General features: G+C 68.8%; 30 protein-coding genes. 12 read left to right on the top strand and 18 right to left on the bottom strand.

Translation table 11 applies throughout. The features are described 5' to 3' along the window. The first annotated feature begins 348 nt into the window (after nucleotides 1-348). Nucleotides 349-894, top strand: coding sequence for a hypothetical protein (locus D7X74_RS08395; RefSeq protein ID WP_199732651.1), 546 nt, complete (start codon nucleotides 349-351; stop codon nucleotides 892-894). 105 nt (nucleotides 895-999) lie between these two features. Here the strand turns inward: D7X74_RS08395 and D7X74_RS08390 are convergent, their stop codons facing one another. Beyond that, the gene (locus D7X74_RS08390) at nucleotides 1,000-2,445 is read right to left on the bottom strand and encodes a sigma-54 dependent transcriptional regulator (RefSeq protein WP_120532400.1); all 1,446 of its coding nucleotides are present in this window, start codon (nucleotides 2,443-2,445) and stop codon (nucleotides 1,000-1,002) included. After that, nucleotides 2,435-3,931, bottom strand: a complete 1,497-nt coding sequence (locus tag D7X74_RS08385; RefSeq protein WP_120532399.1) for a HAMP domain-containing sensor histidine kinase — start codon at nucleotides 3,929-3,931, stop codon at nucleotides 2,435-2,437. Before D7X74_RS08385 ends, D7X74_RS08390 begins: the two co-directional genes overlap by 11 nt. A gap of 174 nt (nucleotides 3,932-4,105) precedes the next feature. Here D7X74_RS08385 and D7X74_RS08380 point away from each other — a divergent pair, with 174 nt between their 5' ends. Further along, nucleotides 4,106-5,860 (top strand): SulP family inorganic anion transporter, encoded by a 1,755-nt coding sequence (locus D7X74_RS08380; protein ID WP_120532398.1) that lies wholly within the window; start codon nucleotides 4,106-4,108, stop codon nucleotides 5,858-5,860. Between the two features lie 194 nt (nucleotides 5,861-6,054). Here D7X74_RS08380 and D7X74_RS08375 read toward each other — a convergent pair whose 3' ends face one another. From D7X74_RS08375 to D7X74_RS08365, 3 genes are all read right to left on the bottom strand, one after another. After that, nucleotides 6,055-6,828 (bottom strand): hypothetical protein, encoded by a 774-nt coding sequence (locus tag D7X74_RS08375; RefSeq protein ID WP_120532397.1) that lies wholly within the window; start codon nucleotides 6,826-6,828, stop codon nucleotides 6,055-6,057. Between the two features lie 154 nt (nucleotides 6,829-6,982). Continuing rightward, entirely contained in the window at nucleotides 6,983-7,336 is a 354-nt protein-coding gene (locus tag D7X74_RS08370) for a calmodulin (RefSeq protein WP_120532396.1), read from the bottom strand. Between the two features lie 284 nt (nucleotides 7,337-7,620). Next, a complete protein-coding gene (locus D7X74_RS08365) occupies nucleotides 7,621-8,538 on the bottom strand; it encodes a LysR substrate-binding domain-containing protein (protein ID WP_120532395.1) in 918 nt (305 codons plus the stop codon). Between the two features lie 111 nt (nucleotides 8,539-8,649). On the opposite strand from D7X74_RS08365, the gene D7X74_RS08360 reads away from it, so the two are divergent. Continuing rightward, nucleotides 8,650-9,621: an MBL fold metallo-hydrolase gene (locus D7X74_RS08360; RefSeq protein WP_120532394.1), complete on the top strand. Its 972-nt coding sequence runs from the start codon at nucleotides 8,650-8,652 to the stop codon at nucleotides 9,619-9,621. Between the two features lie 74 nt (nucleotides 9,622-9,695). Beyond that, a complete protein-coding gene (locus tag D7X74_RS08355; protein ID WP_120532393.1) occupies nucleotides 9,696-10,178 on the top strand; it encodes a hypothetical protein in 483 nt (160 codons plus the stop codon). A gap of 19 nt (nucleotides 10,179-10,197) precedes the next feature. On the opposite strand, the gene D7X74_RS08350 is transcribed toward D7X74_RS08355, so the two are convergent. From D7X74_RS08350 to D7X74_RS08305, 9 genes are all read right to left on the bottom strand, one after another. After that, entirely contained in the window at nucleotides 10,198-10,524 is a 327-nt protein-coding gene (locus D7X74_RS08350; RefSeq protein ID WP_120532392.1) for a UBP-type zinc finger domain-containing protein, read from the bottom strand. 68 nt (nucleotides 10,525-10,592) lie between these two features. Continuing rightward, the gene (locus tag D7X74_RS44980) at nucleotides 10,593-12,296 is read right to left on the bottom strand and encodes a cyclic nucleotide-binding domain-containing thioredoxin-disulfide reductase (RefSeq protein WP_304984910.1); all 1,704 of its coding nucleotides are present in this window, start codon (nucleotides 12,294-12,296) and stop codon (nucleotides 10,593-10,595) included. A 426-nt stretch (nucleotides 12,297-12,722) separates the two neighbouring features. Continuing rightward, nucleotides 12,723-13,988, bottom strand: a complete 1,266-nt coding sequence (locus tag D7X74_RS08340) for an ETX/MTX2 family pore-forming toxin (RefSeq protein ID WP_120532390.1) — start codon at nucleotides 13,986-13,988, stop codon at nucleotides 12,723-12,725. A gap of 929 nt (nucleotides 13,989-14,917) precedes the next feature. Continuing rightward, nucleotides 14,918-16,624, bottom strand: a complete 1,707-nt coding sequence (locus D7X74_RS08330) for a thiamine pyrophosphate-binding protein (RefSeq protein WP_158622197.1) — start codon at nucleotides 16,622-16,624, stop codon at nucleotides 14,918-14,920. A 25-nt stretch (nucleotides 16,625-16,649) separates the two neighbouring features. After that, nucleotides 16,650-17,672: a hypothetical protein gene (locus D7X74_RS08325; RefSeq protein ID WP_120532387.1), complete on the bottom strand. Its 1,023-nt coding sequence runs from the start codon at nucleotides 17,670-17,672 to the stop codon at nucleotides 16,650-16,652. Between the two features lie 6 nt (nucleotides 17,673-17,678). Then, a complete protein-coding gene (locus tag D7X74_RS08320) occupies nucleotides 17,679-30,674 on the bottom strand; it encodes a non-ribosomal peptide synthase/polyketide synthase (protein ID WP_120532386.1) in 12,996 nt (4,331 codons plus the stop codon). A 227-nt stretch (nucleotides 30,675-30,901) separates the two neighbouring features. Continuing rightward, nucleotides 30,902-31,297, bottom strand: a complete 396-nt coding sequence (locus D7X74_RS08315; protein ID WP_120532402.1) for a type II toxin-antitoxin system PemK/MazF family toxin — start codon at nucleotides 31,295-31,297, stop codon at nucleotides 30,902-30,904. Between the two features lie 90 nt (nucleotides 31,298-31,387). Continuing rightward, nucleotides 31,388-31,930: a DUF2378 family protein gene (locus tag D7X74_RS08310; RefSeq protein WP_120532385.1), complete on the bottom strand. Its 543-nt coding sequence runs from the start codon at nucleotides 31,928-31,930 to the stop codon at nucleotides 31,388-31,390. 149 nt (nucleotides 31,931-32,079) lie between these two features. Continuing rightward, nucleotides 32,080-32,781: a lysoplasmalogenase gene (locus D7X74_RS08305; RefSeq protein WP_120532384.1), complete on the bottom strand. Its 702-nt coding sequence runs from the start codon at nucleotides 32,779-32,781 to the stop codon at nucleotides 32,080-32,082. Between the two features lie 368 nt (nucleotides 32,782-33,149). On the opposite strand from D7X74_RS08305, the gene D7X74_RS08300 reads away from it, so the two are divergent. The 5 genes from D7X74_RS08300 (at nucleotide 33,150) to D7X74_RS08285 (ending at nucleotide 38,380) form a co-directional block, all read left to right on the top strand. After that, nucleotides 33,150-34,640: an HEXXH motif-containing putative peptide modification protein gene (locus D7X74_RS08300; protein ID WP_233602025.1), complete on the top strand. Its 1,491-nt coding sequence runs from the start codon at nucleotides 33,150-33,152 to the stop codon at nucleotides 34,638-34,640. Further along, complete coding sequence (locus tag D7X74_RS08295) at nucleotides 34,640-36,094, top strand: HEXXH motif-containing putative peptide modification protein (protein WP_233602024.1); 1,455 nt, start codon at nucleotides 34,640-34,642, stop codon at nucleotides 36,092-36,094. The genes D7X74_RS08300 and D7X74_RS08295 overlap by 1 nt, the downstream gene beginning before the upstream one ends. Beyond that, nucleotides 36,091-36,243 (top strand): hypothetical protein, encoded by a 153-nt coding sequence (locus D7X74_RS43620; protein WP_167508727.1) that lies wholly within the window; start codon nucleotides 36,091-36,093, stop codon nucleotides 36,241-36,243. Before D7X74_RS08295 ends, D7X74_RS43620 begins: the two co-directional genes overlap by 4 nt. A 127-nt stretch (nucleotides 36,244-36,370) precedes the next feature. Next, the gene (locus D7X74_RS08290) at nucleotides 36,371-37,822 is read left to right on the top strand and encodes an FAD-binding oxidoreductase (protein WP_120532381.1); all 1,452 of its coding nucleotides are present in this window, start codon (nucleotides 36,371-36,373) and stop codon (nucleotides 37,820-37,822) included. A gap of 135 nt (nucleotides 37,823-37,957) precedes the next feature. After that, nucleotides 37,958-38,380, top strand: coding sequence for a hypothetical protein (locus D7X74_RS08285; protein ID WP_199741790.1), 423 nt, complete (start codon nucleotides 37,958-37,960; stop codon nucleotides 38,378-38,380). Nucleotides 38,381-38,412: 32 nt separating this feature from the next. Here the strand turns inward: D7X74_RS08285 and D7X74_RS08280 are convergent, their stop codons facing one another. Both D7X74_RS08280 and D7X74_RS08275 read right to left on the bottom strand, forming a co-directional pair. Continuing rightward, nucleotides 38,413-39,078 carry a LysM domain-containing protein gene (locus tag D7X74_RS08280; protein ID WP_120532380.1) on the bottom strand — a complete coding sequence of 222 codons (666 nt, stop codon included), beginning with the start codon at nucleotides 39,076-39,078 and terminating at the stop codon, nucleotides 38,413-38,415. Nucleotides 39,079-39,202: 124 nt separating this feature from the next. Continuing rightward, nucleotides 39,203-40,039, bottom strand: a complete 837-nt coding sequence (locus tag D7X74_RS08275; protein WP_120532379.1) for an SDR family oxidoreductase — start codon at nucleotides 40,037-40,039, stop codon at nucleotides 39,203-39,205. 74 nt (nucleotides 40,040-40,113) lie between these two features. Between D7X74_RS08275 and D7X74_RS08270 the strand changes: the two genes are divergently transcribed. After that, nucleotides 40,114-41,007: a LysR family transcriptional regulator gene (locus tag D7X74_RS08270; RefSeq protein ID WP_120532378.1), complete on the top strand. Its 894-nt coding sequence runs from the start codon at nucleotides 40,114-40,116 to the stop codon at nucleotides 41,005-41,007. A gap of 30 nt (nucleotides 41,008-41,037) precedes the next feature. Here D7X74_RS08270 and D7X74_RS08265 read toward each other — a convergent pair whose 3' ends face one another. Continuing rightward, nucleotides 41,038-42,132, bottom strand: a complete 1,095-nt coding sequence (locus D7X74_RS08265; RefSeq protein WP_120532377.1) for a hypothetical protein — start codon at nucleotides 42,130-42,132, stop codon at nucleotides 41,038-41,040. A 187-nt stretch (nucleotides 42,133-42,319) separates the two neighbouring features. Between D7X74_RS08265 and D7X74_RS08260 the strand changes: the two genes are divergently transcribed. Beyond that, nucleotides 42,320-43,645, top strand: coding sequence for a hypothetical protein (locus D7X74_RS08260; protein WP_147446505.1), 1,326 nt, complete (start codon nucleotides 42,320-42,322; stop codon nucleotides 43,643-43,645). Nucleotides 43,646-43,829: 184 nt separating this feature from the next. Then, complete coding sequence (locus tag D7X74_RS08255) at nucleotides 43,830-45,806, top strand: hypothetical protein (protein ID WP_233602023.1); 1,977 nt, start codon at nucleotides 43,830-43,832, stop codon at nucleotides 45,804-45,806. 63 nt (nucleotides 45,807-45,869) lie between these two features. Here D7X74_RS08255 and D7X74_RS08250 read toward each other — a convergent pair. Further along, the coding region (locus D7X74_RS08250; protein WP_120532401.1) for an aldehyde dehydrogenase family protein at nucleotides 45,870-46,754 on the bottom strand (885 nt) is incomplete at its 5' end.

Below are 46,754 nucleotides of genomic sequence, written 5' to 3'. Positions count from 1 at the left end.
GCTTCTCCTCCGCCGAGTACCGGCGACGACGCCTGCTCTCCTCGGCTCCCTCTTGGATTTTCTTCTCCATCGTCAGACTCGCTTTCTAGCTGAACGAGCCTGTCCGACTCTTCAGGGGGCTACACCACATCGGCTCCTGGATGACCTTGAGGGGGACGCCCGCCTCGCGAGATGGCTGCCGCAGTGTGGCGCAGGTCGTGCCATGTGATGGCCTCCTGTGCGCGGGTGATGCCCGCCCGCTCCACGGCCCGCGTCAGCCGGTGCTCGGTCGTGCTGGCGGTGAGGGGCTGGCTGCCGGGCCGGCAGCGGAAGCCACAAGAAGGGCCAGGGTAGGCTCCAGCGATGGCCATGCCCCCCGACCAATACGCTCGCGCCGCGGTGGAGGCGGCGCTGCACGTTCAAGTCGAGATTGAGCGCGTTGAGCTGCCGCCTGGCACATCAGGCGAAGCGGTGGTGATGGGACGGGTGGCGCGCGTGTTCCGAGGCCCTCCAGAGCTGCTCTCCTCGCGCATCTCTTTCGAGGTGAGCTGCCTCCGCGAAAACGATGACTCCCCGCCGGGCGGCACGCTCTGGAAACGCGTGGAGGACCTGGAGCAGGCGAAGGTGATTGAGACCTACCTCGACCGGGACGGCCAGGGGGGCTTCCATGTTCCCCGGTGGCAATCCTTCATCATCGACGAGGTGACGGACACGCCGTTGTTCCTCGTCACCGAGGAGGAGGCCCGCAGGCTGGAGGACGCGTTCGGGCCTCCTCGTACGCGAGCGCGCCGTTTCCTCCACGCGATGAACTCAGTCCTGCTTGTCCATGGGCCGGTGTTCCTCCTGGGGGTCGGGGGGCTGGCCGCGATCTGCTACTTCGTCTGGACGCTGGTGGAGTGGCAGCGCGCGCCGTGACCCATGCCGTCGGGGCGCAGCACGAAGGTGGAGGGACCTCTTCTGCCGTGGCCCTCCCGCGACTGTGGCGGTTCGGGGCCTTCCCCGTTCATCCGACGTGCGGGCTCAGCGTGTGGGCCCGTCCTCGGAGGTTCCCTTGAAGTCAGCGGCGGACAGTCCGTGTCGCTTGAGCAGGTCGTAGAAGTCGCTCCGGTTGCGCCCGGCCATCCGAGCCGCGGCACTGACACTGCCGCTGCTGCGGCGCATGGCCTCCGCGAGGTAGGCGCGCTCGAAGGCATCGCGTGCTTCGCGCAGCGAGGGCAAGGCCGCTGTCCCGCCTGGAACGCCTGGCAGCTGCGCGCTCTCGGCTGGGGGCCGCTCCAGCGCCTGGCCAAGGCGAGGCACATGTCGCGGTTGAAGCTCGTCCGCGCCGGCCAGGAGCACCGCGGCCTCCATCTCGTGGATGAGCTCTCGGACGTTGCCAGGCCAGTCATAGCGCTGCATGAGCTCCACCGTCGCAGGCGCAAGGCGCGGCGGACGCAGGCCATAGCGGTTCGCCGTGCGCTCCAGGAAGAGCTGCGCGAGCAAGGGGATGTCCTCGAGCCGCTCGCGCAAGGGTGGCAGCTCGATGGGCACCACGTGCAGCCGGAAGTAGAGGTCCTGACGAAAGCGCTTCGCGGCCACCTCTTCCGCGAGGTCCCGGTTGGTGGCGGCGACCACCCGCACGTCCACGGACTCTTCCACGTCCGCGCCCACGCGCGTGAGCCGCTGCTCCTGCAGCACGCGCAAGAGCTTCACCTGCACGGACGGGGACGCCTCGCCAATCTCATCCAGGAACAGCGTGCCGCCATTGGCCGCGCCAAACAGGCCTTCGCGCTCGCGCACGGCCCCGGAGAACGCGCCCTTCACGTGTCCGAACAGCTCGCTCTCCAGCAGCTCTGGCGGAAGGGCGCCGCAGTTGACGGCGACGAAGCGCTTCGTGTTGCGGCGCGAGAGCACGTGGAGCATCCGCGCCGCGAGCTCCTTGCCGGTGCCACTCTCGCCGGTGAGCAGGACGGTGGCGTCGGTGGGGGCAATGCGGGCAATCACCTCGCGCACGCGCGAAACGGCCTCGCTGATGCCCAGGAGCAAGGGCTCGCCGTCTTCACCCATGCGCCGCCGCAGCTCGGCCACCTCCCCGCGCAGGCGCGAGCGCTCGAGCGCGTGCGTGAGCTTCTGCATGAGCTCGTGGTCGTGAAACGGCTTGGTGAGAAAGCCGTAGGCCCCCTCCTGCATGGCCTGCACCGCGGTTTCGATGGAGCCGTGCGCGGTGAGCATGATGACGGACAGCTCGGGAGCACGCTGTCGCGCGGCCCGGAGCACATCCATGCCATCCATGTCCTCCAGGCGCAGGTCGAGCACCATCGCGTCCACGCGCTCCTGCGCGAGCCTGCGCAGGGCGCCCTTGCCCTCGCTCTCCACTGTCACGTGGTAGCCGCGTGAAGTCATCCGCATGGACATGAGCTCCGCGAGCTGAAGGTCATCGTCCACCAGGAGCACATGGGGCTTCTGGATGGGGGGCTCATGCGTCAAGGCGGCCTCCAGGGGACGCGGGGTCCTCAAGGGGAATCCAGAAGGTGAAGGTGGCTCCAGGCCCGGGCCTGTCCGCGAGCGACAGCTCACCTCCATGCGCGGTGATCATCTCGCGCGCGATGGCAAGGCCCAGCCCCGTGCTGCGGCGCCCACCCACCTCGAGGCTCGCGAAGGACCGGAAGATCCACTCGCGCGCGTGCGCGGGCACGCCGGGGCCCTCGTCCGCGACGGACAGCTGGACCGCGGGCAAGGGGCTGGCGGCGCCAGGGCGCTTGCGGCTCACCAGCTCACAGGTGATGCGCACCGTCTTGCCCGCGCTGGAGACCGCGATGGCGTTGCTCACCAGGTTGGACAGGGCGCGCTCGACAAGGGGGTCATCCATGGGCGCACGCACGGGCTTTGGGGCTGCTTCGTACTCCAGCTGGACCTTGCGCTCATCCGCTTCAAAGGCGAGGTCCTGAAGGACGTTCTGGACAATCTGGTCCACCGAGGCCCCGGCATTGCGCTGCAGCGGCTGGCCGGACTGCACGCGCGACAAATCCAACACGGAGGTCACCATGCGGATCTCACGCTCGCACGCTGCCTGTGCGAGCTTCACCACGCGGGCCTGCTGCTGCGTCAGGGGGCCGATGCTGCCATCGCCCAGGAGCGAGAGGGCCTCGCGCACCCGGGCCAGCGGCGTGCGCAGGTCGTGGGACACCGAGGCCACGAACGCGCTCTTGAGCTGATCCAGCTCCGCCAGGCGCCCACGCATGCGGTCCAGGTCCAGCGAGAGCGCGCGCAGCTCCTCGGGCCCGCGCAATGGGGGCAGGGGGCTGAAGTCACCCTGGCCAATGCGGCGCGCATGCGTGGAGAGCAGCGCCACCGAGTTCGACACCGCGCGCGCCTGCGCGACGGCGAGCGCTCCCGCGGCGAGGATGCCCAGGAGGCCGAAGAGTCCGCCTGAGCGCAGCGCCGCCGAGCCGATGGCACGCGCGTGGTCCTCCTTCGCCTGGATGGCCAGGCGCATGTCCCGCGTGCGCTCGGACCACACCGTGGTGAGGACCTCATCCAGCTGCAGCCGCCGCTCACGCAGGGGAAACGACAGCATCGACTCACAGGTGCCGGCCTGCTCCAATTGCAGGGCGTACTGCACATAGTCCTGGGCGCTCGCGCGGATGCCCGCATCGAGCTGCACCGAGCCGGCGCCGAGCGCGGTCTGGAGCTCCTGGCGTGCGCTGGCGACAGCGCGGTGCACGGTGGGTGCGCTGCTGCCGCGCTGCTCGCAGGCCACCACCCCGCGCCGCACCGCCAGTTCGAGCGCCCAGGCCGCGACGTACACACGCTGCTCTCGCTCGAAGGATGCGAGCTCCTGCTGGCCCACGCTCGCCACCACCTCGTGGGTGCGCATGAGGCCCACGGCCATCTGTGAGAACGCCGCCACCAGCAGCGCGGTGACCACCGCGTAGGACAACAGGAGCCGGGAGCGCAGTCGAAGCACCAACATGGCGCGCAATCTAACGCGCTTCCGTGAGCGCGCCCCGTCACTTCGCACGGCCGTCTGTCGGCCCCGACAGTGTTGGCCTGAGCCGACAGGGGCTCTGCTGGGATGGACCGACAGCGGGGGCACGCTGCACTCGGACAGGGTGGCTGGCACGACATCTGAAAGACGCCGTCGTCCATGCGTTCGACGACCGTTTTCTCCAAGCGACCTTTCTGGACCCAGCGTGCGGGCGAGCTCATCCACGGCTGGCGCGAGATGGTGCACCCAGGCAGCCTGCCCGCCGATGCGGCCGCCGGCTTGAGCGTGGCGTGCGTGGCACTTCCTCTCAATGTCGCGCTCGCGACCGCGGCGGGACTGCCCGCGAGCGTGGGGCTCGTCTCCGGCGTGGTGGCTGGCATCGTGGGCGGGCTGCTCAGTGGCAGCCGCTTCCAGGTCACCGGCCCGGAGGCGGCGCTGCTGCCCCTGGCCGCGGCCATCGTGGCGGCGCATGGCGCCGCGGGCCTCGCCATCGCCACGGTGCTCGCGGGCGCCATGCAGGTGGCGTTGGGGCTCGTGCGCGCCGGGCGGTTCGCGCGGCTCATCCCCCGGCCGGTGGTGATGGGCTTCACGGTGGGCATCGGGCTCTTGCTGCTCAACACGCAGATGCCGCGGCTGTTCGCGGTGGAGGACACGCACCCGGATGCCATGGCGCTCGTGATGCAGCGCACCTGGGGCGGGCACGTGGGCTGGCTTGGCGTTGCCGCCGGAGCCCTCACGGCGCTGGCCATGTTGACCCTGCCCCGGCTGCACAAGCGCATCCCCGCGGTTCTCGTGGGGCTGACGCTTGGCACCGGGCTCATGGTCTGGCTCGGGGCGGGCTACGACGCGGTGGGCGCCTTGCCGCGCTCGCTGCCCATGCCGTCGCTGCCGTCCTTCGAAGGCGTGCACCTGGCGGAACTCCTGCCGGCGGCCTTGGGCCTCGCGCTGCTCGCGTCGCTCGGCTCGCTGCTCGCGACGAGTTCGCTCGATGCGCTCACGGGTGCGCGCACCCACAGTGACCTGGACCAGGACCTGGTCGCGCAGGGGCTGGCCAACATCGCGGCCGGACTCTTCGGCGGCTTTCCGGTGATGGGCGCCATCGTGCGCGCCAGCGCGTCCATTCAAGCCGGCGCGCGCACCCGCGCCGCCTCCGTCATGCATGCACTGTGGCTCTTCGTGGCCATGGCGCTTCTCGCGCCGCTGGTGGCGCGCATCCCCATTGCCGCACTCACCGCGATCCTACTGGTCGTGGGGGTGCGGCTGCTCAACCTGGAGGGCCTTGTTGCCATGTGGAATCAGTCCAAGTCGACGTTGGGCGTGGTGCTCGTCACCGCGCTGGGCATTGCTGTGTTCAATGTGTTTGCCGGCATCGGGGCCGGGCTCGCGCTGGCGACCCTCCTCTACGTGCGGCGCCATGGCGCCCTGCGGCTGGAGGTGCAGCGGGTGACGGATGCGTCGCAGTTGCAGCGCAACCTGCACGTGCAAGCTCCGGAAGTGCCCAATGCCCCCCAGGCGCTGGACCTCCTGGTCGCGCGCGTGGGCGGGCCCATCCTGTTCATCAACCACATCAAGCTCTACGATCTCCTCGACGGCCCACCCTGGGCGAAGCTCGTGGTCATCGACCTGTCGCGGGTGTCGCTCGTGGACGCCGCCGGTGTGGCGACGCTCAAGTACCTGGCGGAGTTCCTCTCCGTGCGCAGCGCGCACCTGGCCCTGGTGAAGGTGCCATCCCAACTGGAGGCCGCGCTCGAGCCGCTCGCGCAGCACCTGCTCGAAGCGCGGATGCACGGCTCGATTGAAGAGGCGCTCGTGGGGGCAGGCCTCGTGCAGCCCTCCGTGCCCGTGGAGCCGGTCGTCCTCCCCGCGCCCCCCGTGCACTCCGCCGCCCCCGCAGCGCACTCCGCGCACCCGTAGAGCGCTGCGCACGGCAGTTGGCTCGCGATTGAGTGCAGAGGCGGGATGACACGCCGGCCCTGGCCACGCTCCCATGGCCAGGGCCAGGCGCACCTGCCGTGGGCAAGCCCCGGTGCTCCTGAATGGCGCACCCCTCCCGGCGGAAAGACTGTTTCCAGGAGAGGAGGAGCCACCCCCATCAGGGCTGCTGGAGGCTACGGGACCGGATAGACGCAGACGGCGAGCGCGCCGCAGCCGAACTCGACCGCGAGCTTGTTGCAGCCCGGCTTGAAGTCCGACCGGTACATGGACTGGGTCTGGGTCCGGCTGTAGGGCCCATTGACGCCCACGCCGCTGTAGCTGATGGACACGGTGAGGTCGCCGTTGCTCCCGGTGCCAGGAGGGATGAGCGTCGTGACGCTGCACGCGGTCTCCGCGCTCGCCTTCACCGGGATTCCCTCACCGCCAATCTTCACGCTGTTGATCTTCATCTCCCCGCTGTTGTCGAAGACCACGTAGGCGGTGGAAGAGTTGTCGATGAGCTCGCCGTCCTTCAGCGTGAAGTCGCAGGCCCCGGGCGTCCAGGTGCCCTGCCGGTACTGGCCCAGGAACGTGTTGGTGCCGTTCTGGGGCTTGAAGCGCATGGTGGTGCCCTCGAACACGACCTCGTAGTCGGGCAGGTTGTGGTTCGCGTCCCAGCGGATCATCCGCGGGCTGATGAGCCGGCCCTTGTAGAGGCCCGCGGAGGGGGAGCCGGGCAGCTCGCACATGTAGACCCGGTCCGACGACTGGCCAGCGATGCCGCCGTACGCGATGTCGGTCTGATAGCCGTACTCGCTGCCGTAGCGGTTCCAGATGCCGGTCACGACCATGTTGTCGCCGCCGGTGTCCGTGTCGTCATCGTCATCGTCGGCGACGCTGGTGTCACAGGCGCTCAGGGAGGTGGACAGGACGCAGCCGAGGAGGAGACGCGCGAAGGAGAGATTCACGGGAGTGCCTTCAGTGGGGTGTGAAGGTTCGCAGCACACCCCATACCGCTCAGGGCGACAAGGTCCTGGCGAACTCCCGCAGGACCTGCGCCAACGCGTCCGGCACCTCCCACGCGGGGAAGAGGCCGCGACATGAAGTCGCGGCGCGCGCCGCCTACCCCTTCAGTTCGCGCGTCAGCTTTGAGTCCCACGGGCACCAGTGGCTGCCAGGGAGGAACGCGCCGCCGGCTTCGTCCAGGTGCTCCTCGACGTACATCATGTTGGCGTCGCACACCTCGATGGCCATCGCGAAGAACCGGATGGTCGAGGGGTCGATGTGGAACGAGAACTTCGGATTGTAGGGAGCGGTCCTCTTGATGATGCGCCCGTGGACATGAACCTCGTTCTTCTCGTCTCCGGAGAGAATGCGGCGCGCATGGGAGATCGTCGACTCGTCCGTCAGCTCGATGACGAATTCGGCCCCAGGCGAGCTGGGCTGGGTGAAGACGAAGCGGGTGGCGGTTGCCATTGTGAGGCTCCTTTTGTGGTGGCCGCCCGGTGTAGATGATTGGGTTTCCTCTGGGAACCGGCTTGGGGATGGATGGGTGTGTTTGGAATGTGCTAGTGCGATGCGCGCACCCCTCCCGCCACCCGGGCTTCGCGTGCAAGCGCTGCTTCTCTTCGCCCTCACGCTCCACCCGCCGGAAGCGCACGAAGGCCTTCATCTTGTGCGCGTTGCTCTCCACTTCCAACAACTTGCGCTCCCCCTGCGTGAGCCGCCACAACACCCGGTAAGGAGACAGGGTTGAGTCGTCACACGATGCCCACCGGCGGCTGGGGAGCCTTTGGTGCGCCCGAGGCGAAGCGCTCGCGCAGGAGCTGGATGAAGCGGGTCAACGACGCGGGGCGCTGGCGGGACGTGCGGGTGACAGCGCTCCAGCGGCGGCGAATCCCGCGGGGCGTGAGCCGGAGGGTGTGCAGTCCACGGCGCCGGGCTGGGAGCATCCATCCGGGCAGCGCCGTCACGCCGACTCCCCCTCGCACCAGCTCGATGAGCGCCTCGGTGAGGGGCACGGGTGAGACCCGCCGAGGCTCGACGTTCGCGGGCCAGAGCACGCGCGTGAAGACATCGAGCTGCTCCCGGGGCGCGGCATAGGTGAGCAGGTGCTCTGACACCAGCTCCTCCGCCGTGACATGGCCGCGCCGCGCCAGCGCGTGGCCCGCGGGCACGACCAGCAGGAGTTCGTCCTCGAAGAGCGGGGTCTGCGCCAGGCGGGCCTGCCGTGGGACGTCCGTGGTCAACGCGAGATCCAGCCCTCCGTTCAGCAGCGCGTCGAGGGGCTGGCGCGTGGCTTCCAGGACGATGCGCAGCTCGGCGCGCGGGTATTCCGCCTGCCACTGCCCCAGGATGGGCGGCAGCCAGCCATACACCGTGTAGCAGCCCGTGCTGAGCCGGAGCAGGTCGTCCTGCGGGTGTGCACGGCAGAGCGCCTCGGCCTGGGCCACCTCACTCAGGACCCGTCGCGCCGAGTCGAGCAGTTTCTCGCCCGCGCCGGTCAGGAGCAGACGTCGCTGGCGGCGCTGGAAGAGCTTCACGCCCAGGCGCTCCTCGGCGTCGCGGAGCTGGTGGCTCAGTGCCGAGGAGGTGAGGTGGAGCTGTCGGCTCGCCGCGGCCAGGCTTCCGGTGTCGGCGACCGCGGCAATCAGCTTGAAGTGACGAAGCTCGAGCATGCCAGGGCAGCTTCACATGAATCGTCTTCATCAACTTCGCGAAATCGTTTCGCTGCACTCAGGTCGTGGACCTCCTTAACGTCGTCGCCCCATTGCCAGGAAGGCGGACGGATGCCCCAGACAGACAGCTCCCCGAGGACGCAGAGCCCTGCCGTACCCCCAGGGAGGTCCGCGCGAATCGACGACATCGAACCGGTCATCCAGGCATCGGCGGAGGCAGCGCGGCCCGGGCGGACCGGCCGCCGGGACTTCCTCCGCGCGGCGGTCTCTCTCGCCGCGGGCGCGGCGCTCCTGCCTCCTGGCACGGGCCATGCGGCGAAGCCTGTCGACAGCGCGGCGCTTCGCGCACAGCGGCTGGCCTGGGCAGGAGTGCGGTTGCAACTGGGGAGGGACACGCTCTTCCTGGACCCATTGCTCGACCCTGCTGTGTGGGGGCCCGCGCTGAAGGACCCGCTCGTCCCCCTGGACGTGGCCGACGGCGGGCGCTTCGTGCTGGTGACCCATCGCCATCCCGACCACTTCGACCGGGTGGCCGTTCGCAAGGTGCTGGGGGACACTGGCACGCTGGTGTGCGCCCCGGACACGGCCGCCGCGGCCGCCGCGGCGGGGTTCCGGGTGCGGTCCGCTCCGCTCTACGAGCCCGTCCTGCTCAATGACTTCACCGCCACCGCCGTTCCCGCGGCGGACGGCTACGGCGATGCCCAGGTGTCCTGGGTTGTCTCCGGAGGAGGCCGTCGCATCATCCACTGCGGCGACACGCTGTGGCATGGGTCCTGGTGGCACATCGGACGTCAGTTCGGCCCCTTCGATGCTGCATTCCTGCCCATCAACGGGGCACGCTTCGGCTGGCGCAAGCCCGTAAGCGACGTCCATGCCGTCCTGACACCCGAGCAGGCGGTCGCCGCGGCCGTGGTGCTGGGGGCCCGACTGCTCGTTCCCATCCACTATGGCGTCGCGGCCTCCGAGGACTACCAGGAGGTCCCGGACGCGGAAGCGCTGCTCCTGGCAGCGGCGCGGAAGCGGAAGGTGAACGTGGAGCTGGCACGCCCGGGGGAGTGGCTGAGCTGGCAGCCCCGGACCTGAGCCTCACATCCTCGAACGCAGGGGGCAGCTACTTCTTCTGGTCAAAGGGCAATCAGGGGTTATGAGGAATGCCCATGAGCAATGAGCGCACGCCTGCCGAGCCCGACGTCATGGAGCCTACGTTCTGGCGGAAGAACGGCTGGTCGGCCAGGGTCATCAAGAACGAGGAGGACGACGGCTGGGCCGTGGAAATCCGCAAGCAGGGGCTCTCCGAGCCCGCCCTCATCAGTCCGTGGGTGATGGGCCGCGACAAGAAGAATCCCAAGCCCTTCGATGCGACGGCATTCGCGACCTTCGTGAAAACGGCCTCGGAGGTCCTGGACCGTTCCGCGCGACAGCGCGACCAGGCCATGACCAAGAAGCTCTCCATCGCCTGGGAGGGCCGCTGGTACGAGGTCCGGCTGGAGCTCGTGGCCGATGAGTATGAGCCCCACGCGCTGCTCTCAGCCATCGACGACGCTGGCGCGACCGTCGCGAAGCATCGCGTGCCGGTGAACTTCAAGTTCACCCGAGACGTCGCCAACGAGTGGGTGCGCGGCGGCTTCCGCGAGCCCTGAGCGGGTTCTCCTCTGGCGCTCAGGGGGCCGAGTAGTGCTCCGACGGCGACTCACCTGGGAAGGTGGGGATCCGCTCGAGGAGCTGCTCGTCCACGAAGCACCAGGCCCAGTCCTCCCCAGGCTCGAAGGATTTGATGACCGGGTGGGCGCTGGCGTGGAAGTGCCGGGTCGCGTGGCGTGACGGCGAGTCGTCGCAGCAGCCCACGTGCCCGCAGGTCAGGCACAGCCGGAGGTGGACCCATTCACCTCCGTCCTTCAGACACTCGACACATCCGTGGCCGCTGGGGTGGCTGGGAGCCGTCCGGTGATGCGCGGTCGCTTCCAGGTGGGAACATGCCTTCTTCATGGCTCGCGCTCCGAGTGGGGGCCGCCGTCCGAGGGCCCCGGGTGTCGAACATGGGGATGTGAGAGGGCCTATCGCAACGCGTCTGGCGGCCCCTGCGTGCTGGCGCGTCGGGATTCGGACGCAGTGGCGGAGGCCAGGCAGGCATGCAGCTGCGACACCACGGCGGAACCCTCGCCGATCGCCGCACCCACCCGCTTGACCGAGTCCGAACGCGCATCGCCGATGGCGAAGACGCCGGGCAGGGTCGTCTCCAACGCGAACGGTGCCCGCTCGGCGGCCGCCCAGGCCTCCGCATGGAGTGGCTGCTCGCCGGGCGCCACGCCCGTGCGCACGAATCCCTTCGCGTCCAGTGCGACACCGCAGCCCGCGAGCCAATCCGTGGCCGGGTCCGCCCCGATGAAGAGGAAGAGATGACGCACTTCGTGCTCCTCCTCCCGCCCGCTGGGCAGGTGCCGCCAGCGCACACTCCGCAGGCCCCGCTCATCCGAGCCCGCCAGCGCCACCACCTCCGTCTCCAGCTGCAACTCGATGCGAGGGGACGCGGTCAGGCGCTCGACGAGGTAGCTGGACATGCTCGCGGCGAGCTCCGGGCCCCGCACGAGCATGCGAACCCGACGCGCGTGGTTCGCGAGGAACACGGCCGCCTGGCCCGCGGAGTTGCCACCGCCGACGAGCACGACCTCCTCGCCGTCGCACATGCGCGCCTCGATGGGGCTGGCCCAGTAGAAGACCCCACGGCCTTCGAACTGGGCGAGGTTCGCGAGCGCGGGGCGGCGGTAGCGTGCGCCGCTGGCCACTACCACGGTCCGCGTGCGCACCTTGCGCCCGTCGGTCAGCTCGAGCGCGAGCGGCGCACCAGGGTCCGCGCAGCGCAGGGTGGCGACCTCCGCCGGAATGGCCATCTCCACGCCGAACTTCTGCGCCTGCACATAGGCGCGCGCGGTGAGCGCCTGACCGGTGATGCCCGTGGGGAACCCCAGATAGTTCTCGATGCGCGAGCTCGCGCCCGCCTGCCCTCCGAAAGCCCGCTGATCCAGGACGAGTACCCGCAGCCCCTCGGAGGCCGCGTACACGGCGGTGGCGAGCCCCGCGGGACCCGCCCCCACCACGGCGACGTCATAGCGCGTCTCGAAGGCACCCTCCGGGAGCAGGCCGAGCGTTCGGGCAAGGGTGCTCTCCGAGGGGTTCTTCAAGACCGAGCCATCGGGGCACACCACGAGCGGGAACTCGTCCACGCGTGGCGCGTAGCGCTCGATCAGCGAGGCCGCCTCGCCCCCCTGCTCCGGGTCCAGCGCGAGGTACGGGTGGCCGTTGCGTGAGAGGAAGCCTTCCAGGCGGACCCTGCCCGCGCTTTCGGGAGGGCCCACCAGGACAGGGCCACCGGCACCGGTCTCGAGAAGGCCCACGCGGCGCAGGATGAGGGCGCGCATGATGCGTTCGCCGAGGTTCGCCTCCGCCACCATCAGCGCGCGCAGCCGGTGCGGGGGGATGACCAGCACCTCCACCTCACCCACCGCGTGAGCGTCGACGAGCGAGGGGCGGCCGGAGAGCTGGGCCACCTCGCCCAGGAACTGTCCCGGGCCCTCCTCCACGATGAGATTCGAGTGCCCCAGGCCATCGCGCCGGGAGATGGCCACGCGGCCCCGGACGAGCACGAACATCCCAGGGCTCGGTTGCCCGGCCGCGACGAGGCACTCCCCATCACGGAAGTGCCGGACCTCACCGAAGCGCAGCATGTGCTCCTGGTCCCGGGCATCCAGGACGGGGAACATCTGGGAGCGGCGCGACTCAAGGTCTGGGGGCAGGGGAGCGGGAATCATGAGCGTGCCCAAAGCATGGGCATGGGACGCACAGGCGACATGAACATGGGCATCGTGCACTTTCGTGCACTGAGCGTCACCCGCTTCCGTGGCCCCCGGATGTGATGGAAGGGCGCTCGCTGTCGGAGGGCAAGAAGCAGCAGAGGCGGCAGCGACGGAGGCAGGCCAAGGCGGACCGGGGACAAGGCAAGCCCCGGTCCGACGACTGGCCAGCGGGCAGGAAGTTGTCCCTGTCCTGGGCCTCCCTCAAGGCCGAGCCCCGCGCCCGTCCAGCCCCTTCGGAACGACCTCCGCCGAAGTAGCGCGACCACGAACCGGAGCCGTTCGCCGGCTTGAGCTACAAGCCGGCGACGGCGAGAGGGGCTGCGACGCCATCGCTCAGCTGCCGGGGAGCGGCGACGTCTCAACGACCAGGTTCGAATTCACAGCCAGGGTTCCGCCCATCTGCAAGGTGATGAATTCCGTCCGCCTCCACCAGCCGTTCGAGGGGTCGTACACACTTCCCTGGAGGGCTACGTCATACCAGCGCTCGGCCGTGGTTCTGTAGGTCGTGTTCGGGGGCAGCTGACCCATCTGCACCGTCAGCGTTGCTTGGAAGCTGCTGTAGGGGGGCACATTGAACACCTGCGAGACCGTGAGCGCCGTGGTTTGCGTCTTGGTCAGGGTCGATGTCTCAGTGCGCGAGTAGGTAAAGCTGGCCTTGAGTGTCCATTCCTGGGTCAGCTCGTTCGAGCCGACACCCACTTTGGCCGAGAGCGAATAGCTCAACTCCATGCCCGCCGTGTACTGATTGGTGACCGTCACCGTTGTTGTCTGTTCGGTCGCGTTGTTGAGCGTGATGGTTTGCGGTTGCACCTCGGGACTGTTGTTCGTCCCAGTCGCTTGGGCGAACAAGCTCTTCCCGCCAGTGTTTGGGACCGTGATGACCACCGGGGCGATGACTTCCTGCTTCGGGATGAGGTTGTTCCAGGAGAAGCTGGAGAGGACGTCGTTGAAGCCCACATCCTTGAAGTTGCTCAACTGCGAGAAGCTGCCCCAAGCCTTGATGTTCTCATAGCTCACCCCCGAGCCGTCGTTGCCGTCGAACAACGAGACCGTCTGTGCGTCATACAGCGAAGGCCAGCGCGCGGAACTCGCGCGATCCTTGATGTACCAGCCATCCAGCGGTTGGAGCTTTGCCGCGTTCCACTCCGAGAGGAACAGCACGGTGCGGTTCCCCTTGAAGTCGGCGGCTTCGTAGAGTTCGACGGCGCCGAGGTTCAGATCGGGCGTGTGCCAGAACCACGCCGAAATGCAGTCGTTCATGTTGCACTGCGTGAGATCCACGGCCTCGGTCCGGCCCGTTCCCACGAGGTCGACCACCCTGCCGCAGTTCTTGAGGTTGAAGACGTTGCCGTCGGCCGGGGCGACAAAGGCGTCCGTCAAGGTCACGACCGTTCCTACCGGAAGATTGAACGCAATCCAGGTCGATTCGTCCTGGATGCTCGTCCCGGAGATGGATTGGCGTTTGTCCTTGGTGTAATCATTGGTGCTGAACGCATAGGACGTACCTCCCCAGCTGGCATCTTTGAAGAGTCTTACGGTGTTGGAGGGCTGAGTGGGAGGCGTGGGCGCCGGAGCGGGAAGCTTCGAAATCGCTGGCATCTGTGCGTTCCTTTGGTGGGCTTGCAGCGGTACAAAAGCTAACGCGCCGGTTATGTCTTGGTCTATTGCCCGACGGTACGGTTGGGTTCAATTGGCACAACCCATAGGCAATGACAAACGTATCGGTGCTGGAAGTTTACACGGAGCCCCGTGCCCCTTGGTGAGGGGCTCTGAATGCCGCCGACTGCCGACGTGGACATTCAAACCACCTACCTGCCACGGCCTGTTCGCACGGCAGGGACAACCAGATCACGAACACGCAGGCCAAGCCTTGGCGACACAGTAGGCCGGCGCCACGGAAAAAAGTGCTGTTGCTCAGGATGACAGGGTTTTGGCGTTCCGCTTCCCAGCGCATCAGCCAGACACACAGCACTTTCAGCGCCGCGCCCTCCGGGCCTTCAGGCGCTGCGAGACGGCCGACTGGGTCATGCGGAGCGACGGCCACGACCTCGCCCGATGCGTGCTTGCCTTCCGCCTGCAACTCGACGTCACGGGTCTCCTACCCCCTGGCGATTCGGTAGGTTTCGCGCAACCTTCGGGCGCCTCCTGGATCAGGTGATCCAGTTTTCCCCACGCCTCTTTCGCGCTCTCCACGAGGACGGAGGAAGACCACCTGCCGTGCCCCGTCCGTGCGGCTCGGTTTCGTGACCATGGGGCGGAAAGGATGGGGAGGGGGACGCGGGCGCGAATCAGCGTATCGGCGGGATGGAAGCCAGGCTGAGGGTAGGGGCTGGAGCGGAGGCGCCGAGGAGGGCCGCAGATATAGGGGCCGCCCGAGCGAGGAAGCGCGCCTGGTACGCCTGCAGTGCGTCCTCAGGCCCCTGCGCGGGCAGGGCTCCACTTTTCTTCAGCAGGCGCAGACCTGGACGCACCGGTGTGTCCGCCGGGGGGAGCGGCTTGGCCCCTGGGCCCCCGGCGGACGCTCCGGCTCAGAGCATGATGTCCTTGAACGCCTTCCCGGGCGGAATCAGCGGGAGGCAGTCCTCGTATGGCGTGACGAGCTCGATGAAGTGCGGTCCCCGGTGGGAGACCGCCCGGTCGAGCACCCGGCGGAGGTCACCGGGCGACTCCACGCGGTCGACATGGGCCTCGGTGAAGCCGTTGCTCCGGGCCAGCGTGGTCCACTGCTTGCCCTGCTTGACGACCCCGGTCTTCCGGCCCTCGTAGAAGTGGTTGTTCCACATCCGCACGATGCCGTACCCGTCGTTGTTGAAGAGCAGCACCTTCACCGGCAGTCCGGACTCCCACGCCGTCTCCAGCTCCGCCTCGGAGAAGCGCAGGCTCCCATCTCCGGCCAGACAGATAACGAGCGCGTCGGGGTCGGCGATCTGCGCCCCGAGCGCCAGCGGGAGCCCGGAGCCCATGCACCCCAGCCCGCTGGACGTGAGGAACTCCGACCCCGGCCGCATCTCCACGTGCTGCGCGGCCCACATCTGATGGCTGCCCACCTCCGTGGTGTAGACCACCCGCTGACCGCTCCGTGCCGTGTGCTCCCGGACCGCCGCGTTGAGCTGCTCCAGCACGAGCTGGCATTGGAGCGCGCCCGGCTGGGCCTTGTAGGTGGACGGGTATTGTTCGCGGACGGCGGCGATCCGCTCATGCCACGCCGCGTAGCCGCGCGGCGCCCCCACGAGCAGGGTGAGCAGCTCGCGCAGGGTGTGCTTGAGGTCCCCCACCACGCCCAGCTTCCGCTCCGGCATCACCTTCTGGACCTGCTCCCGGGCGATGTCGAAATGGATGAGCCGCTTCGCGTGCGGCGCGAAGGTGCCCGTGTTGCTGGTGATGCGGTCGTCGAACCGCGAGCCCAGGGAGATGACCAGGTCCGCGTTGTCGACGATCCAGTTCGGGACGTAGAACCCGTGCATCCCCACCATGCCGTAGCAGTTCGGGTGGGTGCTCGGCAGCGCCGCCTTGCCCGGGAGTGTGTGCACCACGGGGATGGGCGCCAGCTCCAGCAGTTGCAGCAACTCGTTTCGGGCGTCGGCGATCACCACGCCATGGCCGGCGATGATGACCGGCCGCTCGGCCTTGCGCAGGCACGCCATGACCTCTTCCAGCTCCGGCGAAGCGGGCCGCGGCTTCGTCGCGGTGACGGGCGGCGCGTGAGGCGGCGGCGGGGGCTGGCGCTGCTGCTGGAGGTCCCTGGGGAAGTCGATGAGCACCGGGCCAGGACGGCCGTCGAAGGCCACGCGGACCGCGTCGGCCAGCACGTCGGCCGCGTCCTCCAGGCGCTCCAGGTACGCGACCTTCTTCGCCACCGGGGCGGCGACCTCCGTGATGTTGAGCTCCTGGAACGCGTCGGTGTTCCGGGCGGTGCGCGCCACCTGCCCCGTCACCACGAGCAGCGGGATGTTGTCCCGCAGCGCGTCCGACAGGGGGGTGATGAGGTTGGTCGCGCCCGGCCCGGAGGTCGCCGTGACGACGCACAGCTTTCCCGTAAGCTGGGTGTAGCCCATGGCGGCCCAGGCCGCGCCCTGCTCGGTCTGGAAGCACTGGAGCTGGATGCCCGGACTGGCCTCCAGCGCATCGACGAAGTCCATGACCGCGCCGCCGGTGACCGCGAACGCGCGCTCGACTCCCGCGCGCGTGAGGAGCTCCACGAAGGTATCGGAGCCCGTGCTCGATGTGCGTTTCATGGGATGATTGCCTTTCGCGCCGCCGTCAGCCATTCACCACCGCGTAGTGCCCGGGCACGTATTCCTTGTAGTGCTGACGGTGCGGCTCCAGGTCCGCGACGTTGACCGTTTTGATGCTCCAGCGGATCTTGTGCTGGTACGCATCCCGGATCTCCCCCACGTCCTTGCCGTGCAGGCCGGTGTTGTTGGAGCTGCTGACGAAGTCACCCGGCCGCATCAGCACCCGCCCCTTGAGGGCGTGCAGGGCCTCGTTCAGCCTGGTGATGGCCTCCTTGCCCTCGTCCGAGTACGCGATGGTGCGGTTCTCGAAATAGACGAAGTCGACCGCGCCCTGGACGACGGGGTGCATCGCCGCCTGTCCCAGGCGGGAGTCCTTGTCGTTGTACGTGGTGAGGTCGTCGTACGGCGTATAGAAGTTCGGCTCGCGAAGGATGCGCTCGATGTCCGGCCCCAGGTGCTGGAGCAGGTCGCTGTTGCGGACGAAGGTCGTGAAGATCTCGTTCTCCGCGTGGCTGCGCATGCCCAGGATGTTGACGAAGTCCGGCCGGACGAAGTGGTTGGCCAGGTCCTTGTGGAAGCCAATCGGCAGGAGCGTCTTCTGGGACTGGCTCTTGTAGAGGGCCTTCTGCGGGTAGATGTCGTGGACGATGTCGCCCGCGTTCACGTTCGTGTAGCCAATGGACGGCGTGCCCATCAGCTCCGCGTAGGTGATGAGGAAGCCCTCACCGATGAACGTCTTCTTCAGCTCGTACTTGGACTGGACCGGCCGCTCGAAGTCGAAGGGCGGGACGCCCTCGTCGATGGGGCAGTTGGTGAGGAAGTGGAACGGGTGCGCCACCAGGTCCCGTGCCCGGGCCGTGCGGCAGGCGTCGACGAAGCTGTGAGGCACACGCTCCTGCGCGATGAGCTGGCGGACGGCCAGCTGGAACGCGGGAAACGCGGTGTAGGGATTCGCGGTGATGGAGGCGAGGGCCTCGGTGAAACGCTGCTTGTCCTCGGGCGTGAAGTGATAGTCGACAGCGACGGCGGGCTTGAAGGCAGTGGTCATGGCGGTCTACCGGCGTGGGTTTGAGAGGGATTGCGGCGCCAGGGACGCGAGGAGCGCCCGGGGCGTGGGAAGGTGGTGTTCGAGAAGTTCCAGGTAGCGTGCGACCTGCTTCTCCACGACGTCTCGCGGGAAGAGGCTTCCGCAGTAGCGGCAGTCGAGGACCATGCCGTCGCTGTATTCGACCGCGTACCACATGACGTCGAAGCGGACTTCGGTGGGGAGCACCTCGTGCACCGCGCCAGCGGCCCTGAACTCCGGGGCCACCGGCGCCTCGACGTTGAGCGCGCTGAAGAAGGACGTGGTGAGCGCGAAGCTGTCCGCGCCAGGATCGAAGCCGAGATCCGCCAGGATCCTGTCGTTCTGGTAGCTCTGGTGTTGCATCGCGGAAAGGAGCGCGAACTGTACCTTGGCGGCGCAAGAGGCGAAGGTGTCGCCGTCCTCCAGCCGGACGCGAAGCATCACCAGGTTGATGGCCAGACCGATGAGTGATGGGAAGTGATTGGCGTCACGCCCGTTGACCGGCGTGCCAATGATGATGTCGCGGCTGCCCTCCTGGTCGTGGATGAGCGTGAAGAAGCCGGTGAGGAGCAAGACGAAGGGGCTCACGCCGAGCACTCCGGCCGCGTGCTTGACCTGATCCCACAGCGGCCCCGGGAGCAGGACCCGATACGCGGCCCCCGTCCGGTCCGTGCCGGCCTCCGGGTGGACGAAGTCCGCGAACGGGACGGGCGGGAGCGGCGGCGCGAGGTGCTCCAGCCAGTAGCGCCGGTCCGGCTCGAAGGCACCTTGCGCGAGCAGTCGGTTCTGCCACTCGGAGAAGTCCTTGTACTGGAGCTTCAGCGGTTCGAGCGTGCTGGGGCTCCCGGTCAGGCACTCCACATAGAGGGCGGCCAGCTCCTGGCGCATGAGGAACAGCGACCAGCCGTCCACGATGAGGTGGTGGCCCGTCATGAACAGCAGGGACTGCCCTTCGCCAGCTTGGACGAGGTGCGCGCGCAGCAGTGGCGCGGCTTCAAGATTGAACAGGCGGTTCGCCTCTCCTCGGCGGATGTCGGCGAGCGCGCTCGCCCGGTGCTCTGGCGCGAGCCGCGTCAGGTCGGTGACGGTCAGGACGCAGCGCGCTTCACTTGCGACTACCTGCACGCGCTCGCCACCTTCCATCGGGAAGGCGGTGCGGAGGCTTTCGTGGCGCGCGATGAGGAGGTTGATCGCGCGTTCGATGGGCTCCGCCAGGAGCGCTCCGCCGAGCGGGACCGCGGCGGAGATGTTGGACCAGGTCCGCTGCGGGTCGCGGACGTAGTCGCGCCAGTACCTTCGCTGCGAGGGTGAGAGCGGATACGAGGCGCGTGGCGGAACCAGGACCGGCGGCTCCACGACGTCGGCGGCAAGGGGGCCCAGGGTGTCTCCCGCCGGCGTGGACGCGAAGGGCAGGGTGTCGCCCCTCGCGCGCAGGGCGGCTTCAACGTGCTGGGCCAGCGCGGCGGTGGTGGGCCCCTCGAACAACGCTCGCAGTGGCACGTCGATGCCGAAGGCGGTGCGCACCCGGCCGAGCACCTTCATGGCCAGCAGGGAGTGGCCCCCGAGCGCGAAGAAGCTGTCGAAGACGCCCACGCGCGGCACGCTGAGCAGCTCCGCCCAGAGGGCCACGAGCGTCTCTTCCACCGGTGTGCGGGGCCCCACGAAGGCTCGCTCCGGGTCGGCGGAGGCCAGGTCGGGCGGCGGCAGGGCCTTGCGGTCCACCTTGCCGTTGGACGAGAGGGGCAGGGCGGGAAGCTCCACGAACGCCGCTGGCACCATGAACTCCGGCAGCTTGCCTTGCAGGTAGCTCCGCAGCTCACCTGCTCCGGGCAGCGTCCCTTCGTGCGCCACCAGGTAGGCCACCAATCGCTTTTCGCCGGGCACGTCCTCTCGCGCGAGCACCACCACTTCGCGAATCGACGGGTGCCGTCCGAGCTGCTCCTCGATTTCTCCCAGCTCGATGCGGAAGCCGCGGAGCTTCACCTGATGGTCGAGCCGGCCCAGGAACTCCAGGTTGCCGTCGGGCCTGACCCGGACGAGGTCGCCTGTCTTGTAGAGCCTTGCTCGCGGATCCGCCGAGAACGGATGGGGAACGAAGGCGCCCGCTGTGAGCTCCGGCCGGTTCAGGTAGCCGCGCGCCAGACCGTCGCCGCCGAGATACAGCTCCCCCGCGACGCCGACGGGCACGGGGCGCGCATGGCGGTCGAGGACGTATGCCTCTGTATTGGCGATGGGCCTTCCGAGCGGAATGGACGTGACGCCATCCGCTTCGGTGATGGTGTGGCAACAGGCGAACGTCGTGCTCTCCGTGGGGCCATAGCCATTGATGAGCCGTACCCCGGGGAGGACCTCCAGCGCCCGCTTCACGTGGGGCACCGACAGCGCCTCACCGCCCACCAGGAGCTGGCGCAAGGGCCGCAGCACCTCGGGTTGTGCGTCCATCACCGCGTTGAAGAGGCTGGCGGTGAGCCAGAGCGTCGTCACGCCCTCGCGCCGCACGACCTCGCCAATCGTCGCCAACGTCGGTCGCTCGACGGGAAACACGACCAGCCGGCCACCATTCAGCAGCGGCCCCCAGAGTTCGAAGGTCGAGGCGTCGAAGGAGAGTGAGGCCAGGTGGAGGAATGTCTCTGTCTCGGAGAAGTGCGCGTAGCGCGTCTCCTTGACGAGCCGGACAACGCCCCGGTGCACCACGCAGACACCCTTCGGGCGTCCGGTCGAACCGGAGGTGTAGACCACATACGCCAGACTTTCTGGCCCGGCCCCGCTCACCGGCGCGGGGATGCTCTCGCCAGCCATGGAACTCAGGCCCTCGTCCAGGAGGAGCACCTGGGGACGGCGCGCGGGAAGCCGCTCGACGAGATGGCGCTGCGTGAGCAGCAGGGGCGTGCCCGTGTCCTCCAGCATGAAGGCGAGGCGCTCCTCGGGGTAGTTCGGGTCCAGCGGCAGATACGCGCCGCCGGCCTTGAGGATTCCGAGCAGCCCCACCACCAACTCCAGGGAGCGTTCGACGCACAGGCCCACCAACACCTCGGGCCCCACGCCCATGGAGCGCAGGTGGTGCCCAAGCTGGTTGGCCCGCTGATCCAGCTCCCGGTAGGTGAGCCGCTGGTCCTCGAATACCACCGCCACCGCGTCCGGGGTCTTCTTCGCCTGGGCTTCAAACAGCTCGTGGATGCAGTGCTCGCGCGGGAAGTCCGTCCGTGTCTGATTGAAGGTCCGCACCAGTTGGAGGTGCTCTGCCTCTGTCAGCAAAGGCAGCCGCGAGACGGACTGCTCCGGTTCAGCCACAATCCCTTTCAGCAGTGTCTGGTAGTGGCCCGCCAGCCGCTCCACCGTCTCCGCGTCGAAGAGGTCGGTGTTGTATTCCAGCGAGCCCTTCAGCCCGTCCGCCGTCTCTTCCAGGAAGAGCGTCAGCTCGAACTTCGCCACCGTCTGCGCGACGGGCATGGGCGTGAGCTTCGCCTCGCCCAAGGACAGCTCCGGCATGGGTGCGTTCTGGAGGACGAACATCACCTGGAAGAGGGGCGAGCGACTCAGGTCGCGCGCGGGGGCCAGCTCCTCCACCAGCTTCTCGAAGGGGACGTCCTGGTGGACGTAGGCGCCCAGCGTCACCTCGCGCACGCGCTTGAGCAGCTCCCGGAAGCTGGGCTCGCCGCTCAAGTCGGTGCGCAGCACCAGCGTGTTGACGAAGAAGCCGATGAGTCCTTCTGTCTCCGCGCGAGTGCGGCCGGCGATGGGAGAGCCAACGACGATGTCGTCCTGCCCGCTGTGCCGGTGCAGGAGCACCTGGAAGGCCGCGAGCAGCGTCATGAAGAGGGTGCTGCCTTCGCGACGGCTCAGTGCCGCGAGCGCAGAGGACAGCTCACGGGGCAGGGCCACCGGCAGCACGCTTCCTCGGTGCGAGCGCACCGAAGGGCGCGGCCGGTCCGTGGGAAGTTCCAACGCGGGCGGCGCTCCAGCCAGGTGCTGCTTCCACCAGGAGAGTTCCGCCTTCAGCACTTCGCCCGACAGCCACTGCCGCTGCCAGAGGGCATAGTCGGCGTACTGAATGGGCAATGCGGGAAGTGAGGCGGCATGGCCCGCATGGAGTGCGCCGAGTTCCCGGATCAGCACTCCCAGCGACCAACCGTCCGAGACGATGTGATGCAGCGTCAGCAGCAGCACGTGCTCCTGCTCCGAACGCTTGAGCAGCGTGGCCCGGAGCAGTGGCCCGTGGGCGAGGTCGAAGGGCGTCTCCGCCTCCTGCTTCGCCAGCCGTTGCACCTCTGCCTGCCAGGCGGCTTCCTCCGGCGTGTGCAACTCCACGACTTTCAGGCGCAGCGCCAACTCGGAGGCAATGGCCTGATGCGGCTGTCCTTCGATGTTGGGGAAGGTGGTGCGCAGCGCTTCATGGCGTTGCACCAGCGCCTGGAGCGCCTGCTCCAGCGCGCTCGCATTGAGCGGCCCGGACAGGTGCACGGCCGTGGGGACGTTGTAGAGGGGGCTGTCGGGCTCCAGTCGGTCGAGCAGCCACAACCGCTGCTGGGCGAAGGAGAGCGGCAGCAATCCCTCACGAGGCGCGGGGACGAGCGCTGGAGCGGCGGGGGATGCCCCGGCGCGCATGGCGGCTTCGACGAGCGCAGCCACTGCGGCGACGGTGGGCGTTTCGAACAGGGCACGCAGCGGCACATCGACGCCGAAGGCGATGCGCACCCGGCCGAGCACCTGCATCGCCAGCAGCGAGTGGCCTCCGAGGTCGAAGAAGCTGTCGAAGAGGCTCACGCGGGGCACGCGAAGCACCTGCGCCCAGACGGTGGCCAGCACCTCTTCCACCGGCGTGCGGGGGCCCACGAAGTCGCGTGCCAGGTCCGCCGAAGCGAGGTCCGGCGGCGGCAGGGCCTTGCGGTCCACCTTGCCGTTGGGCGTCAGCGGCAGGACTGGAAGCGCCACGAATGCCGTCGGCACCATGTAGTCCGGAAGCCTGCCCTGAAGGTGGCTTCGCAGCTCGCCCAGGCCGGGCAGGGGCGTCTCGTGTCCCACCACGTAGGCCACGAGACGTTTCTCACCCGGCGCATCTTCCCGCGCGATCACCACGGCCTGCCGCACGGAGGGGTGCTGCGACAGGATGGATTCGATTTCCCCCAGCTCGATGCGGAAGCCCCGGAGCTTCACCTGATGGTCGGCGCGGCCCAGGTACTCCAGGTTGCCATCCGGCAGCCAGCGGCAGAGGTCCCCGGTCTTGTACAGGCGTGCGTCCGGCTCATCGCTGAACGGGTCCGGGCGGAATCTCTCCGCGGTCAGCGCGGGACGGTTCCGGTAGCCACGCCCCACTCCCGCTCCTCCGATGTAAAGCTCGCCAGGGACGTTGAGCGGAACCGGTTGCAGCCGCGCATCGAGCACATAGAGCCGTGTGTTCGCGATGGGGCGGCCGATGGGAACGGGACCGGTCTTTGCCACATCGGCGGGCGCCTCGTAGATGCAGCAGCCGACGACGGTCTCCGTGGGACCGTATTCGTTGATGAGCCGGGTCGCGGGCGCGGAGCGCTGGAAGAAGGACAGCGCTTCCCACGACAGGGCCTCGCCGCCGATGACGAGGGCGCGTGCTCGGCCCGCTGCCCGCTCGGGTCGTAGGAGACGAGGAATCAGTTCGAGGTGCGCCGGGGTGAGCTTGACGAGGCTGAAGTCGTCGTGGCGGTCGAGCGCATCCACGAGCACGTCGATTCCATCACGCTCGGGCAGGAGCACCACCGGCTGTCCGACCAGCAGCGGGGAGAACAGGCCGGTGATGGTGAGATCGAAGCTGATGGAGGAATGGACGGGAGCGCCCCGCCCATTGACGACGTCATAGGCCTGGGTGCACCAGGCCAGGTAGTTGACGAGCCCGCGGTGGGGGATCATCACGCCATTCGGTTTGCCCGTCGAACCCGAGGTGTAGATGACGTAGGCCAGACCTTCTGGCCCACCTCCGCTCTCTGGCTTGTCCATTCGCTCGCGGGCGATGTGCTCCCAATCCGTATCCAGCAAGAGCGTCCGGGCCCGGTGCTTCGGGAGTCCATCAACGCGCTGCCGCTGCGTGAGGAGGATGGGCGTACCGGAGTCCTCCAGCATGAAGGCGAGGCGCTCCTCGGGGTAGCTCGGGTCCAGTGGCAGATACGCGCCCCCTGCCTTGAGGATTCCAAGCAGCCCCACCACCAGCTCCAGGGAGCGTTCGACGCACAGGCCCACCAGCACCTCGGGCCCCACGCCCATGGAGCGCAGGTGGTGTCCAAGCTGGTTGGCCCGCTGATCCAGCTCCCGGTAGGTGAGCCGCTGGTCCTCGAATACCACGGCCACCGCGTTCGGGGTTTTCTTCGCCTGGGCTTCGAACAGCTCGTGGATGCAGCGCTCACGCGGGAAGTTGGTTTGCGTCTGATTGAAGGCCCGCACCAGTTGGTGGTGCTCCGGCTCCGTCAGCAAAGGCAGCCGCGAGACGGACTGCTCCGGTTCGGCCACAATCCCTTCCAGCAGCGTCTGGTAGTGGCCCGCCAGCCGCTCCACCGTCCCCGCGTCGAAGAGGTCGGTGTTGTATTCCAGCGAGCCCTTCAGTCCGTCCGCCGTCTCTTCCAGGAAGAGCGTCAGCTCGAACTTCGCCACCGTCTGCGCGACGGGCATGGGTGTGAGCTTCGCCTCGCCCAGGGACAGCTCCGGCATGGGGGCGTTCTGGAGGACGAACATCACCTGGAAGAGGGGCGAGCGGCTCAGGTCGCGCGCGGGGGCCAGCTCCTCCACCAGCTTCTCGAAGGGGACGTCCTGGTGGACGTAGGCGCCCAGCGTCACCTCGCGCACGCGCTTGAGCAGCTCCCGGAAGCTGGGCTCGCCGCTCAAGTCGGTGCGCAGCACCAGCGTGTTGACGAAGAAGCCGATGAGTCCTTCGGTCTCCGCGCGAGTGCGGCCGGCGATGGGAGAGCCGACGACGATGTCGTCCTGCCCGCTGTGCCGGTGCAGGAGCACCTGGAAGGCCGCGAGCAGCGTCATGAAGAGGGTGCTGCCTTCGCGACGGCTCAGCGCCGCGAGCGCAGAGGACAGCTCGCGGGGCAGGGCCACCGGCAGCACGCTTCCTCGGTGCGAGCGCACCGAAGGGCGCGGCCGGTCCGTGGGAAGTTCCAACGCGGGCGGCGCTCCAGCCAGGTACTGCTTCCACCAGGAGAGTTCCGCCTTCAGGACTTCGCCCGACAGCCACTGCCGCTGCCAGAGGGCGTAGTCGGCGTACTGGATGGGCAATGCGGGAAGCGATGAGGCGCGGCCTTGCGAAGCGGCTTCGTACAGCGCCGCCACCTCACGGACCAGCACACCCAAAGACCAGCCATCGGAGACGATGTGGTGCAGCGTGAGCAACAGCACGTGCTCCTGCTCCGAACGCTTGAGCAGCGTGGCCCGGAGCAGCGGCCCACGGGCGAGGTCGAAGGGCGTCTCCGCCTCCTGCTTCGCCAACCGTTGCACCTCTGCCTGCCAGGCGGCTTCCTCCGGCGTGTGCAGCTCCACCACTTTCAGGCGCGGCGCCAGCTCGGGGGCGATGGCCTGATGCGGCTGTCCTTCGATGCTGGGGAAGATGGTGCGCAGTGCTTCATGGCGTTGCACCAGCGCCTGGAGCGCCTGCTCCAGCGCGATCGCATTGAGCGGCCCCGACAGGTTCACGGCGGCGGGGACGTTGTAGAGGGGGCTGTCGGGATCCAGGCGGTCAAGCAGCCACAACCGCTGCTGGGCGAAGGAGAGCGGCAGCAATCCCTCACGAGGCGCGGGGACGAGCGCTGGCGCGGTGGGGACCGTCCCGGCGCGCATGGCCGCTTCGACGAGCGCGGCCACTGCGGCGACGGTGGGTGTCTCGAACAACGCGCGCAGCGGCACATCGACACCGAAGGCGGTGCGCACCCGGCCGAGCACCTGCATCGCCAGCAGCGAGTGACCTCCGAGGTCGAAGAAGCTGTCGAAGAGGCTCACGCGGGGCACGCGGAGCACCTGCGCCCAGACGGTGGCCAGCACCTCTTCCACCGGCGTGCGGGGGGCCACGAAGTCGCGTGCCAGGTCCGCCGAAGTCAGGTCCGGCGGCGGCAGGGCCTTGCGGTCCACCTTGCCATTGGGCGTCACGGGAAGAACCGGAAGCTCCACGAACGCCCCTGGCATCATGAAGTCCGGGAGCTTGCCTCGCAGGTGGCTGCGCAGCCCACCTGCGCCGGGAGACTGCCCTTCGCGTGGCACCACGTACGCCACGAGCTGCTTGTCCCCAGGAGCGTCCTCGCGTGCCAGCACCACCGCGTCACGAACCGACGGGTGCTGCGCGAGCACGCTCTCGATCTCGGCAAGCTCGATGCGGAAGCCTCGAATCTTCACCTGATGGTCGGCGCGCCCGAGGAACTCGAGGACACCGTCCGCGCGGTAGCGCACCAGATCGCCAGTGCGGTAGAGGCGCGCTCCGGCTTCGGGGCCGAACGCGTCGGGGATGAAGCGCTCCGCCGTCAGGTCCGGTCGGTGCGCGTAACCCCGGCCGAGCCCTCGACCCCCGATGTAGAGCTCGCCGGGCACGCCGATCGGTACGGGCTGGAGGTGCGGGTCGAGCACGTAGACGCGCACCCCCGGGAGCGGGCGACCGATGGGGGGCGGCTGCATTCCCTCCGACGCCTGGATGGGACTCCAGGTCGCGAGGATGGCCGCCTCGGTCGGACCGTAGTGGTTGGTGAAACGGAACGGCGGCGCGTGCCTCGGGGCGCGTTGCACCTTGTCGGATCCGGTGAGCAACGCACGGAGCGGGAATCCCGCCGGGAGCGCTCCCTCGACGATGGCCTCGGCGAGGACCGGCGGCAGGTGCGCGAGCGTGATGGCCTCTCGCTGGAACCACTCCACCAGCCGCGCCGACGAGAACCGCGTCTCCTCGTCCACGATGTGCACCGACGCGCCCACCGAGAGCGCGGGCCACAGCTCCAGCCCGCAGGCGTCGAAGCCCATCACCGCCTGCTGCGCGACCCGATCCGCAGGAACGACGGCGTACTCCTTCACGAACCAGCGGACCAGGTTGGTCAGCCCGCCGTGCCGGTTCTCCACCCCCTTGGGCCGTCCCGAGGAGCCGGAGGTGTAGATGACATAGGCGAGGTTGTCGCGCTGGACGCCGGTCGCCGGAGCGTCGCCACTCCGCGCGGCGATGGCGACCCGGTCATCGTCGAGAAAGACGATGCGCGGTGCCGCGGCGCGCACCGTCTCACGCAGCCGCCCCATGGTGACGAGCACGGGCGACCGGGCATCTTCGAGCATGAAGGACAGCCGGTCCGCAGGATAGGTCGGGTCGAGCGGCAGATACGCTCCGCCCGCCTTGAGGATCCCCAAGAGCCCCACCACCAGCTCCACCGAACGCTCCATGCACAGCCCGACCCGCACCTCCGGGCCCACCCCCAGCCCCCGCAGGTGGTGCGCGAGCTGATTCGCTCGACGGTTGAGTTCGCCATAGGTGAGTCGCTGCGCCCCGAAGCTCACCGCCAGGGCCCCGGGCGCCGTCCGGGCCTGAGCCTCGAACAGCTCGTGGAGGCAGACGTCCCTGGGCTGCTCCGCCGCCGTCTCGTTCCACTCGCTCAGCAGCCGGTGTCGCTCCCCGGCGGTCAGGAGCGACAGCTCCGACACCCGCCGCCGCGGTGCCTCCACGAGCCCCTCCACCAGCCGCTGGAAGTGCCCCGCCATCCGTTCGATCGTCGCCGCATCGAACAGGTCGGTCGCGTACTCGATGGCCGCGGAGAGTCCTCCGTTCGTCTCCACCATCGAGAGGCCGAGGTCGAACTTCGCCGTGCCCGGCACTCCGCCATCCGGCCGCTGGAGCACGGGCGTCCACGTGAGTCCCGGGAGGGCCAGCTCGGGAAAGGGCACGTTCTCCAGCACGAAGCCCGCGCGGAAGAGCGGGTTGAGGTCCTGTCCCCGGGGCGCCCCGACGGCGCTCACCACCTGATCGAAGGGCACTTCCTGGTGACGGAGCGCGCCTTCGACGACACCGCGAAGCCTGCGCATCAGCACGCTGCCCTCCGGATCGCCGGACAGGTCGCAGCGGAGGACGAGCGTGTTCACGAAGAAGCCCACCACGTCGCGCAGCTCACGCCGATCGCGCCCCGCGGTGACGGTGCCAATCCCGAAGTCCGCCTGCTGGTGGGAGTAGCGATGCAGCAGCGTGGCCCAGGCCGTCAGGAGCGCGACGTACAGCGTGCAGGACTCGCGGCGCGCCAGGTCCTTCAATGCCGACGTGAGCCCCGCCGGCAGCGCGAAGGCGTACGCGTCACCCGCATGGGTCGTTCCACGGCCAGGTGTCCGGGGCGTCGGGAAGTCCAGCCGGGGCAGCCCCGCGAGCTTCTGCTTCCACCACGCCACCGAACGTCGGGCGTCCTCTCCCTGGAGCCACGCGTCCTGCCAGCGGACGTAGTCGGCGTAGCGCACCGGAAGCTCCGCGAGCGTCCGGGGCGAGCCTGTGCGGAAGCCCTCGTACAGCTCGGCCAGCTCGCGGGCGAAGACACCAATGGACCACGCGTCGGTGATGATGTGGTGCTGCGTGAGCAGGAGCACGTGCTCCGCGTCCCTGAGCGCCACCAGGGTGAGCCGCACCAGTGGCCCCCGGGTGAGATCGAAGGGAGCCGTGGCGTGCTCCTCCGAGAGCCGGGCCAGCTCCGCCTGCCGCTTCTCCAGGGGGAGGTCGCGCAGATCAACGACGGGCAGCGCCAGGAGGGCAGGGCCGGAGATGACGAGTCCCGGCCGGCCTTCCGACTCGGGGAAGGTGGCCCGCAGCATCGGGTGGCGCGTGACGAGCGCGTTCAGGCTCCTGCGCAGCGCGCCCGCGTCGAGGGCGCCCTTCATGGAGAGCCCGGCGTGGATGTTGTACAGCGCGCTGCCGGGCGCCAGCCGGTCGAGCACGAGCAGTCGCGCCCCGCCCGCCGACAGGGGACCCGGCTCCGTCTCCAACTGCTCCGAGCGGGAGATGGGCACCGGCTGCCCCTGCTCCGTGCTCCCCTCCAGGTGCCGCAGCAGCGCGGTGAGGCTCGGCTGCTCATACAGCAGGGCGGGGGAGACCGGCCGGTCCAGACGGGTCTCCAGGTCTCCAGACAGGCCCACGAGGTCCTTGGAGTCCATCCCGTAGTGGGCGAACGGCTGCCCCGGATCAATTGCCCCCACGGGCGTGCCGGTGAGCGCGGCGATCCTCGCGAACAGCCAGGCTTCCAGTCCCTGCGCCGCCGCGTCCTCCGGTGACGGCTCGACCCTCGCCGGGGCGAACGCCACCTCCGACACGAGCGAGAGCGTTCCTTCCACGAAGGCGTTGCGGCACGCGTGGCGCTGCACCTTGCCGCTCGTCGTCTTCGGCAGCGTCCGCGATTGCAGGAGCGCCACCGCGTGCACGACGACCCCGTGCTCCGCCGCCACCGCCTCCCGGATCGCCGCCGCGACCTCGGCCGCTGGCGTGCCAGCGCGCTCGTCCACCTCCGCGACGACGACGAGCTGCTCCTCGCCCGCCACCTCCAGCCCGAACGCCGCGGCACACCCCTGCCGCACCGCCGTGTGGGCCTGCTCGGCGGTCAGCTCCACATCCTGCGGGTACAGGTTGCGCCCACGCACGATGATCAGGTCCTTGAGCCGCCCCGTGACGAACAGCGCGCCCCCGTGCTGGAAGCCCAGGTCGCCCGTCCGCAGGAAGGGCCCCTCACCCGTGTCCGCGATCCGCGCCTCGAACGTCTTCGCGGTCGCCTCCGGGTTGTTCCAGTAGCCCCGCGCCACGCTCGGCCCGGAGACCCAGATCTCCCCCACCGAGTCATCGCCCGCACGCCGTCCGCTCACCGGGTCGACGATGGCCACCCGCTGCTCCAGCCAGGTGTGCCCGCAGCCCACCAGCGTGCGCGCGCCGTGCGACTCCTCCGCCAGGGGCACCACGCGCCCCTGCTCCAGTGCCGGCACGTCGAGCGAGACGACGACGGGGGGCGCCGCGGCCTTCACCGGCCCGGTCACGAACAGCGTGGACTCGGCGAGCCCGTAGCACGGGTAGAAGACCTCCCTGCGGAAGCCATGCGCCGCGAAGGCCGCCGCGAAGCGCTCGAGCGTCGCCGTGCGCACCGGCTCCGCCCCGTTGAAGGCCACGTCCCAGCTCGACAGGTCCAGCCCGGCGCGCTCCGCCTCCGTGACCTTTCGCACGCACAGGTCGTAGGCGAAGTTCGGCCCGCCGCTCGTCGTCCCCCGGAAGGTGGAGATGGCGCGCAGCCAGCGCGACGGGCGCTGCAGGAAGGCCAGCGGAGACATCAGCGTGCACGGCATGCCGATGTAGAGCGGCTGCAGCACGTTCCCGATGAGTCCCATGTCGTGGTAGAGCGGCAGCCAACCGACGCCGCTGCTCCCCTCGATGGAGTGGCCGAAGCCCTGCTTGAGCATCCGCTCGTTGTGCAGGAGGTTGTCGTGGGTGATGACGACGCCCTTCGGCGTCCCGGTAGACCCCGACGTGTACTGCAGGAACGCGACGCCCGAGGTCGCGAGCGCCGGACGTCGCCAGGCGTCCGCCTCGTCGTCGGGCACCGCATCCGACGCCACCCACTGGAGCTCTCCCAGCTCCGGCGCCATGGGATGCAGCGCCTCGGCCATCCCCGCGATGGCCGCCGTGGTGAGCACCAGCCGCGCGTCACAGTCCCGAGCGATGGCGCGGAGCCGGCCCAGCGTCCGCTCCAGACGACCTGGATCCGGCGGGTAGGCAGGGGCGGCAATCACGCCCGAGGCGAGGCATCCCAGGAACGCCACCACGAAGTCGAGCCCCGGCGGGTACAGCAGCAGCGCCCGTTCTCCCGTGGCCCCGGCGCGTTGCAGGGCCGCCGCCACCGCGCGCACCCGGCGGTCCAGCTCCGCCCACGTCAGCGTCTCCACCGGCCCGTCGGAGTCGCCGGTCGTCAGGTAGCGGTAGGCGAGCCGATGGGGCTGCGCAGCGGCATGCAACTCCAGATGGCCGCTGATCGACGTGGGGGTACGCATGCCCGCAACACTAAACGTTGCGAACCAAACGTGAATACACAGAAATGGCTGCGGAACCGTGAAGGGCCGTTCAGCGGGGGGCCTGTCATACGGGCCGTGCTCCGCCTGCCGACCGGGGAATCACTCCGCGTCGTGCCTGAGTCCGTTTGCCCATCCAAGACCGCATTCACCCATGCGAGAAGTTTTCACGTATGGGCTTCGGTGGATGAAGTGGGGGCCCGCCGCGGCTAGCGGTCGAAGAAAGAGGCCTGCTGGAATCTCATTCCCGCCAGGACCTGTTGCACCCGTTCCCCGGACAGCGACCCGATGTATTCGCCCAACCGGGACTTCTCGACCGAGGACACCTGCGACACCACGAGGACGCTCTGCCTGGGCAGGTTGCCTTCGCCCACGTCGAGCAGCACGTTGCCGGGTTCGTTCGCCCGCTTCAGGTTCGACGTCAATGCACAGACAATCACGGTGTGGATGCGGGAGCGGTTGAAGACATCCTCCTGGAGCACCACATGGGGGTGGGGGATGGGCGGAATCGACCCCCGCGACTCATCCGACTCCATCCAGAAGAGGTCCCCCTGGTGGATGGCGTCGGGGCGCCGGTCCGTTCGTGTGTCTGGCTTCGTCTCCATGCGGGCACCCATCGCATCGCGCTGACCTGCGCCAGGACTCCTACCCCAGCGTGGCGGACGGGCAAAGCCCCCGCTGGAGAGGGCCGTGATTCAGGGCTCCCAGCGGACGCGGTAGGAGCAGGCGTGGCCGTCGAAGTCGAACGGTTCGACCCGCAGGTTGCGGGCCCCGGCCTTCGTCAGGCTCGCTTCGATGATGCCCTGCAGGTAGCCGGGGTTCCCGTTGCACTCGCTCACCCGGATGACGTGGTGCGCGGGGCCCTGCGTGTCGAGTTCGGACTTCTGGTAGTTGTTCACGGTGGCGAAGCTCTCCTGGATCCGGACGACGACCCGCTCCGGGCCGAAGATGGGCCACATCGACACGAGCGCCTTGCCCAGCATCGTCTGCTCCATCCCCTGGATGATGCCGATGCCGAGCCGCCGGTAGCCCTCGGAGACCTCGGCGTCCGGATGCAGATGCGACGCGGTGATCCGCAGGGCTTCGGCGAAGACCGTCCGGGGTGTGTTCCGGGGAAGCTTCAGGTCGAGGTCCAGCCCGGCGTCTCTCAACTTGTCCTGGAGCTCTGGCGTGAGACGTCTGCCAATGGAACGAAAGAGGCCCTCGATCGTATGCCGATAGACAATCTCTTCACTCATGTGGCATCCCCCCGTGTCCTCGAAAGCGTAACGCACTCCCGGTGTGACAACGCAAGGGCAGGCCCCGCGAATCCGTCCATGCTTTCTGGGATACCGCTGATACTTGGAAAACCCTTGAGGTATCACCTGCACGGAGATGTCAGTCCGCGTCAGAGGACGCCAGAGGGCGTTGAGGCGTGCACGTGGCCCGCTTTCAGGGTGCCCGGGCCCCGCGCGGAGAGGGCGATGCAGAGTTGCGCGGCCCAGTACAGCAGCATGATGGCGTAGCCCGCGCCGGGCAGGGGCCGCACGAACAGCTTGATGGACAGCAGGCCGTCACTGGCGGCGAACAGCAGCGCGCCCGTGAACGCCAGCCACTGCTCGCGCCGCGCGAGCCCCGGACTGCCCAGCAGCGCCCAGGCCCGCCAGCCCATCGTGCAGATGACGGCGACATAGGCCATCACAGGCAGCGTCATGCTCCCCAGCCCGGGCCCCAGGGCCACGCTGGCGCCTACCGCCAGGACCCCGAAGGGGATGGCCCTGCGCAGGTGGAGCGTCCGCGTCACGGTGAGGTATCCGGCCGCATAGCTGACATGGGCCAGCAGGAAGGCCCCCAGGCCCGGCAGGAACAGCTCGGGCCCCACATCCAACAGCACGTCTCCCAGCAGCGACAGGGCCAGTCCCGCGAAGATCCACCGTGCGTAGCGCCCCCGGGGCTGCCACAGCCACAGGAGCAGGCAGAGCATCGGCAGCGCCTTGGTGGCCACGCGGATGTCCCGGCGCTCCAGGTCCAGCGCCAGCAGGAAGCCCACCGCGCCCGCGAGGCCCACGCCCGCGAGGATCCTCGTTCCACCTGTCAGCTCCCGACCCATGGCGGGCACCTTACCCCGCGATGTGCTCCAACCCCAGACAGATGCGTTCCCTTCTCCTGGGATTTTTTCCGCGAGACAGGACCGCTTCTGGTGAGCGATTCAATGACAGCTGGATTTATACGCCCAGGTCCGTGCGCGTCATGAGTGCTTCACGCTGAAGAATAGGCTCCCACCGTGGCCCTGTTCAGAGGGAAGGGGATGGGGCTGCCCTGCCGCGTCTGTCGAATGCGTTCGGGATTCGACCCTGGAAAGAAGTCAGGTCCCGGGGGCTTGTGGCATGCGGGACGGACTGGCACCATTTCAACTGAAATGCTGGATATACCGGGATGGCGGGTGTCGGTGTGGCTGCCATTCGAATGGAGAACAGCGTGCAACGAACGGATGTGATCCGGCTCACCGACGGCCGACTTCAGCATCACGAGCAGTTCGGAAACTCTTCGAGGATCGTGCTGCGCGTCAGCGAGCGCTACCGGTTCGCGCTGGAGGTCCTGGCCCGGCGGGATGCGCGTCTGCGTGACGTCGCGGGCCGCATCGAGGCCTTGGACGCCACGACGGCGGAAGCCGTGTTTGGCGATCTGCTCGTGCGCGCGGCGCTGGAGGCCGCGATCAGCCGACTGGAGACGTCAGGACCGGATGGGGCCGCGGGCAAGGAGCTGCCCGGGTTGCTGGGGGAAGCCCTCGCATGTGTCGCGCGAACGCCGGGCCGGTGCCTCTCTCGCTCTGCGATGGGACGCGACCTGGCCGTGGGCCCCGGGGGCAAGGTCTGGGTGTGGGACCTTCCGGAGGAGGCGACGCCCCTTCGCGACAGGCTGCGCGAGAGCATCCGCACCGGGTTCATGCCGGGCGCTGAAAGCAGCGTCGATATCATCCGCCCCACGCTGTCCATGGTCGCGGGACTGGAGCGCGCTTGCGTGCTGATCCAGCGGCTGGTGCCGGAGATGACGGCCAGCATCTTCCGACACCTGCACTCCATCGCCATCGCGAACATCCGGGGGCCGCGAGGCCGGATGTTGACGGGCTCCGGGGGCGACGGCACCCCGTGCATGATCTTCATCGACCCGCACGAGCTGGAGAACCCCTGGGATACGGCGGGTCACATCCTGCATGAGGCCATCCACCTCAAGCTCTCCGACCTGATTCGCACGGGCGCCATCGTGACGGATGACGGCCCTGTCGAGCTGGCCTGGGGCAGGAAGACCTCACTGTCGAACAGCATCTTCGCCTACCACGCGTACGCGCACATGCAGGTGTTCCGAGCCGCCGTGGAGCACCTCGGGCCTGGCTGCCACGCGGAGTTCGGCGCGCCTCGGGACTACAGCGCGCCGGCCCACGCGATGTCGGTGGTGAACAACGACACCCAGAAGCCCTTCTCCCGGGCGGAGGAGCGGCTCGACTTCCTGCACACCCAACTGGAAGGCCCCCTGGCGTCGCGGGTGACGCCGTACGGGCGGGAGATGATCGCCTGGCTCTGGGAGGCGATCCGTCCCCTGGAGGCCCTGGGCAGCGACCGGCCCGGCGGACCGATGGGGCCTGTCGCGAAGCCACCGGTGCTCACCCAGGGCCGGGCCCCCTCGCCGGTGCGCTATCGCCAGGGCCGGGACCTCTCCCTGCGCCGCTCGCCGTCCTCGGAGGTGCTGTTCGCCCTGGATCCGGGCTCGCGGAAGATCGTCACGCTGAACCTTCCGGCCTGGCTGGCCTTCGAGCTGTGCGACGGCAAGACCGAGGAAGAGATGCTGTCCTCCTATACCGCGTCGCTGGGACTCGGGGCCGAGCGCGCCTGGGCCCAGCTCGCGCCGACCCTCGAGGGACTCGTGTCGAGTGGAATGATTGAACCGGTCACCGAAGGGCGGGTGTCGTGATGAGCGCTTCGGACGTCATCCACGCGGCGGACCGGGCCCTGACCGGGCATCCCTCCTTCGGAGACTCGCCGCGCATCCTCGCGAAGGTCCTGACCCGCTATCGCTTCGGCCTGGAGCTGTTCGCCGAGCGGCTGCCCTCCCTGTCTCACGCGGTGACCGCCGTGGAGGCGCTCAACGATGTCGATGCACGTCGCATCTTCTTCGACCCGCTGGTCCGGCTGACGCTGGAGCAGGCCTTCTCCGACCTGGAGGCGGGCCGGCTGGCGTCACCCCATCCCCTGGAGGAGATGTTGCCCGGAGCGCTGGAGGCGCTTCCCCTGGGACTGTGCGAGTCGCGCATGCCGTCGCGCTTTCGCGTGGGCACGGAGACCCCGAAGTGGCTGTGGGACGTGGCCCAACGGGGTGATGCCTATTCCAAGGCGCTGCATGCGGCGTTCGACGGCATCTTCCTGACGAACCCCAAGAGCGGCGGGAAGCTGCTGAGCCCGGATGCCTCCGCGCAGGGGAAGATCAACGACTCCATCGCGCTGCTCTCCCAGCTGCTGCCGCATTCTGGCGCGAGCGCGCTGACGCACATCGAGGCCATCGCGCTGCTCAGCGCCCGGCTCGAAGGTGGCACCGTCCTGTCCGCCGCCGGCGGGGACCTGACGCCCTCCACCATCTTCCTGTCGCTGAAGGACCTGGGGAACCCCTGGGATGTCGCCGGGTGCCTGCTGCACGAAGGGCTTCACATGAAGCTCTTCGACGCCACCCGCTCGGTGTCGATCGCGGCGAAGCCCGAGGAGACCATCCAGGTGCCCTGGCGGGACGTGCGCTGGTCCATCGTCCGCACGGTGTTCGCCTACCATGTGTATGTCCATCTGGCGCTCTTCAAGGCCGCCGCGCTGTCGGCGGACCGTTCGCTCATCGAGCGCTTCGGGGACCCGTCCGCCTACGCCACGCGTCCGCATGCGATGTCGGTGGTGAACAACGACGGCGGCTCGCGCTTCGGACGCTCGGTGGACCGGGCGCGCTACCTGGGCGAACAGCTCCAGACGGAGTGGTCGCATCTGCTGACGCCTCAAGGGCGGGACTTCGTCCGGTGGCTGAGTGACTCCCTGGCACCCGTCGACCGCGAGGTGTTCAGCAAGGCGGCCGGAGGGCGCGCGAGCGCCCCCGAGAAGGCGGCCTACCAGAAGGTTCGCGGTCTGCGGGCCCGCCCCTCGACCCGGGGCGAGTGCCTGATGGTCTTCTCGCCGGACGCGCCAAAGCTGCATTGGCTCGATCTGAATGCGTGGCTGATCTTCGAACTCAGCGATGGCCGGACGTTCGCTGAGATGGAGCGGGCGTATCTGGAGGCGATCGGGGGGCGTGTTGCCCCCGATGAAGCACGCCGCCAGCTGCGCACGGGACTGGAGACGCTTGTACGCAGCACCCTCGTAGAGCCAACCCGGCAGCAAGGAGAAATCGCATGAACAACGGATCGCAGTGGCTTGAGACCGTGAAGGACCTCCTGGCCAAGAAGGAGCAGCTGCAGGAGCCGACCGTGACGTGCGGGTCGAGTGCGGAGCGCCAGTGGTGGCCGCCGTACATCGTCTCCGACACGGCGAAGAAGGAAGACTGATTCAAGGTCGGTCCGAGGATCCGCCCGCCGTGTCCGCGCTCGCATGCGGGCGCGGCGGGCCCCAGGACCGGATGACCGGACGTCAACGCCGTGCGGACCTCCCAGACCCGCCGAGGGCATCCAGCGAATGAGCACCTATGACGTCGTGGTGGCGGGAAATGGCGCGTTGGGTCTGGCGACCGCGCGTGCCCTGTCGCTCCAGGATTCCAACCTGCGAATCGCCGTGGTGGGACCCGCGGGCCGACCCGGTGGCGCGTCCGGCGCCGCGGGCGCGATGCTGGGCTGCTATGGCGAGGTGACGGCCCCACTGCTGCGCACCGCGCCGGGCCGGGCGCGGCATGCCCAGGGGGTGCTCGCCGCCCGCCTCTGGCCCGCGTGGCTGGAGGGCTTGAACAGCGAGCTGCCCCCGGAGGAGCAGGTGCGGCTCGATGCCGGCACCATCGTGTTCAGCAACGCGAAGTCGGGAACCATCGAGGATGAGAACTACGCCGCCATCCAGCAGGCGGCGACGGCGGAGGGCGAGCCCTTCGAGGAGCTGGATCCGAACCAGGTTCCCGGCCTGTACCCCGCGGAGGACTGCCGGCCGAAGCGGGCCTTGTTCCTGCCGCGCGAGGGCTCGGTGGACGCAAGCCGCCTGCTGCGGGGGCTCACGCGGGTCCTCGAACAGTGCTCCAGGGTTTCGCTCATCGACGGGGCGGTCAAGGCGCTCGACGTGAGCGCGGGGCGTGTCACCGGCGTCCGGCTCGAGGATGGCCGGACGCTCGCGGCCCCCCAGGTGGTGCTCGCCATGGGCGTCGGGACGCAGGCGGTCCTCGACGAGCTTCCGGAGCTGGCGCGCCGCATCCCGCGCATCTTCAGCGGGGGAGGGACGTCGCTGCTGCTCCAGGTGCCGAAGACCCAGCTCAAGCACGTGGTGCGGACGCCGAACCGCGCGTTCGCCTGCGGCCTCCACGGCATGCCCCGCGCGGGCAACCAGCTCTACTTCGGCGCGACGAACATCCTGATGGCGCGACCGATGCTGCGCACCACGCCGGCGGACATGTTCTTCCTGCTGGAGTGCGTCCTGGAGCAGATCGACCAGGACCTCTGCGCCGCGCAGCTCGTCGGCTGGCAGGCGGGCAACAGGCCCGTCACCGTGGACACCTGTCCCCTGATGGGCCCGACGTCCGTGGACGGACTGTGGCTGCTCACCGGCACCTACCGGGACGGCCTGTTCCAGTCGCCCCTGCTCGGCCAGCACCTGGCGCGGCGGATGCGCGGGGAGTCCGGGCTCGTCAACGAGGACTTCCTGCCGGAGCGCAAACCCATCTCCCTCTACACGCTGGCGGAGGCGCGAGCGGAGGCGCTCAAGCACTACCTGGCCATGGGCTGGGAGCACGGCATCCGCCTGCCGAAGGTCGGCTGGCACCGCTCCTTCCCCCGGTTCTACCAGCAGATGCTGGACTCGCTCTACGACGAGCTGGGGGAGGAGGAGTTCGTCCTGCCGCCGGAGCTGCTGGCCATCGTGGACGGCAACCGCGCGGCGATGGTGCCGTTCTTCCGCAACTACTACGCGGAGGTCCGCAAGGCCTGGGCGTGACGTGCACGCCTGCCTGCCCACGTCCGGGCGCCATGACAGAACCATGACAATCACGTGGAGGCCCCATGGCCTCCCGGCCACACCCCACCCTGTAGGTTGAGCACCGTCGCTGACCCCAGCCCCGGAGCCTCCTCCATGCGTGTGCTGACCTCCGATCTCCTCGTGGCCGCAGTCTCGGAACTCTCGAAGGGCTCAAGACTGGTCCGGGCCAAGGACGTGGTCGCTTGGTGTGAGTACAACGGCGTGGACGCCCAGGGGGAGGGCTTCAAGAACCAGGCGCTCTGGGAGGCGGACCACGACGAGGCCCGGGGCCGGCACCGGCTCCTGAAGTTCAGGAGCGGGGAGAGCAAGCAGTCCCGGATGGGGTGGGCGCTCGTCACCCACGGGGAGCGGGCGCGTGAGGCCGCGGCGCACCTGGGGTGGGGCGAACAGTGCTGGACCGGCGAGTCCTGGGACTGGCTCAGCGGCAGCCCGCCCGTTCCGACGCGACGCTATGGGGCGGCGGCCCACGGCGAGCAGGGCGGGTGCTCCACGACGGAAGGCACCTCTCCGGGGTAGACGCCCGGGAATGTCTCCCGGGCGGGGAAGCGCTACACGATGGGCCGGAAGATCTTCAGCCCGGAGCGGCCACCGGCGCCCAGCGTGTTGCGCTCGATGAAGTCGCTCACGGACGAACGGCCATCGCCGGTGGTGATGGCCGTGTGGCCGTAGATGCTGCCCAGGCGCGACGACGTCTTCTCCCAGGTGAGCACGAGGCCCGGGGTCTTCAGCGCCTCCGCGAGCGACATGTTGACCTGCTTGAACTTGTCGCGCGGCAGGTTGTTGTCGATCTGGTTGCCGTTGCCCCAGACCTTGACGCCAAAGGCATTCTGGATGGCCCGGCTCACGCCCGTGGCGCACAGGCCCTGGCTGTTGTACCCGCCCATGCCCATCGCGGCCGCGCGTCCCGCCGCCGCCAGCTTGCGCATCGCGGGCGTCGCGCCGCCCGAGTTTCCGGCGCCAGCGCTCGAGTCCACCTTGCCGCCGCCCGTCGATCCGCTGGGACGACCGGCGCCGCCGGGCTTCTTCGTGCCGCCGCCCTTGGCCGGCTGGAAGCTGTCGCTCCCGCTGTGGCCGGGGACGCGCAGGGACGCGCCCGCGTAGATGAGGTTCGGATTGGCGATCTTGTTGGTGCGCGCCAGTGCGGAAACGCTGGTCTTGAAGCGAGCGGCGAGGGCCGAGAGGGTGTCGCCCTGACGAATGCGGTAGTTGGACATGCGGATCTCCTGGACCGATTGTCGAAACGACCTTTACGGAGTTGCGTGAGTTTCCCAGGTTCTAGGAATCCGCTTGTCTTCCGTTGAGGGCGTTCCGGCGTGGATCCGCTGTCGTCCGAAAATGTCAGTCGCGGCGATAGCCGAAGCTCTTGCGCATCAATGCCAGGTACTCGGCCTCGGAGGTTTCGCGCCGCGCCTTCACCAGTGCCTGGATTTGCGGTGTGGCCACGTAGCGGAGCTGGTCCGTGCCGTCGGTCGCGGCGCCGAAGATGACCTCGGCCACGTCGTCGGAGGTGGCGCCCGCGCGGGTGTTGCGCAGGCCCGCGAAGACCTCCTCGGAGTGCGCGACGAACGGTGCGTAGTCTTCAATGCGCCCGGTCCGCCCCGCCTCGCTGCCGCTGCGGGAGCCGAACTGGCTGTCGAGCACGCCGCCCGGTTCGATCAGCTTGACGGTGATGCCCATTCCGACGAGCTCGTAGCTCAGTGCCTCGGAGAAGCCCTCGACCGCGAACTTCGACGCGCAGTACAGCGAGCTCATGGGCAGCCCGAACACGCCGGCACCCGAGGTGATGTTGAGGATGACGCCCGACCTCTGGCGGCGCAGTTGGGGGAGCACGGCGCGAGTCACGTCCATCAAGCCGAACACGTTGACGTCGAACTGCTCCGCCACCTTTTCGCGCGGCGTGGATTCGAACACGCCGAACAGGCCGAAGCCCGCGTTGTTGACGAGCGCGTCGATGGCACCGAACCGGGCGATGCCGGCTTCGACGGCGGATGCGATGCTCGCGCGGTCCTGGACGTCGAGCCGGGTGACGAGCACGTTGTCGAGGGTCCGCAGCTCCCGCTCCGCATCGGGCGTGCGCAGGGTGGCGATCACGTTCCAACCCGCGCGCGCGAAGCGGTGGGCGGTGGCCCGGCCGAAGCCGGTGGAGCTGCCAGTGACAAGGACGGTCTTGGGCATGGTCTGGCTATACCAACCGTGCTGTGATGCCGGAACTGCACGAAGCGGCATGCACTGATGCAAGGAATCGCACAATGAGTCAGCTCGCGGCGCTGCGCGCCTTCGTCTCCGTGGCGCGGCACCGCAACTTCCGGGCGGCGGCGGCGGAGCTGGTGATCTCCCCCTCGGCGCTCAGCCATGCCATCGCCGTGCTGGAGGCGGAGCTGGGCGTGCGGCTGTTCCATCGCACCACGCGCTCGGTCGCGCTCTCGGATGCGGGCGAGCACCTGCTCGCGCGCGTCGCACCGGCGCTCGAACAGTTGACCCAGGCGGTGGAGACGCTGGATGACTTTCGCGCCACGCCGCGCGGCACGCTGCGCATCAACACGTCGCAGGTCGCGGCGCGCTGGGTGCTCATGCCGTACGTGCGCGAGTACGTGAAGCGCTTCCCCGACGTCCAGTTGGAGCTCGTCACCGAGGACCGGCTCGTGGACGTCGTCGCGGAGGGCTTCGACGCTGGCGTGCGCACCACCGACCTGGTGCCGCGGGACATGGTCGCGGTCGAGTGCAGCCCGCGCATCCGCTACGCCATCGCCGGTGCGCCGTCGTACCTTGCCCGTCGCGGGAAGCCGAAGCGGCCGGACGACCTGCTCAAACACGACTGCATCCGCTTCCGCATGACGAACGGCCGGGTCTACCGCTGGGACCTGGAGCGCAAGGGGGAGGTCCTGTCGCTGGAGGTCAACGGTCCGCTCACGGTCAGCAGCGATCAGCTCGTGCACCAGGCCGCGCTCGACGGAATCGGACTGGGCTACTTCAGTGAGTTCATGGTGGCGGAGGACCTGGCGGCGGGGCGGCTCGTGCGCGTGCTCGAAAGCTGGTTCCCGGAGTACGACGCGCTCAGCCTGTACTACCCGGGCCACCGCCACGTGCCTGCGAGCCTGCGCGCGTTCGTGGACGTCATCAAGGAGCTGCGCGGCCGTCGCTGAGCTTCGCGACGGCGCGCGCGGGGCTGCCTTTCAGTTGATGGGGCAGCTTCCTCCGGAGCAGTAGAAGCAGGAGCTGGTGCAGTTGCCGCCACTGCACAGCGAGATGTCGGAGCCGTGGCAGGTGGGCGACGAGATGTCCGCCATCGTGTAGTCGAGGTAGATGTCGCCGCAGGCAATCACCCGGTCATCGGTGCCGCCGTTGGCCTCCACCGACATGCTGTTGCTCACGTACGTCGCGCCGCTCGCGGGCTTGCCCGTCTTCCACTGGCCATAGCTCACGAAGTTGGCGGCGTTGCCGGGGACGATCTCCGACCCCACCTTGACGTGGAGCATGCCGTTGACCGGCACCTGGAGGGTGGTGGTGCTGGCCGCGCCCCGCTTGTAATTGAAGTCCACGGGCCCGTTGCCCGTGCAGTTGGCGACGCCGAAGTGGGCGAAGTGTCCCGGGTGATTGAAGTTGGGGCCGTTCCACCAGTTCGTGGTGCGGAGGCGGACGACGCTCGCCGTCCCCCGGACGATGTCGCAGGAGCGCAGCTTGGGCTGACACGTCCCCTTGTCCTGGGCACCGAGCGTGTAGTCGCAGCCGCTGGTGCAGTACGTATCGCTCGGGTGGACGGTCTCGATGACCTCCTGGCTGGGGTCCCCGCACGAGGCATCGCCATAGACGGTGCCGACCCAGCCGCGGAAGAACTCCGAACAGGTGGCCGCGAGGGACTGGCCGCCGGACGCGACGTCCGCAGTCAGGCTCGCGAGCGCGTCCGCGTTCTCCCGCTGGAGCTGCTCGCGCGTGCCCCGGTCCACCGCGAGGCGTGCGTGGCGTGCGAGGGCCGAGGGCAGCTCCTGGTTGGCGGGAGCCACCGCCAGGAACACCTCTGCCGCCGAGTGTGACTTGAGGAAGCGGGGGGCGATGAGGGGCCGCTGCGGATAGGTCGCGGAGATGGCCACGTCGACCTCGCCCTGGTCGTTCTCCAGGAAGAGGACGTGGTTGCCGGGGGCGGCCCCTGTGACCCGCGCGATTTCACGCGGGCCGGAGGACGCGGGCGGTGCCGCATGGGCGGTGGCGGGGCCGATGAGCCAGCTGGCGCCGACAAGGGCCAGGGCGAGGGAGGTCGAGGACGTCTTCACGGGGGCTCCAGGGGATGACGGCGGTGATTCGCCGCTGCCCCCCGGAACGGAGGTGCCCGTTATTTCTCCTCACCCCCGGAATGCGAATTCCTGGATGGGGCCTTGTGGCGAGGACCGTGTCAGTGGCCAACGGATGCGACACGGGACGCACGCGAGGTCTCGCGAGGCGTGGTCTACCGGGAGCGCCATGCCCTCTTCCCAAGCGTCGCGGTGCGCCCTGCTCGGTCTTCTTCTGGTGTTCATGTCCGCCTGTGGTGACGACCCGGAGCCGGGGCCGGGCGGCCCTTCCGATGCGGGCACCTCCCGGCCGGACGCGGGCCTGCCTCCACCCGAAGTCGTCGCGATTCCCCGGACGCAGGTGATGCTCGGAGGGCGCGAGTACCGCGCCTACCAGCGGCAGGGTGACACCTTCCGCATCGTCTGCGAGGAGCCCTGTCCCATCGAGGAGACATACGTCTTCGCACGCTACGCGGGGTTCCTGGCGGTGAAGGAAGACCTGATCGCGGTGGTGGGGGTGGACGTCGCGCCGCGGATGCTGCCGGTGGACATCCATCTGGCGGGCGACAGCCTCTGTGGTCCGAAAGGGGGCGCGTCTGGCAGCTCATTCATGAACCAGACCGGGCTGGAACCGGGACCGGGTTCAAATGTCTGCCTCTGGGAGCTGGAGGCCTCACGGGCGAAGCCGCCAGAGGTCGCGCGGCCCCTGACGGTCGAGAACGCCCTGGCGCGCGCGAACCAGGTGCTGGTGGCGCACGAGTACTCGCACATCGTGCTCTTCCTTCGACAGGAGCTGTCCCATGAGTGGCTCGTGCGGGCCATCTCGTACCGGGTGGGCGGACAGGCGAGCAGTCTCTGCGATGACATCAATCAGCAGTTCGCCCCCACCGCCTGGGAGCTCTGCCAGCGCAACGGGCTGGACTACGCGCAGCTGGCGGAAGGACTGCGGAAGGTGGACGCGCTGTGGTCGGCGGACGGAGGCTCCGTGGCGCTTCACGCGGGCGTGCCGCTCGCCACGTCGGTGTACCAGTACCGGCGCATCCTGGATGGACTGGCGGGCAGCGACACGCTGGCCGCGTGCATCGCGGGCGGTGAGCTGAGGCCGAACCAGTGCGGGGACGCCTTCCGGTTCACGCCCACCGCGAGGACCGTGAGCATGTACGAGGGGTGGGTGCGGTGGGAGCTTCCCGCCGGCGCGCTGACGCAGGAGGTTCAGGTCGAGCCGGGGACCTGGCGCAGCGGCATGGTCGTCCCGGCGCAGTGGAACCCCTTCATGTTCGCGCACAACTACGCCTTCGAGCCCGCGTCTGGAGTGTTCAAGCAGCCGGTGCGGCTGACCCTGGCGTACGACCCCAGGCTCCTTCCGGAGGGAGGCGCGGAGTCCTCGCTCACGCTGTACTGGAAGGCCGAGGACGCACCGGCCCAGGCGGTCGCCGGGGCCGTGGTCGACACGGAGGCGAACACCGTCAGCGGGTTCGTCTCCAAGCTCGGGCGCTACATCGTCGCTCCCCGCTGAAGCCCGCGGGGTGTGTCTCCGGCAGGAAAGACGGTCTCAAGAAAGGGTTCGCTGACGCACTGCGTATTGTGAGGGTTCAGCCCGGGGCCTAAACACAACGCTGTTGTCACTGTGCCAATAAGCGATGGAGGCCTCGCCAATGAGACTGAGATGGAGCCGTGAGTGGGCGTTATCGAGTTCCCTGATGCTCACCCTGGTGGTTTCCGGGGCGAGCGCGGACCCCCTGCCGTTGCTGGAGACGACGGCCCTGCGCTCGCCGTTTTCGGCGGCCTGCAATGGCAAGCCGGACGCCACGCCGCTGCCGGTGGACCCGCGCACGCTGGTGGTGCCGGGCGTCAACAAGCCGGGGGCGGCGGTGCAGTTCAATGCCTTCTGGGTGGACCTGCACACGCCGCCCGCGCCGTTCGTGTCGAACCTGGCCCCGAACCCACAGACCTGCGGCGAGTTCCGCGCGAGCGTCGCCCGGGGGCGTTCGAACATCTCGACGAAGGGCTACTTCCAGCCGTTCAGCAATTCGCTGGCCTACTACAACATGTACATGCTCTGGGGATACCTCATCCGCCCCAGTGACTTCGACGAGCAGATCATCAATCGCTACGGGCTCGCGAAGGCCCCCTTTCGCAATCCCTACCCGCTGCCGTGGGAGAACCCCAACCTCACGCAGGGCGGCAGCGGCCAGTTGCCCCTGGGGCTCGTGCAGGAGAAGGACGCGAACGGGCGCTACACGGGCAACATCGGCTCCAGCTGTTCGGGGTGCCATGACTCGCGGCTGGGGACGGAACAGGAAGCCGGCTTCACGTGGGGCCGCTCCAGCGACGCCTCCGACTCCGGGTTGATCCAATCCGACCTCTTCCGCTCCACGGGCGTGGGGAACGTGCTCCAGCTGGCGCCCGTGCCCTGGAGCGTGGGCCGGGGTTCGAGCGACGCCATTGGCATCGTGGACCTGCTGCCCGCGCTCTTCGACATGGACGCGCTCTCGCTGGCGCCCAGCCTGCTGGAATACTTCCCGACCCACGCGGGCGGCATGTCCCGCGCGCCCAACTGGTGGCAGCGCGCCTACAAGACGCGGCAGTTCTGGGACGGGGCCCTCACGTCGGACAACGTCCGCTCGGAGATGGCCTTCGGTGTCGCGAACCTGGGGCTGTCGCCCGCGCAGCGGCGGGGGCTGACCGCCGAGTTCGAGGACAATGACAACTTCTTCGTCTCGCTCTCTCCGCCGCTCTACCCCACGACCATCAACACCGCGCTCGCGGAGCAGGGCGCGGTGCTCTTCCACGAGCGCGACCTCTGGGCGAATGGTGCCAATGCCAACATCCCGAAGGCCGCGGGCAACGGCTCCTGTGCCAGCTGCCACGGCGTCTACTCGCCCCGGTACGCGGCGAACCCGGCCTACCTGCCGGACCCGCGGCTCAAGGGCGTCGCGGGCGTCGTCACGCCCATTGAAACCATCCGGACGGACCCGGCGCGCAAGGAGTTGATGGCGGACGAGCGCAAGCGCAGGGCCTGGAACACGTCCTTCCTCGCCTACAACGACCAGGCGCCCAACCACGGTCCCTTCTACGACGACATCATCATGAGCGCGCTGCGCCGCGTGCCGCGCAGCGCCTACGACAACGGCCAGGGGCCGGTGTACTCCCCCGAGGGGCCGAACATCTGGCTCAAGCCTTTTGGCTACATCGCGCCGCCGCTCTACGGCGCCTGGGCCTCCGCTCCCTTCTTCCACAACGGCAGCGTGCCCACCCTCTGGGACGTGCTGAAGCCGTCGGACCGCCCCAAGGTGTGGAAGCGCAAGCAGACCGCCGCCAACGCGCTGGGCAGCAACGCTGGCTACGACATGAGCTACGCGGCCTATGACTTCGCGAAACTGGGCTGGAAGGTGACGGCGCTGGCCTGCGGCGATGTCCCCGCCCGCGACCCGTTCATCCCGTGCAGCCAGGAGATGGCGACGCCGGACATCCTCTTCGCGAACATCGCGAACCTGGTCGCCAACTACAACTCACTGGCCTACCAGTCGCCGCCGCCCATCACCCAGAAGCAGATCCGTTCGCGAATGATCTTCAATTCGCACCTCTACGGACTGGGCAACGAGGGCCATGACTTCACCCAGTCGCTCACCGACAGCGAGCGCTGGGCCGTCATCGAATACATGAAGACGCTGTAGCCCCCCAGACGGCGCAAGGCGGGTGGCGCCGGGAAGCTTCCGGCGCCACCTGCCTTCAACGTGTCACAGGAAGCGCTGGAACAGGCCGAGCTTCCCGGCGTAGGGCGGGTAGCGCAGCTTCATGTCGAGCGCGAAGGGCCGCTTCACCACGCTCTTCTTGTGGCTGAAGGCGTCGAAGCTGGCCCGGCCGTGGTAGCCGCCGGTTCCGGAGTCCCCCACGCCGCCAAACGGCAATCCTTCCGCGGCGAAGTGGACGCACACGTCGTTGGCGACCGCGCCGCCACTGGAGGTCTCCGCGAGGACGCGCTCGTTCACCGCCGCGTCCTTCGCGAAGCTGTAGAGGGCGAGCGGCTTCGGACGGGCGCGCACGAAGCGGATGGCCTCGTCGATGCTCGGGCAGTCGACGAGCGGGAGGAGGGGACCGAAGATCTCCTCCTGCATCAGCGGGCTCGACAGCGGGGCATCGGTGATGACGGTGGGCGCGAAGAAGCGGCTGGCCGCGTCGCGCTCGCCGCCAAAGGCGACCTGCCCGTCGGCCGCGAGCGCGCTGACGCGCTCGAAGTGCCGGGCATTGATGATGCGGCCGTAGTCGCTGCTCTCCCGGGCGTCCGCGCCGTAGAAGCTCTTGACGGCCTTCTGCACCAGGTCGGTGAAGCGGCCCTTGAGGTCCGGGGGGATGAGCACGTAGTCCGGCGCGATGCAGGTCTGCCCGGCGTTGACGAACTTGCCCCAGGCGATGCGGCGCGCGGTGACTTCCAGGTCCGCGCTCCGGTCGATGATGCAGGGGCTTTTCCCTCCCAGTTCGAGCACCGTGGGCGTGAGGTGCTTCGCCGCGGCCTGGGCCACGATGCGTCCCACGCCGGTGCCACCGGTGAAGAAGATGAGGTCCCAGCGCTCCTCCAGGAGCAGGCGGCTCTCCTCCGCCGCCCCCTCCACCCTGTCTCTTAT

It is taken from the genome of Corallococcus sp. CA047B (genome assembly GCF_003612065.1).
GTDB classification, from domain to species: domain Bacteria; phylum Myxococcota; class Myxococcia; order Myxococcales; family Myxococcaceae; genus Corallococcus; species Corallococcus praedator.
This window is presented reverse-complemented; position numbering and strand designations above follow the sequence as displayed.

What these genes read in the sequence shown, in the direction of transcription:
- D7X74_RS08395 (WP_199732651.1), top strand. Translation starts at nt 349, where the DNA reads ATGCCCCCCGACCAATACGCTCGCGCCGCGGTGGAGGCGGCGCTGCAC.
- D7X74_RS08385 (WP_120532399.1), bottom strand. Translation starts at nt 3,931, where the DNA reads ATGTTGGTGCTTCGACTGCGCTCCCGGCTCCTGTTGTCCTACGCGGTG.
- D7X74_RS08380 (WP_120532398.1), top strand. Translation starts at nt 4,106, where the DNA reads ATGCGTTCGACGACCGTTTTCTCCAAGCGACCTTTCTGGACCCAGCGT.
- D7X74_RS08370 (WP_120532396.1), bottom strand. Translation starts at nt 7,336, where the DNA reads ATGGCAACCGCCACCCGCTTCGTCTTCACCCAGCCCAGCTCGCCTGGG.
- D7X74_RS08365 (WP_120532395.1), bottom strand. Translation starts at nt 8,538, where the DNA reads ATGCTCGAGCTTCGTCACTTCAAGCTGATTGCCGCGGTCGCCGACACC.
- D7X74_RS08360 (WP_120532394.1), top strand. Translation starts at nt 8,650, where the DNA reads ATGCCCCAGACAGACAGCTCCCCGAGGACGCAGAGCCCTGCCGTACCC.
- D7X74_RS08355 (WP_120532393.1), top strand. Translation starts at nt 9,696, where the DNA reads ATGAGCAATGAGCGCACGCCTGCCGAGCCCGACGTCATGGAGCCTACG.
- D7X74_RS08350 (WP_120532392.1), bottom strand. Translation starts at nt 10,524, where the DNA reads ATGAAGAAGGCATGTTCCCACCTGGAAGCGACCGCGCATCACCGGACG.
- D7X74_RS44980 (WP_304984910.1), bottom strand. Translation starts at nt 12,296, where the DNA reads ATGTTCCCCGTCCTGGATGCCCGGGACCAGGAGCACATGCTGCGCTTC.
- D7X74_RS08340 (WP_120532390.1), bottom strand. Translation starts at nt 13,988, where the DNA reads ATGCCAGCGATTTCGAAGCTTCCCGCTCCGGCGCCCACGCCTCCCACT.
- D7X74_RS08330 (WP_158622197.1), bottom strand. Translation starts at nt 16,624, where the DNA reads ATGAAACGCACATCGAGCACGGGCTCCGATACCTTCGTGGAGCTCCTC.
- D7X74_RS08325 (WP_120532387.1), bottom strand. Translation starts at nt 17,672, where the DNA reads ATGACCACTGCCTTCAAGCCCGCCGTCGCTGTCGACTATCACTTCACG.
- D7X74_RS08320 (WP_120532386.1), bottom strand. Translation starts at nt 30,674, where the DNA reads ATGCGTACCCCCACGTCGATCAGCGGCCATCTGGAGTTGCATGCCGCT.
- D7X74_RS08315 (WP_120532402.1), bottom strand. Translation starts at nt 31,297, where the DNA reads ATGGAGACGAAGCCAGACACACGAACGGACCGGCGCCCCGACGCCATC.
- D7X74_RS08310 (WP_120532385.1), bottom strand. Translation starts at nt 31,930, where the DNA reads ATGAGTGAAGAGATTGTCTATCGGCATACGATCGAGGGCCTCTTTCGT.
- D7X74_RS08305 (WP_120532384.1), bottom strand. Translation starts at nt 32,781, where the DNA reads ATGGGTCGGGAGCTGACAGGTGGAACGAGGATCCTCGCGGGCGTGGGC.
- D7X74_RS08295 (WP_233602024.1), top strand. Translation starts at nt 34,640, where the DNA reads ATGAGCGCTTCGGACGTCATCCACGCGGCGGACCGGGCCCTGACCGGG.
- D7X74_RS43620 (WP_167508727.1), top strand. Translation starts at nt 36,091, where the DNA reads ATGAACAACGGATCGCAGTGGCTTGAGACCGTGAAGGACCTCCTGGCC.
- D7X74_RS08290 (WP_120532381.1), top strand. Translation starts at nt 36,371, where the DNA reads ATGAGCACCTATGACGTCGTGGTGGCGGGAAATGGCGCGTTGGGTCTG.
- D7X74_RS08285 (WP_199741790.1), top strand. Translation starts at nt 37,958, where the DNA reads ATGCGTGTGCTGACCTCCGATCTCCTCGTGGCCGCAGTCTCGGAACTC.
- D7X74_RS08280 (WP_120532380.1), bottom strand. Translation starts at nt 39,078, where the DNA reads ATGTCCAACTACCGCATTCGTCAGGGCGACACCCTCTCGGCCCTCGCC.
- D7X74_RS08275 (WP_120532379.1), bottom strand. Translation starts at nt 40,039, where the DNA reads ATGCCCAAGACCGTCCTTGTCACTGGCAGCTCCACCGGCTTCGGCCGG.
- D7X74_RS08270 (WP_120532378.1), top strand. Translation starts at nt 40,114, where the DNA reads ATGAGTCAGCTCGCGGCGCTGCGCGCCTTCGTCTCCGTGGCGCGGCAC.
- D7X74_RS08260 (WP_147446505.1), top strand. Translation starts at nt 42,320, where the DNA reads ATGCCCTCTTCCCAAGCGTCGCGGTGCGCCCTGCTCGGTCTTCTTCTG.
- D7X74_RS08255 (WP_233602023.1), top strand. Translation starts at nt 43,830, where the DNA reads ATGCTCACCCTGGTGGTTTCCGGGGCGAGCGCGGACCCCCTGCCGTTG.